General features: G+C 36.2%; 45 protein-coding genes, 16 tRNA genes and 4 pseudogenes. 48 read left to right on the top strand and 17 right to left on the bottom strand.

Going from position 1 to position 57,340, the window contains the following annotated elements; genetic code table 11:
* Positions 1–132: 132 nt before the first annotated feature.
* The 18 genes from JMM81_RS18145 to JMM81_RS18060 all read left to right on the top strand — a co-directional run bounded on the left by JMM81_RS18145 (position 133) and on the right by JMM81_RS18060 (position 5,079).
* Positions 133–207, top strand: a tRNA-Asn gene (locus tag JMM81_RS18145).
* 3 nt (positions 208–210) lie between these two features.
* Positions 211–303 (top strand) — tRNA-Ser (locus tag JMM81_RS18140).
* Between the two features lie 9 nt (positions 304–312).
* Positions 313–387, top strand: a tRNA-Glu gene (locus tag JMM81_RS18135).
* A gap of 27 nt (positions 388–414) precedes the next feature.
* Positions 415–490: transfer RNA gene (locus tag JMM81_RS18130), tRNA-Val, on the top strand.
* Between the two features lie 155 nt (positions 491–645).
* Positions 646–719 (top strand) — tRNA-Met (locus tag JMM81_RS18125).
* 3 nt (positions 720–722) lie between these two features.
* Positions 723–799 (top strand) — tRNA-Asp (locus tag JMM81_RS18120).
* 143 nt (positions 800–942) lie between these two features.
* Positions 943–1,018, top strand: a tRNA-Phe gene (locus JMM81_RS18115).
* A gap of 59 nt (positions 1,019–1,077) precedes the next feature.
* A tRNA-Tyr gene (locus tag JMM81_RS18110) sits at positions 1,078–1,161 on the top strand.
* A gap of 7 nt (positions 1,162–1,168) precedes the next feature.
* Positions 1,169–1,242 (top strand) — tRNA-Trp (locus JMM81_RS18105).
* 10 nt (positions 1,243–1,252) lie between these two features.
* Positions 1,253–1,328, top strand: a tRNA-His gene (locus JMM81_RS18100).
* Positions 1,329–1,367: 39 nt separating this feature from the next.
* Positions 1,368–1,442, top strand: a tRNA-Gln gene (locus JMM81_RS18095).
* Positions 1,443–1,568: 126 nt separating this feature from the next.
* Positions 1,569–1,643: transfer RNA gene (locus JMM81_RS18090), tRNA-Gly, on the top strand.
* Between the two features lie 7 nt (positions 1,644–1,650).
* A tRNA-Cys gene (locus JMM81_RS18085) sits at positions 1,651–1,724 on the top strand.
* A 31-nt stretch (positions 1,725–1,755) separates the two neighbouring features.
* Positions 1,756–1,841, top strand: a tRNA-Leu gene (locus JMM81_RS18080).
* Positions 1,842–1,864: 23 nt separating this feature from the next.
* Positions 1,865–1,946, top strand: a tRNA-Leu gene (locus tag JMM81_RS18075).
* Positions 1,947–2,092: 146 nt separating this feature from the next.
* On the top strand, positions 2,093–2,896 hold the full coding sequence (locus tag JMM81_RS18070; RefSeq protein ID WP_256242958.1) for a tyrosine-type recombinase/integrase: 804 nt from the start codon (positions 2,093–2,095) through the stop codon (positions 2,894–2,896).
* Between the two features lie 410 nt (positions 2,897–3,306).
* Positions 3,307–4,035, top strand: coding sequence for a hypothetical protein (locus JMM81_RS18065; protein WP_256242957.1), 729 nt, complete (start codon positions 3,307–3,309; stop codon positions 4,033–4,035).
* A complete protein-coding gene (locus JMM81_RS18060) occupies positions 4,036–5,079 on the top strand; it encodes a thermonuclease family protein (protein WP_256242956.1) in 1,044 nt (347 codons plus the stop codon). It abuts the gene before it with no gap.
* Positions 5,080–5,255: 176 nt separating this feature from the next.
* On the opposite strand, the gene JMM81_RS18055 is transcribed toward JMM81_RS18060, so the two are convergent.
* Together JMM81_RS18055 and JMM81_RS18050 are read right to left on the bottom strand one after the other, a co-directional pair.
* A complete protein-coding gene (locus tag JMM81_RS18055; RefSeq protein WP_256242955.1) occupies positions 5,256–5,696 on the bottom strand; it encodes a cell wall hydrolase in 441 nt (146 codons plus the stop codon).
* Positions 5,697–5,996: 300 nt separating this feature from the next.
* Entirely contained in the window at positions 5,997–7,781 is a 1,785-nt protein-coding gene (locus JMM81_RS18050) for a sulfatase family protein (RefSeq protein WP_256242954.1), read from the bottom strand.
* A 178-nt stretch (positions 7,782–7,959) separates the two neighbouring features.
* On the opposite strand from JMM81_RS18050, the gene JMM81_RS18045 reads away from it, so the two are divergent.
* From JMM81_RS18045 to JMM81_RS18015, 6 genes and pseudogenes are all read left to right on the top strand, one after another.
* Positions 7,960–8,139: a hypothetical protein gene (locus JMM81_RS18045; protein WP_256242953.1), complete on the top strand. Its 180-nt coding sequence runs from the start codon at positions 7,960–7,962 to the stop codon at positions 8,137–8,139.
* Positions 8,140–8,542: 403 nt separating this feature from the next.
* Positions 8,543–9,818: pseudogene (locus JMM81_RS18040) on the top strand (RNA-guided endonuclease InsQ/TnpB family protein).
* A 127-nt stretch (positions 9,819–9,945) separates the two neighbouring features.
* Positions 9,946–11,250 (top strand): lysine N(6)-hydroxylase/L-ornithine N(5)-oxygenase family protein, encoded by a 1,305-nt coding sequence (locus JMM81_RS18030; RefSeq protein ID WP_256242950.1) that lies wholly within the window; start codon positions 9,946–9,948, stop codon positions 11,248–11,250.
* Between the two features lie 333 nt (positions 11,251–11,583).
* Positions 11,584–11,901: a hypothetical protein gene (locus JMM81_RS18025; protein WP_256242949.1), complete on the top strand. Its 318-nt coding sequence runs from the start codon at positions 11,584–11,586 to the stop codon at positions 11,899–11,901.
* 768 nt (positions 11,902–12,669) lie between these two features.
* A pseudogene (locus tag JMM81_RS18020) lies at positions 12,670–12,876 on the top strand (biotin synthase BioB); the annotation flags it as partial.
* A gap of 727 nt (positions 12,877–13,603) precedes the next feature.
* Positions 13,604–13,741, top strand: coding sequence for a hypothetical protein (locus tag JMM81_RS18015; RefSeq protein WP_256242948.1), 138 nt, complete (start codon positions 13,604–13,606; stop codon positions 13,739–13,741).
* Positions 13,742–14,078: 337 nt separating this feature from the next.
* On the opposite strand, the gene JMM81_RS18010 is transcribed toward JMM81_RS18015, so the two are convergent.
* From JMM81_RS18010 to JMM81_RS17980, 7 genes are all read right to left on the bottom strand, one after another.
* Complete coding sequence (locus tag JMM81_RS18010; protein ID WP_256242947.1) at positions 14,079–14,318, bottom strand: YnfA family protein; 240 nt, start codon at positions 14,316–14,318, stop codon at positions 14,079–14,081.
* A gap of 179 nt (positions 14,319–14,497) precedes the next feature.
* Positions 14,498–15,817: a UDP-glucose dehydrogenase family protein gene (locus tag JMM81_RS18005; protein WP_256242946.1), complete on the bottom strand. Its 1,320-nt coding sequence runs from the start codon at positions 15,815–15,817 to the stop codon at positions 14,498–14,500.
* A gap of 1 nt (position 15,818) precedes the next feature.
* Positions 15,819–16,718, bottom strand: coding sequence for a UTP--glucose-1-phosphate uridylyltransferase GalU (galU, locus tag JMM81_RS18000; RefSeq protein ID WP_256242945.1), 900 nt, complete (start codon positions 16,716–16,718; stop codon positions 15,819–15,821).
* A gap of 182 nt (positions 16,719–16,900) precedes the next feature.
* Entirely contained in the window at positions 16,901–18,532 is a 1,632-nt protein-coding gene (locus tag JMM81_RS17995) for a Na/Pi cotransporter family protein (protein ID WP_256242944.1), read from the bottom strand.
* 121 nt (positions 18,533–18,653) lie between these two features.
* Positions 18,654–19,430, bottom strand: a complete 777-nt coding sequence (locus JMM81_RS17990) for a HipA family kinase (protein ID WP_256242943.1) — start codon at positions 19,428–19,430, stop codon at positions 18,654–18,656.
* Positions 19,427–20,542 (bottom strand): glycosyltransferase family 4 protein, encoded by a 1,116-nt coding sequence (locus JMM81_RS17985; RefSeq protein WP_256242942.1) that lies wholly within the window; start codon positions 20,540–20,542, stop codon positions 19,427–19,429. Before JMM81_RS17985 ends, JMM81_RS17990 begins: the two co-directional genes overlap by 4 nt.
* Before the next feature lie 91 nt (positions 20,543–20,633).
* The gene (locus JMM81_RS17980; protein WP_256242941.1) at positions 20,634–21,773 is read right to left on the bottom strand and encodes an RIO2 family protein; all 1,140 of its coding nucleotides are present in this window, start codon (positions 21,771–21,773) and stop codon (positions 20,634–20,636) included.
* 365 nt (positions 21,774–22,138) lie between these two features.
* On the opposite strand from JMM81_RS17980, the gene JMM81_RS17975 reads away from it, so the two are divergent.
* Positions 22,139–22,212, top strand: a tRNA-Gly gene (locus JMM81_RS17975).
* Between the two features lie 133 nt (positions 22,213–22,345).
* On the opposite strand, the gene JMM81_RS17970 is transcribed toward JMM81_RS17975, so the two are convergent.
* A complete protein-coding gene (locus JMM81_RS17970) occupies positions 22,346–23,011 on the bottom strand; it encodes a B3/B4 domain-containing protein (protein ID WP_256242940.1) in 666 nt (221 codons plus the stop codon).
* Positions 23,012–23,118: 107 nt separating this feature from the next.
* Here JMM81_RS17970 and queG point away from each other — a divergent pair, with 107 nt between their 5' ends.
* From queG to yhbH, 8 genes and pseudogenes are all read left to right on the top strand, one after another.
* Positions 23,119–24,243: a tRNA epoxyqueuosine(34) reductase QueG gene (gene queG, locus JMM81_RS17965; protein WP_256242939.1), complete on the top strand. Its 1,125-nt coding sequence runs from the start codon at positions 23,119–23,121 to the stop codon at positions 24,241–24,243.
* Positions 24,244–24,399: 156 nt separating this feature from the next.
* A complete protein-coding gene (locus tag JMM81_RS17960) occupies positions 24,400–25,284 on the top strand; it encodes an amidase domain-containing protein (protein ID WP_256242938.1) in 885 nt (294 codons plus the stop codon).
* 99 nt (positions 25,285–25,383) lie between these two features.
* Positions 25,384–25,866, top strand: a complete 483-nt coding sequence (gene trmL, locus JMM81_RS17955) for a tRNA (uridine(34)/cytosine(34)/5-carboxymethylaminomethyluridine(34)-2'-O)-methyltransferase TrmL (RefSeq protein ID WP_375162413.1) — start codon at positions 25,384–25,386, stop codon at positions 25,864–25,866.
* A 118-nt stretch (positions 25,867–25,984) separates the two neighbouring features.
* Positions 25,985–26,734 (top strand): oxygen-insensitive NADPH nitroreductase, encoded by a 750-nt coding sequence (gene nfsA, locus JMM81_RS17950; RefSeq protein ID WP_256242936.1) that lies wholly within the window; start codon positions 25,985–25,987, stop codon positions 26,732–26,734.
* A gap of 634 nt (positions 26,735–27,368) precedes the next feature.
* A complete protein-coding gene (locus JMM81_RS17945) occupies positions 27,369–29,264 on the top strand; it encodes a PrkA family serine protein kinase (RefSeq protein WP_256242935.1) in 1,896 nt (631 codons plus the stop codon).
* Positions 29,265–29,571: 307 nt separating this feature from the next.
* Positions 29,572–29,884 (top strand): annotated as a pseudogene (locus JMM81_RS17940) (methyl-accepting chemotaxis protein); the annotation flags it as partial.
* Between the two features lie 59 nt (positions 29,885–29,943).
* Positions 29,944–30,969, top strand: coding sequence for a DctP family TRAP transporter solute-binding subunit (locus JMM81_RS17935; protein ID WP_256242934.1), 1,026 nt, complete (start codon positions 29,944–29,946; stop codon positions 30,967–30,969).
* A 292-nt stretch (positions 30,970–31,261) separates the two neighbouring features.
* The gene (gene yhbH / locus JMM81_RS17930) at positions 31,262–32,434 is read left to right on the top strand and encodes a sporulation protein YhbH (RefSeq protein ID WP_256242933.1); all 1,173 of its coding nucleotides are present in this window, start codon (positions 31,262–31,264) and stop codon (positions 32,432–32,434) included.
* Between the two features lie 118 nt (positions 32,435–32,552).
* On the opposite strand, the gene JMM81_RS17925 is transcribed toward yhbH, so the two are convergent.
* Positions 32,553–33,038, bottom strand: coding sequence for a V4R domain-containing protein (locus tag JMM81_RS17925; RefSeq protein ID WP_256242932.1), 486 nt, complete (start codon positions 33,036–33,038; stop codon positions 32,553–32,555).
* Between the two features lie 161 nt (positions 33,039–33,199).
* Here JMM81_RS17925 and JMM81_RS17920 point away from each other — a divergent pair, with 161 nt between their 5' ends.
* The gene (locus JMM81_RS17920; RefSeq protein WP_256242931.1) at positions 33,200–34,852 is read left to right on the top strand and encodes a sensor domain-containing protein; all 1,653 of its coding nucleotides are present in this window, start codon (positions 33,200–33,202) and stop codon (positions 34,850–34,852) included.
* A gap of 135 nt (positions 34,853–34,987) precedes the next feature.
* Here the strand turns inward: JMM81_RS17920 and JMM81_RS17915 are convergent, their stop codons facing one another.
* Positions 34,988–36,037: a lactonase family protein gene (locus JMM81_RS17915; protein WP_256242930.1), complete on the bottom strand. Its 1,050-nt coding sequence runs from the start codon at positions 36,035–36,037 to the stop codon at positions 34,988–34,990.
* Between the two features lie 408 nt (positions 36,038–36,445).
* Between JMM81_RS17915 and JMM81_RS17910 the strand changes: the two genes are divergently transcribed.
* Positions 36,446–37,072, top strand: coding sequence for a YczE/YyaS/YitT family protein (locus tag JMM81_RS17910; protein ID WP_256242929.1), 627 nt, complete (start codon positions 36,446–36,448; stop codon positions 37,070–37,072).
* A 40-nt stretch (positions 37,073–37,112) separates the two neighbouring features.
* Here JMM81_RS17910 and JMM81_RS17905 read toward each other — a convergent pair whose 3' ends face one another.
* The 4 genes from JMM81_RS17905 to tnpB all read right to left on the bottom strand — a co-directional run bounded on the left by JMM81_RS17905 (position 37,113) and on the right by tnpB (position 41,225).
* Entirely contained in the window at positions 37,113–38,066 is a 954-nt protein-coding gene (locus JMM81_RS17905; protein ID WP_256242959.1) for an NAD(P)H-dependent flavin oxidoreductase, read from the bottom strand.
* Positions 38,067–38,390: 324 nt separating this feature from the next.
* A complete protein-coding gene (locus JMM81_RS17900) occupies positions 38,391–39,002 on the bottom strand; it encodes a spore coat protein (RefSeq protein WP_375162414.1) in 612 nt (203 codons plus the stop codon).
* Between the two features lie 796 nt (positions 39,003–39,798).
* Positions 39,799–39,981, bottom strand: coding sequence for a zinc ribbon domain-containing protein (locus JMM81_RS17895; protein WP_375162412.1), 183 nt, complete (start codon positions 39,979–39,981; stop codon positions 39,799–39,801).
* Between the two features lie 122 nt (positions 39,982–40,103).
* Positions 40,104–41,225 carry an IS200/IS605 family element RNA-guided endonuclease TnpB gene (tnpB, locus tag JMM81_RS17890; protein ID WP_256242927.1) on the bottom strand — a complete coding sequence of 374 codons (1,122 nt, stop codon included), beginning with the start codon at positions 41,223–41,225 and terminating at the stop codon, positions 40,104–40,106.
* A gap of 378 nt (positions 41,226–41,603) precedes the next feature.
* Here tnpB and JMM81_RS17885 point away from each other — a divergent pair, with 378 nt between their 5' ends.
* Both JMM81_RS17885 and JMM81_RS17880 read left to right on the top strand, forming a co-directional pair.
* Positions 41,604–42,434: an aldo/keto reductase gene (locus tag JMM81_RS17885; protein ID WP_256242926.1), complete on the top strand. Its 831-nt coding sequence runs from the start codon at positions 41,604–41,606 to the stop codon at positions 42,432–42,434.
* A 663-nt stretch (positions 42,435–43,097) separates the two neighbouring features.
* Positions 43,098–43,445, top strand: a pseudogene (locus JMM81_RS17880) (transposase); the annotation flags it as partial.
* A 186-nt stretch (positions 43,446–43,631) separates the two neighbouring features.
* Here the strand turns inward: JMM81_RS17880 and JMM81_RS17875 are convergent.
* Entirely contained in the window at positions 43,632–45,989 is a 2,358-nt protein-coding gene (locus tag JMM81_RS17875; RefSeq protein ID WP_256242925.1) for an OmpL47-type beta-barrel domain-containing protein, read from the bottom strand.
* A 723-nt stretch (positions 45,990–46,712) separates the two neighbouring features.
* On the opposite strand from JMM81_RS17875, the gene JMM81_RS17870 reads away from it, so the two are divergent.
* From JMM81_RS17870 to JMM81_RS17820, 11 genes are all read left to right on the top strand, one after another.
* Positions 46,713–48,080, top strand: a complete 1,368-nt coding sequence (locus tag JMM81_RS17870) for a sigma-54 interaction domain-containing protein (protein ID WP_256242924.1) — start codon at positions 46,713–46,715, stop codon at positions 48,078–48,080.
* A gap of 397 nt (positions 48,081–48,477) precedes the next feature.
* Positions 48,478–48,738, top strand: a complete 261-nt coding sequence (locus JMM81_RS17865; RefSeq protein WP_256242923.1) for a branched-chain amino acid transport system II carrier protein — start codon at positions 48,478–48,480, stop codon at positions 48,736–48,738.
* Positions 48,735–48,926 carry a hypothetical protein gene (locus JMM81_RS17860; RefSeq protein WP_256242922.1) on the top strand — a complete coding sequence of 64 codons (192 nt, stop codon included), beginning with the start codon at positions 48,735–48,737 and terminating at the stop codon, positions 48,924–48,926. The genes JMM81_RS17865 and JMM81_RS17860 overlap by 4 nt, the downstream gene beginning before the upstream one ends.
* 42 nt (positions 48,927–48,968) lie before the next feature.
* Positions 48,969–49,244: an amidohydrolase family protein gene (locus JMM81_RS17855; RefSeq protein ID WP_256242921.1), complete on the top strand. Its 276-nt coding sequence runs from the start codon at positions 48,969–48,971 to the stop codon at positions 49,242–49,244.
* Positions 49,231–49,455, top strand: a complete 225-nt coding sequence (locus JMM81_RS17850) for an amidohydrolase family protein (RefSeq protein ID WP_256242920.1) — start codon at positions 49,231–49,233, stop codon at positions 49,453–49,455. The genes JMM81_RS17855 and JMM81_RS17850 overlap by 14 nt, the downstream gene beginning before the upstream one ends.
* Before the next feature lie 106 nt (positions 49,456–49,561).
* Complete coding sequence (locus JMM81_RS17845; protein WP_256242919.1) at positions 49,562–51,466, top strand: amidohydrolase; 1,905 nt, start codon at positions 49,562–49,564, stop codon at positions 51,464–51,466.
* A gap of 488 nt (positions 51,467–51,954) precedes the next feature.
* Positions 51,955–53,511 (top strand): DPP IV N-terminal domain-containing protein, encoded by a 1,557-nt coding sequence (locus JMM81_RS17840; protein WP_256242918.1) that lies wholly within the window; start codon positions 51,955–51,957, stop codon positions 53,509–53,511.
* A 9-nt stretch (positions 53,512–53,520) separates the two neighbouring features.
* Positions 53,521–54,912 (top strand): amidohydrolase family protein, encoded by a 1,392-nt coding sequence (locus JMM81_RS17835; protein ID WP_256242917.1) that lies wholly within the window; start codon positions 53,521–53,523, stop codon positions 54,910–54,912.
* A 214-nt stretch (positions 54,913–55,126) separates the two neighbouring features.
* Positions 55,127–55,357, top strand: a complete 231-nt coding sequence (locus tag JMM81_RS17830; RefSeq protein ID WP_256242916.1) for a hypothetical protein — start codon at positions 55,127–55,129, stop codon at positions 55,355–55,357.
* An 82-nt stretch (positions 55,358–55,439) separates the two neighbouring features.
* The gene (locus JMM81_RS17825; protein ID WP_256242915.1) at positions 55,440–55,886 is read left to right on the top strand and encodes a permease; all 447 of its coding nucleotides are present in this window, start codon (positions 55,440–55,442) and stop codon (positions 55,884–55,886) included.
* Between the two features lie 12 nt (positions 55,887–55,898).
* On the top strand, positions 55,899–56,705 hold the full coding sequence (locus JMM81_RS17820) for a TIGR03943 family putative permease subunit (protein WP_256242914.1): 807 nt from the start codon (positions 55,899–55,901) through the stop codon (positions 56,703–56,705).
* Positions 56,706–57,340 lie beyond the last annotated feature (635 nt).

Here is a 57,340-nt window from a genome sequence, read left to right as displayed (position 1 = left end):
AATTTCATTATTCCGCAGTAGCTCAATGATAGAGAAACACAGCGTCCTGAAGAGGATACGTTTTGCAATAAAAGCCAAAGGCTTTTGAAGCACAAGACTACTAACTATATTTAGGAAGATATAAATTTTTATTCCGCAGTAGCTCAGTGGTAGAGCTATCGGCTGTTAACCGATCGGTCGTAGGTTCGAGTCCTACCTGCGGAGCCATTAGGAGAGCTGTCCGAGTGGCCGAAGGAGCACGATTGGAAATCGTGTAGGCGGGCAAAACCTGTCTCAAGGGTTCAAATCCCTTGCTCTCCGCCATAATTATATGGCCCCTTGGTCAAGCGGTTAAGACACCGCCCTTTCACGGCGGTAACACGGGTTCGAATCCCGTAGGGGTCACCATTTATTTTTCAGTATATCATATACTTTGGAGGATTAGCTCAGCTGGGAGAGCATCTGCCTTACAAGCAGAGGGTCGGCGGTTCGATCCCGTCATCCTCCACCATTTAAATATTTATTGTCGTGGGGTGGAGCAACAAGCATTGCTTCATGAATAAACTGCGAGTTGTACCGATCGATTTGCTTCTTGAATAGGTTTCCTGGGATCGGGACAGATAATGCTTATAATGAGCATAGTTAAAATTGTATACTTTCTATTGTCGCGGGGTGGAGCAGTCCGGTAGCTCGTCGGGCTCATAACCCGAAGGTCGCAGGTTCAAATCCTGCCCCCGCAATCTGGTCCGGTAGTTCAGTTGGTTAGAATGCCTGCCTGTCACGCAGGAGGTCGCGGGTTCGAGTCCCGTCCGGACCGCCATTTTTAAAAGAATATAATATATGGCTCAGTAGCTCAGTCGGTAGAGAAACGCAGCGTCCTGAAGAGGATGCGTTTTGCAATAAAAGCCAAAGGTTTTTGAAGCACAAAACCACTAGCTAAGTTTAGGAAGAAATACTATATATGGCTCAGTAGCTCAGTCGGTAGAGCAAAGGACTGAAAATCCTTGTGTCGGCGGTTCGATTCCGTCCTGAGCCACCATTTTTAATTAAAATTTATTTGTTTGAGTTTCAAAAAACTCTTACAGTCATAATATATATGGAGGGGTAGCGAAGTGGCTAAACGCGACGGACTGTAAATCCGTTCCCTAGGGTTCGGCGGTTCGAATCCGCCCCCCTCCACCATCTTCATAGGGGTATAGTTTAAAGGTAGAACAGAGGTCTCCAAAACCTCCGGTGTGGGTTCGAGTCCTACTACCCCTGCCAAATGATTATGGCGGTTGTGGCGAAGTGGTTAACGCACCGGATTGTGATTCCGGCATTCGTGGGTTCAATTCCCATCAGCCGCCCCATTTAATAATTTCATTTAAAGTAATTATTATGTATATTATTGGGCTATAGCCAAGCGGTAAGGCAACGGATTTTGATTCCGTCATGCGAAGGTTCGAATCCTTCTAGCCCAGCCATTATGCGGAAGTAGTTCAGTGGTAGAAGATTGCCTACCTTGAAGAGGCGCAATCTGCAACAAAATCCAAAGGGTTTTGGAGCACAAGACCACACTCCTAATTTAAAAGTTAATACTATATCATAACGCGGAAGTAGTTCAGTGGTAGAACATCACCTTGCCAAGGTGGGGGTCGCGGGTTCGAATCCCGTCTTCCGCTCCAATAATTAGGCGGCATAGCCAAGTGGTAAGGCAGAGGTCTGCAAAACCTTTACCACCGGTTCGAATCCGGTTGCCGCCTCCAAATAAGTTAAATAATTTTTGTATATAGATGTGCCGGGGTGGCGGAACTGGCAGACGCACAGGACTTAAAATCCTGCGGTAGGTGACTACCGTACCGGTTCGATTCCGGTCCTCGGCATCTAAACAAAAAATTATTATTAAGCCGGTGTGGCGGAATTGGCAGACGCGCACGACTCAAAATCGTGTTCCTTCTGGAGTGTCGGTTCGACCCCGACCACCGGTATCAAAAAGTCAGTAAAGACTTATAGGTCAATGCTTTGAGCAATCAGAGTATTGGCTTTTTTTGTGCTTTACTTTGGTAAAGTGAAGTGCAAATCGTGTGGACAATAATTTGCGATTATTAAGTACCTTTGAGACTATTCAATCTTAATGGAGGAACTAGGTATTGTTTATGTAAGGGAGATTGAAAAAAGACACATTGATAAGTTCATTATGTGGCTTAAAAGGCAGGAGCTTAAAGCTACGACGATAAATACATATATGAGGGCAACAAGATCATTTCTCTACTTTGCAATGCGTGAAAATTATCTGATTAAATTTGAGATTAACCTTATAAAAGCGGATAAGAAACAAAAAGAGCTATATACAGAGGAAGAAATAATGAAGTTAATCAAAAAGCCGAATATAAGGGAATGTGGCTTTGTAGAACATAGGAACTGGGTATTAGTCAATTATCTATTAGAAACATGTAACAGGCTTAATACAGTGCTAAATTTAAAGGTTCATGATATTGATCTTGAAAATGGTATAGTTATATTAACTACAACAAAGAATAGGAAAGTTCAATATAACCCAATAAGTGAGCATATCGTAAAAGTCCTTACAGAGTATATTAGAGTGTATAGATTGGAAAAAGATGATTATTTATTCATAAATGAATTAGGGGAGCAAATGACTAGAAACTCGATGCAACATGCAATAGCAAGATATAACAAAAAAAGAGGTGTAGAAAAGACTTCTATACATGCTTTTAGACATACATTTGCAAAGCATTATATAACGAGTGGAGGAGATGCATTCAAGCTTCAACCGTTATTGGGGCATTCTACACTAGATGTTACTCTAAACTATGTCAATTTGTATTCTGAAGATTTAAAAGAAGGCTTCGATCGGCATAGTATTATTGCAAATTATACCGAAAATCCTAAAATGAGAAGAGGGAAGAGAAGGTAATGGGTTATATCCAGTATTAATGATATTGAATATGTATAAAAGATAGACCATTATGTATGGTCTATCTTTTCTTTACGGGGCTATGTTTACAGTATTAGCGGAAACGATTCTCTTGTCATCCTAGCTAATACATCTGCTCCGACACTTTTTTCTCAGTTGAAAAGTCATACACTAAAATGTTTTTAAAAGGCATTTATTTTGGTGTTTGCAAAACCTGTGTTATATACAATGTTTCAACAGAAAAAACCTTATATTCAATCTTTCTATTTATTGGATATTTAAACATGTTATAATTTTAAATAGGAAAATAATATCATTTTAGTATAAATCTAGAAGAAAAGCGGTGTTAAGTTAATTATTTCATATCAATACATAAAGACTGCACAGAGACTTTTAATTGGAGGAACATTGTGCAAAGTCCACCTTTCATTTATGGTAACGTAGGACCTAATGAAGCCGAAACATTATCCAATATTGAAAACTATAAACCTACATTTCGAGATAAATTTTTTAATAGAGTAGAAGCTAAAAAGCGACTTTTAGAAGAAGAAATTACTATTTCAAAAGAAGAAGACGAAAAGCTATATCAAAATTGGGAAGAACTTAAAAACCTTGGAAACGGTATTTTAAATGGCAACTTATCGAGTTATCAAAAGGTAGTTAATGATCTAGCACCCTTTGAGGATATAAAAGACTTAGGTAGTGATTTTACTTTCGAATTTATTGACAATCAAATTGCAGTATTCAATCTTTACGTCCATTCTGAGAGTGTTATCCCAGCAGAAGAACTTTCGTTAACTAAGACGGGTAAAGTATCTCGAAAGAAGATGACTAAAACAAAGTTATATGAACTCTACCAAGATTATGTTGCTAGTTGCATATTAAGAATTTCAAGAGAACTATTCGCTTTATTACCTTTGGAAAGGGTGTATATAAACGCAATTGGCGAGTTATTTGACTCTTCTCTAGGAAAGGAAGTAGAAGGAACAATTTTATCAATATTGGTTGACCACGATACACTTCACCAACTCGATTTCGATAGAATTGATTGTTCTGACTCAATGGTAAACTTCCCTCACAATATGAACTTTAGGAAAACAAAAGGGTTCGCTTTTGTTGATAAACTGGAGGTGGAATAATTGGCTAGATTTTTATTAGGGTTAATAATAGTAATTTTAATTATTGGTATTATAGGACTCGTATTACAAAATATAATAGGTTTTATTGGCATTGGAATTGCAATTTGGGCAATTTATGAGTGGTCTGTGAATAGGAAGCTAGGTGCGAAATCAAAGAAACCAGCAACTTTATTGCTAACAGGAATAATTGTTGCTTTTCTATGGTTTGGATTAAGTAGTAGTCCAACACAAACAGAACTAGCAAATGGAGACGTTTCTGGAGAAACTGTAAAAAAAGATGAAGAGAAATCTGATATTGAACAAACTCAAAGTGATGAACCTGAAGTGGCTAAAACAGAAGACAAATTAGAAGAGCCTAAACAAACTAATGCAGATAATGAAGAAAGAAAAGAAGAATCTAAATCAGAAACAAAGAAAGATAAACAGAGTGAATATCCTCAAGCGACTGTAAATAGAGTAATAGATGGAGATACTATTGAAATTTCTATGAATGGAGAGGAAGAAGACGTAAGGTTGCTTTTAATTGATACTCCTGAAACAAAAGGCCCAAACAAACCAGTTGAACCATTCGGTCCTGAAGCAACCGACTACGCTAAAGAAGTATTAGAAGGTAAAACTGTGGGAATACAAGTTGGCACTGAGGAAAGAGATAAATATGATCGCTTGTTAGCTTATGCATGGGTTGGAGACAAAACATTCCAAGAAATGATATTAGAAAAAGGCTTGGCAAGGACAGCATACCTTTATAACGACTTAACAATGCTAGACGAATTTCATGAAGCACAAGATGTTGCTAGAAACCAAGGAATAGGTGTTTGGTCAATTGAAGGCTATGCTCACGTTGACCATGACCACGGTTATCATTATGAAGAACCAGAACCAACCCCAGCACCTGAGCCAGCACCCGAACCTGCTCCTAAACAGGAATATTTCAAAAACTGTACGGAGTTGAGAAAGGTATATCCTAACGGAGTTCCATCTGACCATCCTGCTTATCAATCTAAAATGGACCGAGATAAAGATAATTATGCATGTGAAACATAATATCCATAAATTCAAATGTAAAAAGACCATCATTTTTTGATGGTCTTTTACTTCAACTAAAGCACTCCGATAGTTTAAGTGTAATATTTTACAATCTTTCTTGGGTAAATACTATTACTAAAAGTTTTATTTTAGTTTTTATAAATATTCGGATCTTACTTCAAAGAGCAAACTTTTCATCCTATATAAACACTATCGCATGTTCCAGCTACTGGTTCATAAAAACAATGTTGTTTAAATTGACCAGTAAAAGGTTGGTCGTACCATGTTGGAGGACACGGACCATATGGATTAAAGTACCAAAGAGCATATTTCGCTGGGTGATCTCTCCAATATTTTAAATTCTGTCTTGCTAATCTTCTTTCAGATTCTCTTGCTCTTTGATAAAATACATTGCCTTTTTGAACAGCTTCAAAAGAGAAATTTCCTCCTTGTACATGAAAGATGACGTCTTCAATGGTTCTCAATTCATTAAAGTCAGTACAATCTGCTACAACACGGTTAACAATTACATTTCCAACATATAGCATTCCTTGTTTTCCTTCGCCTTCAGCTTCTGCTCTCATCATCCTTGCCATTAAGTCAATGTCTGCACTTCGGTAAGCTACTCTTGTCATTTTTCCACCTCCAAAATATAGTATGAAAAAAAGCCTACATTCATGTCCTTGTTTATAAAATAAGAATGCTTAGTTTTTAAAGCTTAAAGTTTTTAAGTAAAATGGAAACTATGGCATTCTTTTTATACCTTTATTCAACTAAAGTGTAGCCTATCCAAATATTATTATAGGAAAAAGACAGGATAGTTATTACCTGTCTTTTTTGTTGTTTTATGCTTCTGATAATTCCTCTAAAAAATGTATAATCTAAATAACAGGTATGAGGTGGTTCATTCTTATCTCTTTTTTTAATAATTCATCCTAGTCTTCCTTGCAATTACAAGACGGCATACCAGGAACTTCTCCACTTGATGGTTCAATTCTTTTTTGGTTACATTGCTGTTCGAGCGTGTCGGTTAGCAGTTCCTGAATAATTGTGGTTTCTGGAGTTACGTTAGATGGATCAGCATAATTAATTTCCTCTAGTGGGTCTGTTGTTAGATTGTATAATTCATATTGAGATGGAACAGGCTCTGTTTTTGTTGTATTTACACAGATCGAACATTGGGTATTAGTATTTACATCAACCGGTTTGCTTTTTGTCCATACGGAATCACTGCAGCCAGGGTCACTCCAAAATTGAGGATTATCATAATAACGAGCAAATTTCCAGGTTTCTTCTTCATGATCTTTCCCGGTCTTCAGTCGTGTAATGATTGCTTCAATGTGATTCGGTTGAACAACAGATTCGTAAGGTACGCCTGATGCCGTCATTTGATTTAAACCTTTTGTGATGTCATCATCAGACATAAAATAGAGGGGTTCGTTTGCTCTGAAAAATTGATCGTTACCTTGAATAAGCGGTGTTAAATTTCTTCCGACTAAAGGATGAACTTCCGTATGTGATTTTGAGAGCTTTTCTTGAATTTTTTCTACATCTATATTAGCTAATCCTAAGAGTGTTGGCAAAATATCGACATGGCTTGTTAGCATATTGGTTTGTTCATGTTGTGAAAAAAGCTGTGGGCTGTGGATGATTAATGGTACGTGGATGGATTCTTCATACATGTTATACCACTTTTGATGGAGTCCTCCATGCGCACCAAGAAGTTCTCCATGATCAGAGGTAAACAAGACGATTGTATTTTCATAGAAGGTTGAGTTTTTAAGAGCATGAAAGACTTTATTCATTTCTGTATCCGCTTGTTTTTGTAAACTGTAATACAGTTGACGATAAAATGGTTGTTCAATGATTGGTTGCAAAGCTTGTGGATACGTAATACGGTAGCTTTCTTGGGCTTGTGGTTTAGTTGACAGTGACTCTCGAGCTGTAGGCGCTGGTGAAATCGGTGGAAGCGTTGGATCGACTTCAAAATTAAACGCTGGTGAAAGTGCTGTTAACACACCATATAATGCAATGTCATGTGGGTTGACGAAGGAACACATAATAAACCATGGAGTGTTGTTTTTATTTGATTGTTCTTCTAGCGACTGGATGAGCTTAACGGTTTCCAAAGCATACACCTGGTCACGACCACTTGTGCCAATTGCTGCAGATGAACCTGAATTGCGAGGATTTGATCCATGCGGTTCTGGACCAATCCATCCAGAAAATCCAAAGGGGTCCAAACGATTAGCTTTTTGATAGATTTCCTCCTTTTCTTTACTGGGTACCCCGGTGTCTGGGTCATAGCTAGGAAATGCGTTGTGTGTACCGGGGATTAGAATATCTTCATCGGAAGCATGCCACTTCCCTTTCCAATAGGTTTGATATCCTGCTGTTCGGAAATAATTTCCTATGGTAGGTACCGTATTAGGGTCAAGCCAAAAGACATCTGGATCAAAAGGTCCTTTAGCTACCCCAGTTGTTTGCGTTACCCCGTGAAGAGAAGGGTACTGTCCTGTATAAATCGTTGCTCGACTAGGTGAGCAAGCGGTACTACCGGCATAATGATTTAAAAACTCCATACCGTTTTTTCGTAATAGATTTTGCGTTACTAAATTTTCTTTTCGCCACTTTTCCAATTCCTTTGTTTCATAGACCGAGGGGTACCTTTCTTGATCAACCATTAAGACAAGAATATTAGGTTGTTTCTTCTTTTCCATTTTCGACACCCTTTCATTTTAGGATACATGATTTCATTATTTATATGTTTCATGGCAAACTAACTTTCCCTAAAAATTCAAACGTAAAAAAATCAGGAGACTTTTTTGTTGTGCAATTTAAAAAGAGAATGGACCTCCATGATCATGCTTATTAATTGGAATAGGCGCTCATCACTGGGTGCAGTGGAAGTATGTTTCGAAAATGCTGAAAGGTGTACGTACATGTGCGTACGATCAATCAGAACTTTTTGATGTCGACAAGTTTCGTTGTACGAACGGACTCTTCTCTCCAGAGGCTCTTACAGATTGGGAGAAAAAAGGTTTGTCTAAATTGAAAAGTGGAAAAACCCCCTCCTAGTTGAATGGGAGATGGTCATATAGCTTTCGTATATATCTTATTTTTACAAGAATCCCCTTCTTCAAACGAACTGTAAGGTCTGTTAAGGAGGGGGAGTTCAATAAAAATAACTTCAAATAAAAAATAGGGGAGAGGCCGATTGGTTTCATCCTTTTAAACCTACATAAATGATACCTGACTCTCACCCATTCAGGTTCTTCTACCTTTAAACAATCGGGGCTCTTTCAACTCCCAAACAAAGCTGTAAGATGAACTTCACTTTGGTCTTCGATTTATGAAGAAGCTAAGAAAACCCGTGACTTCAGTCGTGGGATGAATTGGCTTTTTTTCATGGAACGGAGGGATATCAATGGGCAAACATATGTTCTAGATGGTAAAATTCACTTAAAGAGGAGGTGATCATATGAGTAAGGAAAATGAAGGAAAGAAAGAGTATCGAACCTATCAAATGGATATTAAAAAAGGACATAAATTGTATAGATATTTCGATGAACTCTGTGCCAATAGTAATAATCTGTATAATACCACGAATTTCTATATTCGACAGATCTATACTGCTTTGAACCAAGATAAACCATTACAACCTTTACAAAAGGAAGTGATGGATGCTATTCGAAACAACCTTCAAAAAATGAATGATCATCAAACGTTAGCTTATCATAAAAAATTGAAAAAAGAGGGATTAAAACCAAAGGAACAACGAAAGGAAATCAAGCTCAATCTTTTTGACTTACCAACTAAAGAAAAATCTTTTCTTGGATATAACTTTCTCGATTGTTTATTTAAAACGATGAAACAAAAAGATTATTATTCGTTGCCTGGTCAAATCAACCAACAAGTCCTCCAAAATGTGGTTCAAAATTGGAAAAGTTTTTTTGAAAGCCTAAAGGATTACAAACTCTATCCGGAAAAATACAGTGGCAGACCCTCTATTCCGGGGTATCTACCGAAGGGTGGTCGGAAAGAAACCATTCTTTCCAATCAAATATGTAAAATAAAAGAGGAAAACGATCTAAGCTTTCCGAAAACAAAATGGAGGTTAAACATCGGAAAATTAGTTCATATGAACGGTCATTTTCAACAGGTAAGAATTGTACCAAAATATGATGCTTTTACCGTAGAATTTGTCCTTTTGATAGGAAAAACAGAAGAAGTAGAGGCCAAAAAGGAACGATGTATGGGGATTGACTTAGGCCTTGATAATATGGCTACAGTTTTAACCAACACGGGGATGACGCCCATTCTATTTAAGGGTGGACCCATTAAATCGATGAATCAGTGGTATAACAAAATGTGTAGTCTCTATTACGCAGCCCTTCGTAATGGGAAAGAAAAATAATCAAAACTTTGTTCAAATCCCGCATTCTGTGTTGATTGAACTCATTACGTACAAGGCAAATTCTGCGGGCATTTCAGTTATTGTAACGGAAGAGAGTTATACATCAAAAGCCAGTTTTCTAGATGAAGATCCTATTCCAACCTATCAATCGGGGGATAAAAAACGACACATCTTCAGTGGAAAACGAATGAGCAGAGGGCTGTATCGATCCAAAAGTCATATCCTCATAAATGCGGATGTAAATGGAGCAGCAAATATTCTACGAAAAGTAATCCCAAAGGCTTTTGTCAATGGGATAGCGGCTGCGTGTTCCTCGCCACAAGTGGTCAATGTGCTTTAGCGCTAACCCTGAAACTCATGACTTTAGTCATGAGAGGTTCATACATACTATCAGTTACTACATTAAGAATTCTTTTTGCTTTTTTCCTAATAATAGAAAGAAAAAGAATTTGTGGAGGAACGGTATTATGGATAATTATGTTTATGATTTAGTAGGAGTGGGAATAGGACCTTTCAATTTGAGTCTTGCAGCATTACTCGAGGACCTTACGGAAGTAGAATCGGTCTTTTTTGATCAAAAGCTATATTTTGATTGGCATCCAGGAATGTTAATAGTAGGTACAAGGCTTCAAGTTCCATTTATGGCGGACTTAGTAACGTTAGCTGATCCAACAAATCGATACAGCTTTTTGAATTATTTGTCCCAAAAAAATCGTTTATATCCTTTTTACTTTTTAGAACGATTGGATATTCCGAGAAGAGAATATAATGATTATTGTCAATGGGTTGCAAATGAATTGAAAAATTGTCGTTTTGGAAAAAGGGTCGTTGAGTTAGATTACATTACAAATGAAAAATGTTTTTTAGTTACAGTTCAAGATATGCAAACTGAAGAGACATCGACATATAGGTGTAAAAATCTTGTGTTAGGTACTGGTAGTGTTCCTATTATGCCAAAATCCTTTCAAGGTCTTTCTGCAGAAAACATTTTTCATACTTCTAAGTTCCTAGATCGTCAACAACGCTGTAGAAAGGCTAAATCAATAACTGTGATTGGCTCAGGTCAAAGTGCAGCAGAAGTTTTTCGTGAACTGTTAAAAGAACGGACGGAACATCATTATCAACTAAATTGGATAACACGATCAAGAAGCTTTTTGTCTATGGAAGAATCTAAATTGAGTGTAGAACAATTTTCTCCAGATTATGTGAATTACTTTTATCAATTTACTCAGGATCAAAAAGATAAAATTTTTGCATCTCAAGATTTACTTTATAAAGGTATTAGTTCGCATACAATTACGGATATTTATAATTTACTTTATGAACATTCAGTCTCTAGTGAGGAAATGAATTTGAGATTACAGGTTTTAACAGAAGTCAAAGGGATAAAAGAAAAAGGTGATAAATATGAAATTCTATGTAATCAGTGGCAGCAGAATAAAGATTTTACCTATGAAAGTGAAGTTGTTATTGTAGGTACGGGCTACCGTCCTAATGTACCCGACTTTATTAAGAATTTAAGCTCTTATATTTATTGGGATGAGCAAGGGAGATACGAGGTAGAGGCTGATTATCGTTTACGTCTAGATATTCCAAATCAAATTTATGTTCATAGTGGAATATCACATTCTCATGGTGTGGGATCAACAAACTTAGGTCTTGCAGTTCATCGAAATAAGGTCATCATCAATCATTTAATTGGAAAAGAAGTATTTCCGATTTATGATAAATATGTATTTCAAAATTTCGATGCAGAAAAGTACTATGATTAAATTTTCGTTTGCCTTCCGAATCGCAAAACAGCGCAAGCCGACTACTCTTTCGAACGGTGGGATACCGAAGCTTTTCTAGTTGAAAGCTAAGACGGCTAGTCCACCGATCAAAAAGCATGGTTATTAATCTCGGGATTCACCAATCTCACTTGAGCACGTTATTTTTGCATTTGGGGTTATAAATAGATTCAGTTTAGTGAACTGTTCATTTTAAAGGTTTGTTTGTGGATATAATCTAAAAGTTAGTAAGTAATTAAAATGTAAATAGTTTGTCACTGTAATACCGTTGATGTTTGGACTCTGAAAGTATAAACTTTATTTACTATTTGAGGAGTGATTAATCTGATAACAGTAACAGTAGATAAGCTAATATTTAAAGAAAAGTTATCGACGATCGAGCAACTCTCACTTAAAGCTTTCCTGTTTAAGTGGGTCGGTGAACCAATAGAAGGATTAGATGATTTTCTTCCACTTGAGTACATAGAAGATGACTTTGCAAAGATGAAGGCAAAAGAGGCAACAGTTTTACTTATTCAAGGTGATGAACAGTTTAGATATGTGTCACTAACAGAAAATAATCAAATTGTTATAGCAGTTTTAGATTCGAATAAAGAGTTAAAGTATAGAATTATTTCTCTGGATGAGGTTTGAAGAAGTAAGCACTTATATCGTGCTTTTTTGCAAGTTCAAATGTTTTTTACAGATCTTCCGAATGAGAAAGCCCATGCAGGTCGCAGACCGTCTTTAGACATGGGATGATAGTAAGGTCAGATGCGATGTATAGATAAATATCGAAAGTATGTTCTGTACATTGAGCATCTGAAGCGGTAAAATAGGCTTATAGACAAAAACCAAGTCTATAAAACATTTTTGTTCTTTGATCATTAGATATTGTATAAGGTTCGATAGCCTCATTCAGGCTATTGGTAAAACAATAGGTGTCGTTATGCGAAAGACGATAAAACACTTATACTAATTCGGTCGAAGGACTGAACGTTTTCGCTGGCGGGCAGCCAGTTTGAGCTTGATGGGGATACAGGAAGTATCGTATCCATCCTTCTTTTCTCAAAGGAGAAAGGCGACCCAAGAAAACCACACAACCACAATTCGTCTAATCGATTCGTAACAGCTTTGGGGTAAGAATCCCACTGCTTTAGCTGTGTGGAGTGTCAAATACTACTTATGATTAATTAAGAAGTACAAACGATTAGGACAAGCAAGATTCAATAAACAAATTCATTAATTCTTGGTGATTTTGGGGACCAAAGGCATAATTGACAGTAATCGTGTTAACTGAAAAATGGAAAGAAAGTAAAATTAAATATGATTATTAATGCAAAAAGTGTATATTGTCCAGAAAACTGTGGGTATTGTTCACAGTCTTCTATTTCGACTGCTGAAATAGAAAAATATCCATTTATTTCAAAGGAAATCCGTATATCAGGTGGACGTGAGATAAACTTAGGTGGTTTGCAGCCTCTTGGTATATATGCGGCCAACAGCATTTTCTTAGGAAATTATTTAACAACAGAAGGGCAAGAAAAGAACCAAGATTTGAAAATGTTAGAGGATTTAGGCTTCGAAATTGAAATAATGCCAAAACAAGAAGAAATCTTTTCTTCTTAATCGTTTTTGCTACCAATTTTTTTATCCCACATTAACGGGGGCAGTAAAACCCCCTCTGATGGAAGTTTCACTTTATAAAAAAATGGAGAAGAATCATCAATTTGTTGAATAAATAAATCCCAATTTCTCATTTATGACATTGAGAGAATTGGGATTTTTATTGCTGGAATATCCTTAATGTTGTAAATATGCGGTTATCTTAACTTCGATGTGAGAACTATTGGAATATTAATGGTTCTCACATCATTTACATATATTCAATGTAAATTTGTATTGCTAGGAATAGGCAAACCAAAATAAGATAGAATATCTGTTACTTTTATAAAAGATGTACTGTCAAACAAACAGAAGCTGCAAGTCTAGGGATTGATGTAAATATCGTAACGGTTGAAAACATTGATAGTTAGTAAGAATAGAAAAAGGAGAACAGTATGAAGGTAGCAACAACTTCTTTCTTTTTATCGCTATTTGTACCGAAATTAACCCCAGTGAAATTCAATTAACAACAAGAAGAAGAGAAAGGACGAATCGCCTTTTCTTATTGAAAGATGCAGCTTACTTGAATAAGCACAGTATCTTCGAAATGTACATTACGATCGTCCTTTTTTGAATAAAAATTGTTCTTAAACAAATACTTTATTTACACCCCTTTACCCTTGATAAAGAGGTCTAACCTATCTATATCTTTTTTACTATGAATGATTTTAAAAAACGAAAGGTGATGAAAATGGAGAAGAAACAGTACGATTTTGCCAATCTATCCAATACAGATCTTCAACAAGTTAGTATTCTCGAAAAAACACTTAGTGAAGAAAAAGGAGAAGAAGTCATCCTAATTGCGTATCAAGACGATAAGAATAATTAGTGTAAAAAGGCTCATTTTTAGTTAATGTTTCACATTATTCGTCTACTGTGTCATCTTTCTTATTCAACAGGTAGCGTTACTTAAATAGTGAGGCTACCTGTTCTTTTTGATTTCTAAAAAGAAAACTTTCGATCATACCTATCAAATTTCACTAGAGAGGTTCTGTTCCTCTTCTTTAGTTTGGATTGTGCCCACTCAAATAGACACATTTAACTTCATTCAGCAGAAGTCCTCCACTTCTGTAAGTGGGGGATGAATGCAAAAAGCTCTCTGATTCAGTGGGGGGTTCAAACCCCGACTGAATGAAGTTAAGCCTCCGGCGGATGCCTCGGATTTTTTAAAGGTAATTGATCGAGCGAGCTCGATAAAAATCCGGGCGCAAATTCGGCGGGGCGAATTTGATATTCGGGTCCTTCTGATCAAATGTTAGTATTATTCTATATACAGCAAAAATAATACTGCCAAATCTGCCATACCAGTATGAATTCCCTTCCCCAATCCATAACCAGACTAAGTAACCTCTACCGATCTCAGCCAATCCTGCTAATAAACATAAAAAAATTGTAACATCATTCATGTTCTTAGACTTACATTAGTTTTGAGATGAACAAAGTAAGGATGCCAAATCATCGTTTTCCATTATTATTTAAGTAAGATCGAACAAAATGAGCCTTTATAAAAAAGTCCGATTTTTCGTTTTTTATAAAGGCTTTCCCTATATTCTAGATAAGAATAGGCTTTTTTATTGTGTTATATTTAATCCATTCCGATCACAATAGCGGGTCTCCCTACAGGGTAATATTCAACTTTCGCACAAGCCTTCAGCTGATCTTCTTCGAAACAATTCCGACCGTCAAAAATAATTGGTTGTTTCATTAAGTTTGTTGCAGCTACTAAGTCTAGTTGTTTGAACTCATTCCATTCCGTTACAATAAGAACTGCATCCGCTTCCAAAATGGTTTCATGGATTGAGTTGGCATATTTGATCGTATCTCCTAATATTTTCTTCGCATTGTCTGTAGCGACAGGATCATAGGCAACCACTTTGGCTTCATGATGGTTTAATGAGTGTGCAATTTTGATGGAAGGTGCTTCTCTCATATCATCTGTTTCAGGTTTAAAAGCAAGACCAAGCATGGCAATTTTTTTTCCTTTTAATTCGCCAAAACGGGTTAATGCTTTCATTACTAGAAGTTTTTGCTGATCATCATTAATCTTTATGGTTTCTTTTAATAAGGAGAAATCAACATGATTCAAGCCGGCTGTATGAAGTAATGCTTTCACGTCTTTGGGAAAACAAGATCCTCCATAACCAATACCAGGTTGCAAAAAGGCTTCACCGATTCTTTTATCTTTTCCCATTCCTTCTGCTACAGCTTCAACATCTGCACCTACTGCCTCGCATAGGTTCGCCACTTCATTAATAAAGCTGATCTTTGTCGCTAAAAAAGCATTGGAAGCATACTTTATCATTTCGGCACTTCTTATATTTGTTGTTAAAATGGGAACATTCAAAGGCTGATACATTTCTTGTACTTTCCGAGCGGCTTTTTTACTTTCTGAACCGAGGATGATTCGGTCTGCTTGCATCGTATCTTTTATGGCAGATCCTTGTCTTAAAAATTCAGGATTCGAAACCATTTCAAAGAGTACTTTCTCGTTGCATTGTTCACTAATAATATTTTTAATCATATCATTCGTCCCAACAGGTACTGTACTCTTGATGACGATGATGCTATCTTGTTTTAAATAAGACGAAATATCTTTTGCGGCTTGCTTAAGGTAAGATAAATCGGCAGCTCCATCATCCCTTTGTGGTGTACCTACAGCAATGATAATAATTTCAGCACCATCTATCCCTTCTTGATGAGAGGTAGTAAAGCGAAGTCTTCCTGCTGCGGCATTTTTAACGAGTAATTCTTCAAGTCCTGGTTCATAGATGGGGGAGATCCCTTGATTCAGACGATTTATTTTCTGTTCATCTACATCAATACAAATAACATGATGCCCTATTTCTGATAAACAAACTCCAGTAGACAGTCCGACGTAACCTGTACCTAAAACGGTGATTTTCATATTAATCAAGCTCACTTTTTATTGATTTTTCTTTTTTATCAACAGCTCTTAAATAAGAGAGGACTTCTTCTCGTATATCTTCCCTTTGTAAGGAAAAATCGACTGTCGCTTTAATAAATCCAATTTTATCTCCAATATCATAGCGGGTTCCTTCAAAGTTATAGGCTAATACAGCCTGTTTTTTATTTAATTCATTTATGGCATCTGTAAGCTGTAATTCGCTGTTATGTCCAAGCGGAAGTTTTGCGAGAATGTTAAAGATTTCAGGTCTTAACACATAGCGTCCCATAATCGCATATCGGGATGGCGCCATGTCTTTACTAGGTTTTTCTACTAAAGAATCCATATAGAAAAGATTAGGTTCGATATTCGTTCCCTTTGGCTTAATGATTCCATATTTATGGACTTCACTTTCAGGAACACTTTGTACAGCTACCACGGAGCTGTTGCAATATTCGAAAACATTAATAATTTGCTTGAGACAAGGTGTTTCCGACATGACAATGTCATCACCTAGTAAAATGGCAAAAGGTTCATCACCAATAAAACTTTTGGCACATAGAATAGCATGTCCGAGCCCTTTCGCCTCTTTTTGTCGAACATAGTAGATGTTGACCAAATTTGATATTTTTTGAACTTCTTCTAGCATTTTGAGTTGGTTTTTCTTAAATAATGCATCTTCCAGTTCATACGATTTATCAAAATGATCCTCAATGGATCTTTTTCCTCTGCCGATGATAATGACAATTTCCTCTATCCCTGAAGCCACTGCCTCTTCTACGATATATTGGATTGTCGGTTTATCCACAATCGGCAGCATTTCTTTTGGTTGTGCTTTTGTTGCAGGCAAAAAACGAGTCCCGAGACCTGCAGCAGGAATGATCGCTTTTCGTATTTTCATAAGCTGCCTCCATTCTAAATTCCTTACTCTTTTATATGCATGGAGACAAGTAGCGGTCACGTTAAAAGCCTATTAAACTATAATGTTACTAAAAAAGATCAGTGATGAATTTTCACTTTCCCTTAAACAAAAATCGAAGCTGACTACCCACCTGTTTTTGTTCCTGTTTAGGTATCTGTCGCTTAATGATGTTCACCTAACACGGCATCTGCAATATTAACAGCGTGGTCACCAATTCGTTCTAAGTTGCTAATAATATCAATGTAGACAATCCCGGACTTAGGGGTACATGATCCTTCTATTAAACGAATGATATGCTGCTTACGGAATTGATGTTCCATTCTATCAATCAACTTCTCATTTTCTATCACCTGTCTAGCCATATTTGCATCATTATGATAGAGAGCCGTTAATGCTTCTTTGACAGTAAAAAATGTTAATGTATACATTTGCTCTAAATCAGCCATGGCAGACTCAGAAATCACTACATTATTAGCAATCTGGTATTCAATTAGTTCAATCATATTTTCACAGTGATCTCCCATTCTTTCGAGATCCCGAATGGTATTAAGTAATACACTATGTTCTTCAGATTCTTGTTCAGATAGGGAGCTTGCCGAAATGTCTACTAGATAATTGGTAATCTTTTGATCAAGATTATTGATGGCATCTTCCATTTGCTTCATATTTTCCGCATGCTCGGGCTGCTTTGTTTTAATGAACTGTTTTGTTTCTTCGAGAGCACTTATTGCAACCTCCCCCATATGAAGTACTTCTTGTTTTGCCTGACCTAGTGCAATGGAGGGGGATTGCTTAATAAAAATGGGATCAAGGCGTTTTGGCTGATAACCGTTAACTGTATCTTTTCCAGGAACTAGCTTTGTGACAATGAAGGCTAGTAGTGAAACAAAAGGCAAGAGGATCAGTGTATTGGTTGTATTAAAGATTCCATGTGCGAAAGCAATCGTCATTTCAGAATTTAAACTGATTAAGGATTGAAGGGTTAGAATGAGCGATGTAAAGGGCTTTAAAAGGAGTATAAAGATGATGGTTCCAATTAAGTTAAATAACACATGGGCTGCCGCTGCTCTTTTGGCAGCAACAGATGTTCCAAGGGCGGCTAAAACAGCAGTGATGGTTGTTCCAAGATTATCTCCGAATAATATAGGGATAGCAGCATCCAAATGAATTAACGATTCAGCATAAATGCTTTGCAAAACGCCTATTGTAGCACTTGAACTTTGGACCAGAACAGTAAAAAAGGTCCCTACCAATACACCGAGTATAGGATTTGTACTTAATGAAACGGTTAATTCTTGGAATGCCTCAAGTGTTCTGAGTGGTTTCATTCCTCCGCTCATTAATTCTAAACCATAGAAAAGTGCTCCAAAACCAAATACGACCTGACCCCAATAATGAATTTTTTTACTTTTAAAGAAAAACAATAACACAGCACCTAACGCAATAATCGGAAGAGCGTATTCTCCTACGTTGAAACCAATGATAAATGCTGTGACAGTGGTTCCAATATTTGCTCCCATGATGACACCTATGGCCTGACGAAGCGTCATAAATCCGGTACTGACAAGACCAACCGTTATAACAGTAGTTCCGGTACTAGTTTGTAACAATATAGTTACGAGAATACCAGCTAACACCCCCATTAGAGGGTTTGTCGTAAACCGATCAAGTATATCTCTTAACCTGTCCCCAGCAGACTTCTGAAGCCCATCCCCCATTGATTTAATTCCAAATAGGAAGATCCCAAGGCCTCCAAGAAATTCGAAAAGCATTTGTAGAATATTTAATTCCATTTTTTCAACCCCTAAAACTCTTATGGAAAAGCTTATAACAAAGTCTAAGATGATGTGAGGACTCGAATTTGATCAACCGAGGTCCTCATTGATGGGTAGATAGTTTTTTCTAAGGGGTAATTCAGCTTTGGCTTTCATACAGTGGCAGATATACTTTTTTGACAAATTCTTTTATAATATCTGGAAGGATTTTTTTTCGACGATTTACAAGTTTACTAACCATTGCTTTTTTTTCTTCCTTCGAAACCATCCATTCATCAGGTATCATTGAAACAATTTCTTCTATTAAAAAGATTGGAATAGTCTGAATAACCTCCAGTTGTTCAAAAAAAAGGTTCTCATTCTCAATAAACTGGGCCATGAGTTGGTGGGTGGCACTTTTAATTAATCCATTTGGAAGTTGTTCTAAATCTGATGAACCCCAATTGTACGTTCCAAATACTTCTGCTTGATCGATCGCCCATAATCGGTAAGTGTTTTCAAATTCCTCGTGTAAGAGAATGTTTTTGCGAGTTCGATCACCGTTATAGAGCCAGTAATCAAATACAATGATCTTGGCTAGGGATTGATGATTGATAATTTTGGAAATATGAGAAACCTGATGGCCATCTAAGCAGTCAGGTACGTATAATGATGCAAATTGATAGGGTGTACTGCTCATTTGGGCGAGTTCAGGTATTTGGGAAGAGTAGTCTTGTGGGATATTTACGATTTGAGCAAAGGGAATAGGGAGTCCAAGATAACGACCTAAACAATAGGAAACCCATTCATTCGGTAAGGTTTTTTCAAATCCCTGTTGGAAGTATTTTACGACATAATCTCTTCCATCATTAAATGTGATTAAATGTGAATTTGATTTTCCTTCTAGCTTTTTATGATAGGTAATTGGCTCCATCATGGCTCATTCACCTCGTCATTGATATCTTTATCGATTGGGACAAGTTTTTTTAGCAAATCAATATATTGATTTGCTACTACTTGAATCGCAAATTGATCTTGAGTATGTTCGATTGCTGCTTTTGACATTTTTTGATGGAGAATAGGATTGTCTAGAATCTCATACGTTTTCTTAACCGCATCTTGTGTATTTTGTCCATGATAGAGAAGTCCTGTCTCATTTTGTCTGACTAGTTCTGTGACAGGCATCATGTTTGAGGCAACGACTGGCACACCTGTTGCCATTGATTCAATAAAGGTATTGCCAAATGATTCAGACCTTGTAGTAGCTAAAGTGCAGCCACCTGATTCACGAATTTTTGCATAGACATGGGGCATTTGGTGATAGGGAATAACAGGAAACCATTTGATAATATCGGTGAGTTGTTCTTCTTTCCAAGTTGCTGCAAATTCTTCACGTTGTATACTTTGTGCCCCACCAATTACCCATATTTCAATATCGTCGCGTTCACTTTTAATCATTTTTGCAACCTCTATTAACATCGGCCAGTTTTTGCGTCGATCTAATCGGCCAATCCATCCAATAATTTTTTTACCCTTTGTTAGTGTTGGGGCACTATTGAAGTCGATTTCTGCCGTGGGTAATGCTCGGAAAAAAGAGGTGTCCACACCATTGTATATCACATTAATGGGAATATCTTTTGTTAATATCGAAACTAAACGTTTTTGATAGTGTGATGGTACGATAATGGTTAACGGATCTATCCCTTGGAAGGATTTTAGATGAGGCTGGAGTTTTATTAGCTCTGGTGTACGTGCTTCTATGATAACAGGCCCAGAATAGTTTGCTTTTTTGATCCATTTATAGGCAGCAGCTGTATCTACTACAATGATTGCATCATAAGCATTTTTTTGGATGATCTTTACAATTTCCTTTTTGTCCTTGGTTAAATAAACAGGAGCTACATCTTCCATAATGTGAAGCCCACCGTGGTCTGTCGTATAAAGAAATTCAGTGTCAATGCCATGTTTTTTAAAATAAATAGAGCGATTTCTCCATCCGGCATTGACTCCGCCAACAGTGAGTAGGCGCCAGATTACAAGTATTTTCATATTGGTCTCTCCTCACTTCATTGAATTAGGCTCCTTCTCTTTTTGAAAAGAGTGGTTTGTCAATTTGTATCACGGATACAATGTAAGTTTGTTATTTTGATTTTTTGCGTCGACGTTTTTTCTTTTTTTTCTGAGAAGTATCCTCATATAGATAGTTGCCACCATGGTCTCTACTGTAGTAGTCTTTTCCGTAGTATCGGTCACTTTCCTCATATTTGTCAGAGTATTGATTGTTTTTACGATAATCACTGTAGGGATCTCTTCTAGAGGAACTAGCCTTTCGATCGTATATTTCAGAATATCTATTGTTTTCAGAGTATTTATGGTATCCGTGGAAGCTGTCATTTTCAGGAGAATAGCTCTTTGTGTCCTCTTTTTCTTTGAGAGGTTTCTTCTTTTCTAGATCCTTCCGTTGGAGTTTATCGATTTTGGCTTTAACTGTTTCTATATCATATCCCTGTGCTAACATTGCTTTAACCCATTCTTCTTTAAATACTTTGTGTACTAAGTTTTCTAATTGATTATTATAATTTTCCTCATCCTCCATTGTTAACAATTTACTACTATGATTTTTCAAATTTTCAATATCGTGTTTTTCATTCATTAGTTTTTGTAGTATTTGACGAGACAATTCTTCCATTTGGATATAGTGCTTCCATTCTTCATATAATTCTGGAGCAAGTGCTTGTACATGGGATAGAAATAACTGTTTATATTCTGCACCTAAAGAATTTAATAACTTACGTGGATAGGGATAGACTCGATCACGCCAGACCGTTCTTGCTACATCAATTACTTTCAAATTACCATCTTCTTGTATGAAAATCTGCCTTTTATGATGGTCAATCCGTTCATAACCAATTTCTTTGAAGGTGATTAACAAATGAATTAATTTAATGGAAAGCGCTTCAGTTAGTGGTTGTGATTGCAAGTATTCACGTAAATCTACTCCTTTAATAATTTCCATCGCAATATGAAGAGGTCCTTTCGCGTAGACATGTGGAAAAAGATTGGTTTGTTTTCCTAAAGAAAGGGCATAGAATTCTCGTTCGCAGTCCTCGGTATTCCCAAATACTTTCACACATATGTCATCAGTTACTTGAAAGACTGCTCCTTGACGACCTTTACCGATCATGACTAATGGTGAGTTATTTACGACATCAACGTCGGCATTTTCCAAATTCCGAACTTGTATTTCCTGCACACATTGATTTAGAAATTCAGTATCCATTTATTTCCTCCATCTTCCTTTAATAGACTTAATATTTAATCTCTTATATAAATAGTCAAAATTACAATAAAATGGAAGGGCAGGTACCTATTAAATGAAAAATATATGTTTTAATGAAAGGATATGTTAATGATTGCTGTTGAAAATTTGCCTTTGGTGTATGCGGTCATGTGTTTTATTCCATGAAATAACTGAATGGATGCGTATACCAAAGGTATTTAAAGCATCAACAATATTGTGTAACAAAGCCTAATGAAACGTAAGAGGGAGGAAATATGACAAAACTCAACATTTTTCCGCTTTTTTTTTATTTTTCTATTGCATTAATATTATTTTTTTGTTAATATTAATTTTGTTGGTGAAGCGCGGGTGTAGTTTAGTGGTAAAACCTCAGCCTTCCAAGCTGATGATGAGGGTTCGATTCCCTTCACCCGCTCCATACATATTTGATAACAACGCAGTATTTCGTTTCGAAAAGAGAACGAAGTGTTGCGTTTTTTTATTTTTTTAATAAAAAGCTGTAGCTCGGGTAAACCCATAGGGACTTCATGTAGCGCCCCTATGAAGAAACATTATTTAGCAATTGTCCAAATAGAATTGCCTCCATGAATTTGTGTGAACATATTCGCTAAAGAAGAAACCATTTCTTCTGCTTTTGTTTGCTCAAGTGAAGGCTGTAAATAGACAATCTGTACTGCATTTTTTGTCGTTTCTGTGATAGCTGTTTTTTCTGAATCAACAAAGGGACTACCAAAGGCATTCTTTTCGTCAGCTGAAACGATTAATCGATGAAGTGAATTGTTCTGACCATTTAATCCTTGATATTCTTCACCATCATCACCAAATCTTAACACTAAAGGAGCATGAAGTTTCTCGCTATCATAAACACCGATGGGGATTTCGTATTGTAAGGAAAAGAAATTATTTAAATCAATTGCACTATTGACTGGTTGAAGATAATTTTGCTTATGAATCCGTCTATATAAAGCTTCAGCAGAATGACGGTAACGATTGGGGTCTTTGGCTGTCTTTTTGAAAATTTGACGCCATTCGTGAATACCTGGAAAATCAGTTAGCTTTTTATCTTCTAGCTCAAAATAAATTGATTCTTGAAAGAGTTGTAGTCGCCCCTTCAACATTTGAGGTGATTCTCCGATACTAATTCCCTTATATTGAATAAAGCCTATTTTAAAATCGGAGATAAGTTCCTTTATTTCCGATGCAATTCTTATTTCCATTGTTTATAACCTCCCCATTCTTTGTAAAATAGTTTATCATAATAGACGTTATTTCTTAATAAAGAGGCATTTTCATATAGATGATTACTTAGAGAGGAGGAATATAAATGGATATTCTTGAATTGAAAAAGGAGATTATTCAATACAGCAAGACCATTGGGGTCGATAAAATTGGGTTTACAACGGCTTCTACTTTTGATGAATTAAAAAATCGTCTTATTAGGCAGAGAGAACTGAACTATCAATCAGGTTTTGAAGAAAAGGATATTGACAAGAGAACAAATCCAGGTCTTTTACTGAATGAAGCAAAGTCCATTATTTCAATTGCTGTCGCTTATCCTTCTAAAATGAAGGATCGAGTTATAAGCAAGAAGGGGGAGCGGCGAGGAATTTTTTCTCGGGCGTCATGGGGAACGGATTATCATATTATTTTACGTGAACGTTTGAAAAAACTAGAAACTTATATTCTCGAAAAAGTACCAGAGGCTCAGTGTAAATCAATGGTAGATACCGGTGAATTATCGGACCGAGCTGTTGCCGAAAGGGCGGGAATTGGATGGAGTGGGAAAAACTGTGCGATTATCACCCCTGAATTCGGATCCTACGTATACTTAGGGGAGATGATCACAAATATTCCGTTTGAACCAGATACTCCAATAGAAGATCAGTGTGGTACATGTAATAAATGTATTGAAGCTTGTCCGACTGGAGCACTCGTTCAAGGTGGACAAATTAATGCCCAGAGTTGTATTTCTTTTTTAACCCAAACAAAAGAGCCTATTCCTGAGGAGTTTCGTGATAAGATTGGAAATCGCCTTTATGGTTGTGATTCCTGTCAAACGTCTTGTCCGGAGAATAAAGGAAAGGATTTTCATTTACACGAGGAGGTAGAAGCAGAGCCAGAGATTGCGAAACCACTATTAAAACCGATACTAAAGTTAAGCAATCGTCAATTCAAAGAAAAATTTGGTCATGTATCAGGAGCATGGCGTGGGAAAAATCCGATTCAACGGAATGCCATCATTGCTCTTGCTCATTTTAAAGATAGCACAGCTCTTGAAGATTTAGTAGAAATTATGAATCGGGATCCCCGTCCAATGATGCGTGGAACTGCCGCCTGGGCAATCGGGGAAATAGCGAGTAAGGAAGCAAAAGCTACGCTTGAAAGGGCATATGCGATTGAGGCTGATGAAACCGTAAAACAAGAAATTGAAAAAGGATTACTACGATAGGGGGGCTTCTCAAGGAGAGTCTCCTCTTTATTGTGCCTGAAGAAGCGATTTCCGTAGAAAACGGTAATGAATAAGGGATAGCCATGAGATAATTTTTAGCTTCACTCAAGAAAATAAACTCCTCTCATATATATAGAAGGAAAGGAGTGAGGACATTTGCGAATACAGCTTCAAGAGCTACTAGAAAAAAGAGTTCAGCAATGTGTTACTAATTCCCGAAGTCCGATTGATCTATGTGAAAAAATAGAAAGAAAACGAGAAGCTTTAAGCAATCGAAAGGCCGGGATGATTAAAGTAAAAGCAAAAGGGAAGATCGACCATATTGAGCCATCTGAAGGTGAACTTGAAAAAGTTCTTTATCAAGTTCATCTTCAGTACTTAATCCAGCAGAAAGACCACCTTTATCTGGAAGAAGAAATCGAATTACGAAAGGCAGAATTTTATAAAGGAATATTAGTCGATGATCAGGAAATCAATCCGTTTTTTTCTGAAGACGACCGTGTGATTGATCCACCAAAATTGGATTTAGAAGAACAAGATGAAAGAGTTGCCTTTCATTACAACCGTTTGAAGGCTGTGCAATATGCAGAAAGATGGTGGAATGATTATAATCCCGCTTATAAAAAATTTGATGTGGATTGTACAAATTATATTTCACAATGTCTTCATGCAGGAGAGGCTCCTATGAGAGGGCATCCAAATCGAAGCAAGGGATGGTGGATGCAGAACAATAATTGGAGTTATAGCTGGACTGTTGCCAATTCATTAAGATGGTATTTACCTGGTTCAACAATAGGATTAAGAGCAAAGGCGGTGACAAGTCCTGACGAGCTATTACTTGGGGATGTGATTTGTTACGACTTTCAAGGAGATGGTCGTTTTGACCATTCGACGATTGTAACAGGAAGAGATACTTTTGGTATGCCGCTTGTAAACGCCCATACAACAAATAGCCGAATGCGTTATTGGGCATATGAAGATTCAACCGCTTATACACCAAACATCCAGTATAAATTCTTTACGATTATCGATGATGAGTGATCTTGTAAAAGTAGTTGTATATTCTCTGTAAGGCCCTATCTTGTATCAAGAATGGAGAGTGGTATAATAATACAATAATACGAAGAGTTTATTTTAGAGGTGAAAAAATTGGCAGTGCATATTGTTTTATATCAACCGGAAATTCCAGCAAATACTGGAAATATTGCACGGACATGTGCAGCAACAGATACTAGTTTACATTTAATTCGTCCACTCGGTTTCTCAACCGATGACAAAATGCTTAAGCGAGCGGGACTTGATTATTGGGAATTCGTCAATATCGTTTATTATGATTCTTTAGATCAGTTCTATGAGAAGAATCATGGTGGTGAGTATTTCTATTTAACGAAATATGGTACAAAGCCTCATTCCTCTTTCGATTATAGCCATACTGAAAAAGATTATTATTTTATTTTTGGACGTGAAACAACAGGATTGCCAAAAGATGTGATTGAAAATAATCGCGATCGAGCATTAAGAATTCCGATGACTGAAAATGTGCGGTCTTTAAATCTGTCCAACACAGCTGCTATTCTCGTTTACGAAGCATTACGGCAACAAAATTATCTGCATTTGAAATAAGTCTAGAGGGACCTTTTTAGGTTCCTTTATTTATTCTAACTTGGGAGCCCTTCATAATGGATAAACAAAAGGATCTTAGATAAGATAGTGATATGAATATATAAGAAGGGTGATATGAATGAATCAAACGATTGAAACAATGCTGTCCCATCGATCGATCCGTCATTTTGAAGATAAGTCCTTAACAAAAGAGCAAATTGAACTGATTGTCTTAAGTGCACAGTCTGCATCCACTTCAAGCTATATTCAGGCCTATTCCATTATCGGCGTCACAGATCCAGTGAAGAAAAAGAAGTTGGCTGAAGTAGCTGGTAATCAAAGTTATGTTGAGAAAAATGGTCATTTCTTTATTTTTTGTGCGGATTTAAATCGCCATGAATTTTTGGGTGAAATGGAAAATAAAGATGTAATAGCCTCAATTGAAAGTTCAGAAAATTTTATAGTATCGATCATTGATACAGCACTTGCTGCCCAAAACGCAGCAGTTGCCGCTGAATCAATGGATCTAGGGGTTTGTTATATTGGTGGGATTCGCAATAATTTGGCTGAAGTGTGTAACCTACTAAAAACACCGAAAAGGGTTATTCCATTGTTTGGTATGGCTGTTGGTTATCCAGAAAAATTAACAGATAAAAAACCACGTCTCCCTCTTTCTCATATTTATCATGAAAATGAATACGAGCAGGATGCATCCCTATATAAAAGACAGTTGGAAGAATATAATGAATTCATATCTCGTTATTATAATGAAAGAACAGGTGGAAAAAGAAAAGATACTTGGACGGGGCAGATGGCAAGTATGCTTAGTAATCCAAAGCGAATGTATATGAAGGAATTTATTGGGAAACATAGATTTGATTTAAAATAAGAAAAGAGCAAGTCGCCAGCTTTGCGCTAAACAGTTATCTGTGTTCAAAAGTTATACTTTCTTATACCATGAAAAAGGCCGCAAATGCGGCCTTTTTACATCATTATTTCGTAACATTTGGTTTATCATTATATCCAGCTGTGAAGATAGCTACAAGGAATGTAACCATTACTCCGAGAATAAGGATCGTACCCATTGTGGTATGTAGGCCTCCTTTATAAAAGAATCAAGTTTGAATGATAGCTTTATTATAGCCTACTATGAAAAGTCTGTGAATAAAATGAAAGAAAATTTCTAACAAATAGAATAATAAGTGATTTTTAACATAGAATGATTCATAGTTTTTATTTTCGTTAGTCCAAGTTGATTATCCTTTTTTGGCATGTTAGCCAATAACTAAGCATACATTGTATTAATCAGCTTTGATAAAGTGAAACTTCCATCATTGGAGGTTTTATTTCTACTAGTGATGGTTAGTTACGGTTCATACGATGTGGTGGTGTTATTTAGTTGTATACTTACGCTCGGACAATTGCAGGCAATAGCCCTACTCTAGTTTTTTTATTCTTGGACTAGGAGAATGGGTAGGTCTTTCTGGCCAGTAAAATGGGATAAAGCGACAGAGGAGGTTCATATGGATATATTAAAAAGAATCGAGCTATATCGTCAAGAAGAAGAGATGCTTAAGTGGGAAGGGACATTCGGAGAGTATTTAGAAATAGTTAAAGAAAAGCCATGGGTTGCTCAATCAGCACATTCACGGACTTATAATATGATAAAAGATTCAGGTGTAGAGGAGATAAATGGTAAAAAACATTATAAATTTTTCTCGAATCAGTTGTTTGGATTGGAAGAATCTCTTGAGAGACTTGTAGAAGAGTATTTTCACCCTTCTGCAAAACGACTTGATGTTCGGAAACGAATACTATTATTGATGGGACCAGTAAGTGGTGGTAAATCAACCCTTGTAACCATGTTGAAAAGAGGGTTGGAAGCTTATACGTTAACAGACAGAGGAGCTGTATTTGGGATTAAAGGCTGCCCAATGCACGAAGATCCGCTCCATTTAGTTCCACATTATTTACGTAAAGACTTTTATGATGAATATGGCATTAGAATTGAAGGAAATCTCTCTCCATTGAATATGATGCGTCTTGAACAGGAGTATAATGGTAAAATTGAAGACGTTATGGTCGAACGGATCTTCTTCTCTGAAGACAGACGTGTTGGTATCGGTACATTTAGTCCGTCAGATCCAAAATCACAAGATATTGCTGACTTAACAGGAAGTATCGATTTTTCAACCATTGCCGAGTATGGATCTGAGTCCGATCCACGAGCATACCGTTTTGATGGGGAATTAAATAAAGCCAATCGTGGAATGATGGAGTTCCAAGAGATGTTAAAATGTGATGAGAAATTTCTTTGGCATTTGCTCTCACTTACGCAGGAAGGAAATTTTAAAGCAGGTAGATTTGCTTTAATTAGTGCCGATGAACTTATTGTTGCGCATACGAATGAAACAGAATATCGTTCCTTTATTTCAAATAAGAAAAATGAGGCTTTGCATTCTAGAATCATTGTTATGCCTATTCCATATAACTTGAAGGTGTCAGAGGAAGAAAAGATTTATGAAAAAATGATTAGTGAAAGTGATGTTTCTGACGTCCATATCGCTCCACATACATTGAGAGTAGCAGCGATGTTTACCATCTTAACGAGAATGAAGGAACCAAAAAAAGGTGATATCGATTTAGTGAAAAAAATGCGTCTGTATGACGGTGAAGCTGTGGAAGGCTACAATCAAGCTGATGTTGAAGAATTGAAAAAAGAACATGGTGATGAAGGAATGAGTGGAATTGATCCTCGTTATGTGATTAACCGGATTTCTTCTACTATCATACGTAAAGAGATGTCGAGTATCAATGCGCTGGATGTATTGCGTTCCTTGAAAGAAGGACTGGATCAGCATTCTTCCATTACACCAGAACTGCGTGAACGTTATTTGAACTATATTTCACTTGCTCGTAAAGAATATGATGATATTGCGAAGAAAGAAGTACAAAAAGCATTTGTCTATTCATATGAGGAGTCAGCAAAAACATTAATGGATAATTATTTAGATAATGTTGAAGCTTATTGCAATAAAATTAAGCTTCGCGATCAGCTTACAGGTGAGGAAATCAATCCAGATGAGAAATTGATGCGTTCCATCGAAGAACAAATTGGTATTTCTGAGAATGCGAAAAAGGCATTCCGCGAAGAAATTTTGATTCGTATCTCAGCCTACGCGCGTAAAGGGAAACGATTTGATTATAATTCTCATGATCGTTTACGTGAAGCTATTCAGAAGAAGTTGTTCCACGATTTGAAAGATGTCGTGAAAATTACTACTTCAACCAAAACACCAGATGAGCAGCAACTAAAGAAAGTAAATGAAGTGGTCGCTCGACTAATTGATGAGCATGGCTATAACTCGACCTCAGCGAATGACTTACTACGCTATGTTGGTAGCTTGCTGAATCGTTAAAAAGAATTTTAATCCTGTAAGTAATTTAATAGTTTGTGGTAAAGGGGCTATCCGTTCATGTTCTGACGGATGGTCTTTCTTTTGGCTATAGATGATTTTGTGTCTAAAAGGTGAACAACAGCTGTCTTTCTCATTTTGCATTTTTATATACACTTTACAAGTAAATCTATATATTTTTTAACAGTATATACCAACTCAGTAGACTGCAAGTTGTGTTCTTCTAGAAAATTGTAATTTTTCTCACAGATTATCCATGTTTTTAACGATAAAATATTCCCATAAATATAAAAGGGGATCTTTATTATGAGGAGAACAATTTATTGACCATGTTATTGGTCAAATGAATCAAATTCAGCAAACTGTATCAAAAGCAAGCAGTTCTATTCACTCCTTAAGGAATCGTTCAAACGAAATCAGCCAAATTATTGAGATTATTACAGGTGTTGCTGAGCAAACGAATCTACTTGCTTTAAATGCAGCGATTGAAGCGGCAAGGGGAGGAGAGCATGGTAAAGGGTTTACTGTTTGTAGTAGCAGATGAGGTAAGAAAATTGGCGGAAGAATCAAAACGATCTGCTGGGCAGATTACAGCAATGATTCACCATATTCAGATGGAAACAATGGAAGTCTTCTTTATTTAGCGCTTCTAATTAATTTAGTATAAAGGGGGTATCATTCTATGAAAAGAAATCGATTTTTTGGAGTAGTTATATTGTTGTTAGTCATTATCTTGGCCGCTTGTTCTGAATCAACTTCTAAGGAAGAAAAGGGTAAAAGCAAGGAAGAAACATTTTTGATCAAAGCTGGACATGCAGCATCAGAAGATCATTTTGCTCAAGCATCATTTGAACACTTTAAAGAACTTGTTGAGACAAATAGTAAGGGAAAAATAAAAATGGAAATTCATCCAAATGGTGCGCTTGGCGGTGAAAGAGAAATGCTTGAACAGCTTTTACTTGATGAGTTAACCATGATGGCTCCAGCCTCTGCTCCATTAGATGCTGTTGCTAAAGGGATAGCGATGTGGGATTTACCTTATTTATTCAAAGATAATGAAACAGCTCATAGAGTATTGGACGGGGAAGTTGGGCAAGAAGTACTTGACTCTATGTCTGACAAAGGGATCATCGGCCTTATTTATTGGGAAAATGGTTTCCGACATTTAACCAACAATAAGTATCCAGTAACAAGTGTTCAAGAGATGGAAGGAATGAATATGCGTACATTAGAAAATCCAATGCAAATTAAAACATGGTCTTTGATGGGAGCAAACGCTACACCGATTGCTTTTACTGAATTATATGCTGCACTAGATCAAAAAGTAGTTGATGCACAGGAGACCCCACTGTCACTTATGTATGCACAGAAGTTTCAGGAAGTACAGAAATATTTAACATTGACAGGTCATACCTATTCACCTTGGCCGGTCGTGATTAATAAAAAGTTCTTTGATGGATTACCTGAAGACTTACAAAAGATTGTCATGGATGCAGCAGTAGAAACACGTGATTTTAATAGACAACTGTCGAAAGAGGATGAAGAAAAGTCTCTAGAGCTTCTCAAAGAGGAAGGAATGGAAGTGACAGAACTAACGGATGAACAGAAACAAGAATTTAAAGAAGCTACGAATGCAATTTATGAGGATGTTAGAAAGGAAGTAGGAGCAGAACTTTTTGATAAGTTAATGAAAGAAGTTTCTATGTAAAAAATATCGATTTGAGAGCTGTATATAACTTCATAAGTTCATTTTTTGTAACAAGCTCTAATGCTACTTTTCAGTTGAAACTATAAGTCATTATGTTTGTTTTTAATTACTAGGGGCTGCTTGTCTATTTCTATAGGCAAATCAATCATTATCGAAATTATTTGTAAATTATTTTGTCTTATTGCATATGATAGAGTAATCCACCATTTTAACTGATTTTTTACATTCTCTATATTGTATGATTCTATGGGAAATATGTGCAAAAATAATTATTTTTTAAGGAGGGGTTAGAATGAACGATAAGAATAACCATCAATTTGTGATTTCAAAAGAAGATTGGTCCCTCCATCGTAAAGGCCATGATGACCAGCAGCGGCACCAAGAAAAAGTCCAAGAAGCGATTCGAAATAATCTTCCTGATTTAATTACAGAAGAGAGTATTATTATGTCAAAGGGTAGAGAAATGGTGAAAATCCCAATTCGTTCTCTTGACGAATATAAGATTCGTTATAATTACGATAAGAATAAACATGTGGGTCAAGGCGATGGAGAAAGCCAGGTTGGGGACGTTGTTGCTCGCGATGGTTCTGATGCACAAAAAGGTCCCGGTAAAGGGCAAGGGGCAGGAGACCAAGCAGGTGAAGATTATTTTGAAGCAGAGGTTTCTTTAATGGAATTGGAAGAGGCTTTGTTCAAACAATTAGAACTGCCTAATTTAAAAAAGAAAGAACTTCAAGAGAATCTTCTTGAAGACATTGAATTCAATGATATCCGAAAAACAGGTTTAATGGGAAATATCGATAAGAAAAGAACCATGATGTCAGCTTTTAAGCGAAATGCAATGACAGGAGCGCCCAAATTTCATCCTATTTATCAGGAAGACTTAAAATTTAAGACATGGAATGAAATTGTGAAGCCTGATTCAAAAGCCGTGGTTCTTGCCATGATGGATACGAGTGGCTCAATGGGAATTTGGGAAAAGTATATGGCTAGAAGCTTTTTCTTCTGGATGACAAGATTTTTACGTTCTAAATATGAAACGGTAGAAATCGAGTTTATTGCTCATCATACGGAAGCCAAAGTTGTATCAGAAGACGATTTCTTTTCAAAAGGAGAAAGCGGTGGTACGATTTGTTCATCCGCGTATCGAAAGGCACTCGAATTGATTGAGGGAAAATATCATCCAGATCGCTTTAATATTTATCCATTTCATTTTTCTGATGGAGATAACCTAACCTCAGATAACGCTCGTTGTGTTAAACTTGTGGAGGAATTAATTAAGGTTTCCAGTATGTTTGGTTATGGTGAAGTAAACCAATATAATCGTCATTCGACACTAATGTCCGCCTATAAAAATATCAAAAATGAATATTTCAAATATTATATTCTCAAGCAAAAAGCAGACGTATTCAATGCGATGACTAGCTTCTTTGAAAAAGAAGCAGAGAATAAGCAATATGCATAAACATAAAAACGATAGGTGACCAGTACCTATCGTTTTTTGTGCGCGCTGAAAAGATATTTGATAGTAGTCGTGAGGATATTACTTGAAAAGCGACTAACCTTTTTGGAAATATTTATTGTTAAGAGAGTGTTATTTTATATTCACAGTGTTCATCCCCATTTACATTGCATTTTACTTCCCGCAAGTTGATTTCTTGCTTCCATAGTTTTTTTAATGCTCCTTCTAAAATAGCACCTTCTAAATCACATACTAGCTTTCCTTCCTGAGCAGGTATTCCTTTACAAAAACAATCTTCCACGATGATACTTATTTCATTTTCCGTTTTTTCTAGGATAGTAGGTTTGCCAATTTTGAGTTGAACGAACATTTCAATAATATCTTCTAATGAATGTACTGGTAAACTCTCACCAATTTTTCTACCAACAGTTAAAGTGGTGCTTTTTCCTTTCATTGGTAAGCCCTGATACATCCCTATTAAGCGGATCGCCCGAAACAATTCGAGTGGGACGTGATCACCTAACTCGTCTCGATTAATTTGCTTCATATCGTCAAAAGTAAAATCTCTCATCATAATAACCACCGCTTTCAAGCTTGATACATCCATTCTCCCTGAAAATCCTTCGTTTGTACTTGATGTAGATCACTGTTTTGAAAAAGAAATAGAGATAAACTGACATTATGAGACGGCTTAAGGCCTTGAGCGGTTAGCGGTTTATACGTCGCAGCTGAATAACTGAAATACAAGTCACTTTTTTAGGTGGAGATATGATGATAGATAAACAATTGATGCGACGGCATTTAGAGAATCCTTTCTTTGACACATTTTTTAACCTCTATAGTCAAGGGATCGTACTAGTTGATCAAAATGGTCAAATTGTAAAGGCAAATCCTGCTTTTCATAAATTAACTGGTTATAATCATAATGATTTGATGGGAAAATCTATCCACGTCCTTCATTTTCAACGGCAATCAGCTTTTTCTTTTCAGAAAGGTGATCCTCTTGAGAATCATTGGGAAACTGAGATTCTTTTACAACGGAAAAATGGAAGGGTTAAGAATCTTGGGCTAGAGGTTATTCAGTTGCACAATATACAGAATGAATCATACTTTGCTTTTATTTATAATGAAATTCATCCATTAGTGTATAGGGATCCTTTAACAAAACTACCGAATAGACGTTGTTTTGAGGAATGCTTACAAGAATCACTGATAAAAAAATCAGCGAGAGAAAACCTGGCAGCGCTTCTCTTTATTGACCTAGATCGTTTTAAATTTATAAATGATACACTCGGACATAAATATGGAGACGAATTGTTGCAAAGTGTAGCAGAAAGAATGAAAAAATCCCTCAGTAATAACGATATCGTTGCCAGAATGGGTGGGGATGAATTTGTTTGTTTGCTTCCAAATATAACAAATAGAAGAGAAGCAGAGGAGATTGCTAATCGACTGTTGAGGAGTCTATCACAACCAGTTCAATTATTTAACCAAGAGCTTATTATAACTGCTAGTATTGGTATCAGCCTTTATCCGAATGATAGTGATGATACTGAGGTGTTAATTACCAATGCCGATATGGCAATGTATAAAGCGAAAAGACAAGGAAGAAACCAAATCGAGTGGTTTAAAGCAGAAGATCAGGCCGGAGGGTATGAAAGGTTTATTTTAGAAAAAGATTTGCGAAAGGCTGTTAGGAGAAACCAACTTCAACTTGTATATCAACCGCAAGTTGATTTGTTAGAAAACGAAGTGACGGGTGTTGAGGCATTATTGCGTTGGGAGCATCCTGAACTTGGATTTATTTCTCCTAGTGAATTTATCCCACTTGCAGAAGAAACAGGATTGATCATTTCAATTGGAGAATGGGTGCTTAGAGAAGCGTGCAGACAAAATAAAGTATGGCAGGATACTGGCTATCAGCCTATTAAAGTAGCGGTTAACCTTTCTGTTAAACAATTCTCTGAAACTAGTCTTCCTGAAATAATCGATGGGATATTGAAAGAAACAGGATTAGACTCGCAATGGCTTGAAGTAGAGATAACGGAAAGTATGATTTTTCAAGATGTAAATGTAGCCATTAGCATTCTGAATAAATTGAAGGAAATGAGAATTCATATTTCAATTGATGATTTCGGAACAGGTTATTCTTCTTTAAGTTATTTAGGAAAACTACCTGTAGATATTTTGAAAATTGATCGTTCTTTTATTAAAGATATTGAAACGGATAAAAGTTCGTCACTTGTTACAAATGCGATCATCTCTCTTGCTCATTCAATGAAGCTTAAAGTGATTGCAGAGGGTGTTGAAACAGGTGGTCAGTTACATGTGGTGAAAAAACAAACTTGTGATGCTGTTCAAGGGTATCTTTTTAGTAAGCCACTCGCACCATCGGAAATGAAAAAGTATTTACAACGTTAGCGGTAAAAAGTAGTTTCATACATGAGATTCATGATGTTGAGGTTCATTAAACGAGGTGTTGCTAAAGTAGGAATAAAATGATAAAAAGGATGGTTGGATTCCATCCTTTTTGGCTTTAAGTAAAAAAATTTGAGATTATTGGTTTAAAAATTTTACACAAACCGGATGTGGAACAACAATATCAGATTGAAGTAAGGTGAGTGTACCGGTTTCTATATTTCTTTTGTATAGAACAAGATTACTCGATTCTTGGTTAGAGGCAATGACATATTTCTCTGTAGGATCTAAAGAAAAATCACGCGGCCAATCTCCCATTGTTGAAGTATGCTCCACAAAGGTTAGCTTGTATGTGTCTTGATCGACACTGAATACTGCAATGCTGTTATGTCCTCGATTACCCGCATAAACAAAACGACCATCAGAGGAAATATGAATGGCACTACCTTGATTATTTTCTGTGAAATCTGCTGGCAAAGTAGAAATAGATTGAATTTCAGAAAATGCTCCGTTCTCTGTGTTGTATTGTAATAAAATGACTTCAGAACTAAATTCAGTCATCAAATAGGCATAAGGATGATTGGGATGAAAGACAAGATGTCTAGGACCACTACCTGGTTTTAGATCCAAATGGCTTACTTTTACCAATTCATCCTTATTTAATTTGTAAGTTACTAATTGATCAATTCCGAGATCAACCACTGCAATATATTTTTCATCAGGTGTGAAAGCAGCGTAATGTGTATGAGGCTTTTGATCTTCATTTGCACCTTTATGCTGAATAATCGAAGGTTCTCCGTTAATCATACCGTTTTCTTTATTCAAAGTGTTAGCTGCTACAGTTCCCTTATGATAGTTTCCAGATAATAAATAGCGATTTTTAGGATCAACACTTACATGACAGGGTGGTGATCCTTCTGCTGTTTGTTGATTCAGAAATTGCAAATCTCCAGTGTCTCTGCTTAGAGAAAAAGCTGCTACACCGCCATTTTCTCCTGCTTTTGCTACTGCATATAAGTGTTGATTGTTTTTGCTGATGGTTAAGTAAGTAGGATTCTCTATTTTTGCAGCAACTTTCATATCTTCAATCTTTCCATCCTCTGTATTGAAGGTGAAAGAGTAAATACCTTCGCTAGCTCCTTTTGTATATGTACCAATAAACCCAAGAAACTTATGTTCATTTTTCATCTCTATTTTTTACCTCCTTTTAATGATTAGAGTTAAACTTATGCAAATTAGATCTTACCATACTCCTCATTCAATAAGCTAATAACAGATGGTTAATTGCTGATTTATGAAGGGTTTTTTCGCATAGATTGTTGTTTTCTGAATGAATATCTAAACCGTATGAATCAGAATGTCGGGGCATCTTTTCGTAACAATTCTTATGTGTTCAATATCAAAATGAGTATGTAGTTTCTATATTATATTATGAAAAGCAACAAAGTTTACGAAAAGGGCCTTTATGAAAGAAAAGCATGAAAAATGATGTTATTGGAATAAATAATGGAAAAGCTGTATATGTTTAATTAGATCTTTGACAATCTTATATACGTCATTCACAAGAAGTTCTAAAGAAATGTAGAGGTAGAGTGAATGGGAAAAAAACTACTTTTTTATGTAACAGGAATTGCTATTGCTTGTATGGGTGTTACGTTTATTATCAAGTCTAATGCTGGGGCAGGTCCTCAAGATATCGTCTTATTAGTGTTAGCTGAGAGGACAGGATTTACCTTTGGAACATGGGTCATCATTTCTCAAGGTCTATTTTTGTTGTTCAATTCATTTCTTCTCAAAAAAAGACCAGAATTTGAGTCTGTGATTACAATGATCTTTTGGGGAGTCATGATGGATTTTTGGATGGAGCTTATTTTTACTAATTTGGAGAGTTGGTTACATTCTCCGTCATTAAGATGGGGGGTCTTTCTGCTGGGAGTTTTACTCATTGGAATGGGAGTTGGGATTTATTTAACGGCAAACTTACCAAGAATGCCTTATGATGGGATGATGGTAGCCTTAACTGAACGATTTCATATGAGTTTAATGATTTCACGAACCATCTTAGAAGTTACGTTTATCATGATCGGGGTCATAATCGGAGGTAAAATAGGTGCTGGTTCCATTGTTTTGGTACTTTGTATTGGAACCATCATTCAATTCTTTAATAAGTTAGCCTATAAAATTTATCACAATCCGTTTAATTTTATGAACATAACAAAATAAAACGACAGGTGTTATCGATAACACCTGTCGTTTTATTATTTTAGGCAAAATGAAGGTCGTATTGTTTCGTTTTCATAGCCTCTTCATATTCTTCAGTAAGACGATTCATAATTGTTTGGACAGGTAGGATTTCTTTGATTTCACCAACTCTTGATCCGGCAAAAACAAGTCCGTTTTCAACATCCCCTTCTACTATTTTGAATAAAGAGTCGAGTGTACAAAAACGATAAGAGCAATTCTTAAGACAATCATGGCATTTATCTATTTTTACTGTCTTTGAACGAGTGATCAAATCACTAAAATTATTTTTAATTACTCTCCCATGTAAGCCAACAGTTGTTTTGACAAGAAGAGTATCCTCTTTACGAGCATCCACGTACTTTTGTTTGAAATTCAGTGGAGCATCACATTCATCACTTGCGACAAATCGTGTTCCCATTTGCACACCTGATGCGCCCATCCCGATGGCCTTTGCAATATCAGCACCAGTTAAAATCCCACCTGCTGCAATGACAGGTATTGAAACAGCTTCAACGACTTCAGGTAGAATGTCAAACACAGATCTGTCCGTTCCAAGATGTCCACCTGCATCGACTCCTTCAACTACAACAGCAGCAGCACCGAGTCTTTCAGAAATTCGTGCAAGTTTTGCGCTTGAGACGATAGAGAGGACCGGAATTCCAACCTTTTTTCCCCAGGCATACATATCACGTGAGACACCAGCACCAGAAATAATAAAATCCACCTTTTCTTCAAGTGCGATTTTCATTTTTTCAGCAAAATCATTCATAGCAAATAAAATGTTTACACCAATATAACCTGCATTTGTAGCCCGCTCTTTTGCTTGTCTAATGTGGCTACGCATTTCATCTATGGAGATACCAGTACCGGAAATGATTCCAATTCCACCTGCATTAGCTACAGCAGAGGCAAGTCCACTAAGGGAAATACCAACACCCATTCCACCTTGTATAACGGGAACTTTTGGAAGCATATGGCCTATTTTTAACTGTGGAAATTTCAATATAATACCCCGTTTCTTTTGATCATAATCAATAGTTTACTTAAGCATTGTATCATCTAAATTTTTAAAAATATGTGATTTATATTACCACATGTTAAAAATTGATAATAAATTAAATGGGGCTTTTGGAGTTTATTATCAACTTTTAACAAAAAATATTTACAAATAGTGGAAGGTTAATGAGGAAGGAATGGAATGGAAAATGAGGAGGTCTATGCAAAAAGCCAGCGGAATAGCTGGCTTTTTGCATAGGTAATATTCCTGTTTCTAGCAACTTTAAAAAATCCTCATTGATTATTGAAGCTGTTGACCACTAGTAGTAGCGAAACTGTTGATAATGGTTTCCATATCTTGTTGATCTAATCGCGCTACTTGGTAATATTGATGTTTGTTTTGGTATTGGAATATTTCATAGGCCATTTCAATGTAATTAGGAACAGAGTCGGCAATAACCCGTCTAACAACAGGGTTTGTCACCTCAAGGGCAGCTTTTGTAAGTTCGCTGGCACCAGCTTTCATTAATCCCATCATATAGTTAGAAATGCATTTGTCACCAATTTCTGATGCATTCATTTTTGGTTTTCTTGGTTGACTAGGAGTTAAGCCATACACAACATCATTGTTTTGTGTCATCGTATATCTTACTGTATGATGTGATGGATTCATGCCTGACTTATAACATTCAGTCAGAATATTATATTGGTCTTGTATAAATTGATGTTGACGGTTCAAAATATTTATTAATTCAGGATCCTTTACATGTTGCTTATAGAGTAAATATTGATCGAGTGTTGAAATGGTACAGCTTAACACTTCATGAACATCCATTAATTCATGTCCACCATGTTTTGTATCAGTTGGCTGCATATTCGACATCATTTGTTGCGTATTATTTTGTTGCTGCATATTCATCATTATATGATTTCCTCCTATTATAAAATTGTAGACGTTCTCGTCATACATGATTATTGTGTTAAAAAGAAGTGTAAAGATGTAAGGAATATAAATCCAAATTTCTTTAGGCTTTAGCTTCGTATAGTTTTAGTGTGAAAGAAATAATGTGAATATCTTAGTATATAGGTGGGAGGAGCAAATAAATATTGATAATATAATCAATATAAATAATACAAGGATGAAGAGATATGAAAGAACGAAAAGCCGATATTATTTTGCATCCTATCCGTTTAAGAGTTATTCAAAAATTCCTTGGTGGTGAGGAAAGAACAGCAAGGAACTTGCACAATTGTTACCAGATATTGCACAAGCCACCTTGTACCGACAGTTAGATACATGGATAAAAAGCAAATATATTAATCATTGCTCGGTCTAATGAAGGAATATAAGAGCTTGTCCGAAATACCAGTAGATTTTGAGCTACTAGATATTTTAGAGAATTGGTTAAAAGAGAATTTTGTTCATATATAAGGAATTTATGGTGCCCGAAATCAGCAGAAATAGTCCTAAAAGCGTCCCGACCATTAATGCGGTAAAAAAGTGATTTGATAGAAAATTAGGATAGCGAAAGTATAGACAAGTGGATGAACTTTGCGCCATTTTCCTTTCACTACTTTTAAAAACGGTTGTTTATGAGAAAAAATATGTGAAGAGTTAATTCTTTTTTGAACTACCCACCACTTAATTTTCTAACGAAAATTTGAAGTGGGGGATTCCTAAGAACACCGATCTATCGATCAGTTATTGATTAGGCGATCCCCGTCATTCCAACGGTTAGAAGTCTTACGGCTTCATTTTTAAGATTTAAACTTGCGTTAATATCTCGGTCATGATGGGTATGACATTCTGGGCAATCCCATTCACGTAGTCCAAGATTTTTAACTTCATTCAGCAGAAGTCCTCCACTTCTGTAAGTGGGGGATGAATGCAAAAAGCTCTCTGATTCAGTGGGGGTTCAAACCCCGACTGAATGAAGTTAAGCCTCCGGCGGATGCCTCGGATTTTTTAAAGGTAATTGATCGAGCGAGCTCGACGACGGACAGGACGTCCTAGTCAGGCGAAAGCCACAGGATGTGGCTTTCTGAAGCGTGATAAAAATCCGGGCGCAAATTCGGCGGGGCGAATTTGATCGTCTTTGTTTTGATAGCCACAACAAGAACATAGTTGACTAGAAGGAAAGTTTTTCGCTACTGTAACGACTTGTTTTCCATACCATTTTGCCTTGTATTTAATCATGGTTTTGAATTGTGACCAAGATACTTCACTGATGGCTTTTGCAAGGTTGTGATTCTTTAACATATTAGATACTGACAAATCCTCCATTCCGATGATGTCGTGGTTTTTGACAATTTCGGTAGAGATTTTATCCAAGTAATCTTTACGTGTATGGGCAATCTTTTCATGAATACGAGCCACTTTACGTTTGGCTTTGTACCAGTTCGCACCGCCTATGGTTCGTCTACTCATGATTCGCCCGGCTTTGGCTAACTTTTCTTCTAAGGCGCGGAAAAATTTTGGGTTTTTATAAGGGGGTGTTCCATCTGAAAGAATGGCAAAGTCTTTGACACCCACATCAATGCCGACAGCCGAATGGGTTTTAGGTAATTCTGCGACTTCTGTTTCCATTCCTAAAGAAACAAAATATTTTCCGGAAGGATTGCGTCTGATGGTAGCGCTCAAAATTCGTCCTTCTACTTCACGGCTTTTGGCAAAACGAACAAGTCCTAGTTTTGGTAATTTCATATAATGATCTACTACCGCAATATTTCCGTTCGTATGCTTGGTTGTGTAAGACTGAACCTGATTCTTTTTAGACTTAAAACGGGGTTGTTTGTTCTGTTTTTTGTAATATCGCTCATAGGAGTCACTTAGGTTTTCAACAGACTTTTGCAAAGCAATACTATCTACTTCTTTTAAAAAGGGATAATGCTGCTTCAGTTCAGGAAGTGATTTAACGGTTTCATATTTATTTAAGCCTTTGCCTTTCCAATGATTCATGGGAAGCTGACCATTCTGTTTCATTTCTTCTACGATCGACCAATAAGCGTCTTTTTCTTTTTGTTTGCCAAGAAAGAAGTTAAATACAAAACGAGAACAACCAATGGTCTTATTCATGAGTCCTGCTTGTTTTTGGTTAGGATACATACGAAACTTATAGGATTTGTTCACCAACATACGTTGACACCTCCTTGTTCCCTGCTTCTATTTTACCATTTTTATGAATATTATTCAAACGTTTGTTCTTGTTTTTGCAAGAGAATTAACAAAGGGTGATTTGGAACTCATATGATGATTTTTTTCAAGTTAAGCAGAATATGTGCTCTCGAACAGTCGGACAATCGAGATGGCAAGAAAGCCATCCCTTGTCCGAAGGCGATTCATCCCCTCCCTACTCATTGGGCTAACTCCCTTCACATTCCTTGAGGAAGGGGTATTCTCGCCTATTTTAGATAAAAGTTAACAGTTATTTAATATGTTAAGCGGTAGATTTGTTAAATAAGGCTGTTGATAGTGATATGATATAAGTAGTCTATCGAATGGAGGGTTTTATCAATGGTACATAGCATCTCTCATAAAATAAAGTTACATACGGGTGTAGAAATGCCGCAGTTTGGCCTGGGTGTATTTAAGATTGAAGATGGAAATGAAGCTGTTGACACTGTTAAAACAGCTTTAAATCTTGGATATCGTTCGATTGATACAGCTGCATTTTATGATAATGAAGAAGGAGTCGGGCAAGCGATAAAAGACAGTGGAATCCCGCGTGAAGAGTTATTTATCACAACAAAAGTATGGAATACGGATCAAGGCTACGAAGAAACACTTGCCGCTTTTGAAAAGAGTCGTAAAAAGCTTGGTTTGGAATATATTGATTTGTATTTGATCCATTGGCCAGTAGAAGATGAATATTTACATACTTGGAAGGCATTGGAAAGGCTTTATGATGAAGGAAAAGTAAAATCTATTGGAGTGAGCAACTTCCAGATCCATCACTTACAAGATTTATTCGTTCATTCGAAGGAAAAACCGGTCGTGAATCAAGTAGAATTACATCCGCTGCTATCCCAAAAAGAGCTAAGATCTTTTTGTAAGGAAAATGATATCGCAGTAGAGGCATGGTCACCAATAGCGAGAGGTCGTTTACTTGAGGATTCCCGCCTTATAGCAATTGCCGAAAAGTATGGAAAATCAACTGCTCAAGTTATTTTAAGATGGCATTTGCAAAATGATGTGATCATTATTCCTAAATCAGCTTCACCAGTGCGATTAAAGGAAAATGCTGATATTTTTGATTTTGAATTAACAACAGAGGATATGGACGCAATCAATCAATTAAATGAGAATAAGCGTTTTGGACCTGATCCTGATAATTTTAATTTATAGTGAATTAAATAGTCCTTATTACTTTATAAGAAGGATTTATGAAAGGGCTCTCCTAAAGGTGACACATACCTTGTAGGAAAGCTTTTTTTGTATAGAATAAACTTTTTAACTTCATTCAGCAGAAGTCCTCCACTTCTGTAAGTGGGGGATGAATGCAAAAAGCTCTCTGATTCAGTGGGGGTTCAAACCCCGACTGAATGAAGTTAAGCCTCCGGCGGATGCCTCGGATTTTTTAAAGGTAATTGATCGAGCGAGCTCGACGACGGACAGGACGTCCTAGTCAGGCGAAAGCCACAGGATGTGGCTTTCTGAAGCGTGATAAAAATCCGGGCGCAAATTCGGCGGGGCGAATTTGATAAAAGTTGTGAAAGAATATACTTAAATTAACGATGCAGAATACTTTAATAAGCCATATCAGGCATAATAAGTTTTTAATGATTTTTAGGGGTTGGAGATATTGTTAACGAATGTAAATTTTCATAAAGGTTTATTTAGTGGAAATTTACAAGAATAAAACATCTAATGCCTATTTTATTAAAATTACATCGTGAATATATATTTAGTGGGGATAGCGTGAGTGGCTGTCATAGTATTTGGCGAAGGTGGAGCCAATACTTTTTTATTTTCCGTTCTTATAAACTAATCTGTTTTTGCACCAGAACCGTCCCTGGTAATAACGAAAGTGCTAGAAAAAAAGTCCGGAAAAACGAGAAAAGGTAATAAGAAATTAAGAGCAGTGCTTGTTGAAACAGCACATTCAGCAGCAAAAACAAAAAACACCTATCTTTCTTCCCAATACCAACGGTTGGCGGCGAGAATTGGAAAGAAACGTACAGCAGTAGCAGTTGGACATACCATTTTAACGATTGTTTATCACCTGTTAAACAGAAGACAACCATATATTGAGTTGGGTGCGGATTACTTTGAGCGGCGAAAGAAATCGTGATCAAGCAATCTATTAAACGATTAGAGACTCTCGGTTGTAAAGTAACGGTTGAAGCTATAACGTAATTATGTGCAAAAATATATACAGTTAAAGCCCAGATCCTTTTAAAAAAAATGGATTTTACTGGGTGTATTTAGTATTGCGAAAAAATGTGCTATTGCCGTTTATTATTTTCAGGATAGCTTAATAAGGTTTTATCAAAAATTAAAAAAGCAGCAATACCATTCAGGTATAACTGCCCTTTTTTATTTTTACTTTTTGGAATTATCGTGTTTCACTAAAATATCTTGAGAGATATTAACTGTGTTTCCAGCAGTATCGGTTGCTTTATAGGTAACGGTATAAACACGGTCTCCACTGCCACTTCTTTCAGCACGTACTAAGAAGTTTGTATCGGGTATACTGAATTCGGCACCTTGTATATCTTGAGTCGTGTTTCCATCACCTTTTCCGTTATCCTGTTGATTGCTTATAATCGATACCAATTCATATGAATCAACCCCAGATAAACTGTCGGCTGCTTCAACGGAAGCATTTATCGGAACTAACTTGTGGTTTCTATCTGTGATAACGGATTGATCAAAAGAAACATTTAAAGTTGGTGCTGTTTTATCGATTTTTACCTCCATTGATTTAGTTTCTTCAACATTACCTGCATTATCGATACTTCTGTATTGAACTTTATTGATGCCTTCATTACTGATAGTAATACTGTTATTGTATGTTAACCAATCACCGTTGTTCACTTTATACTGTGTTGTAGCAACACCAGATAGATTGTCTGATGACTCAAGTGTTAGGTCTACATCTGTGTTATACCATCCATCTTTTACTAGGTTAGTAGTTGTTACAGGAGCTGTTTTGTCCAGGTCAACTTCAAAACTTTTATATGACTCTACATTACCTGCGTTATCAATACTTCTGTAATCAACAATGTTCTTACCTTCAGTAAAGGATTTAATAGGTTCAGTATACTCTGTCCATTCGCCGTTATTAATTCTGTATTCTGTTTTTGCTACACCAGAAATTTCATCAGTAGCTGATAGTGTTATTGAATCATCTTTATTTGTCCAATTTGTTGGAACGTTGCTTGCGGCTGTAACTGGCGTCGTCTTATCTATTTTAACTACTTCAGTTTTGATTTCTTCTTCATTTCCTGCGTTATCAATACTTTTATACTCAACCGTGTTTACGCCTTCGTTTTGTAATTCAAAAGCATTGGTATACTCATTCCAATCACCATTATTTATTTTATAGAATGTTTTAGCAACTCCTGATTGATCATCAGTAGCATTTAATGAAACATTGACATTACTAGAGTACCATTCATTCACTTTTGGTGAAGCAGATTGTAATTCTATTTTTGTTACAGGACTAGTTTGATCGGATGGGCCAATAGTAATATTGTAATTGCTTAAATCTCGGTATTCGGAAGTATTTGTTTTATAGGTGGATGTTCCATTATAATAACGATAATAATTATCTTGTTTATCATATACAGAAATGGAACTTATTGTCCATTCACCTTCAGCGTCATACTGGCCAACGTTGAAGATACCCTCATATTTTCCAGTTGTAGAGTTATAGGAAATGGGAACGTATTTACTACCAGTGTCGTTTGGATTTCTATAATAAACATATACGGATTGAACCCCTGTTAAATCGTCTGTCACATCTGCCGATATCTTAACTTTCTCACCAACCGAAGCCTCTGTAGCCGAAACTGTAAAACTATTTAATGTTGGCGGTGTAACGTCTGAACTGGTTCCGTATACATTGATATCATAGTCGCTTAAATCTCGGTATTCGGAAGTAGATGTTTTATAGGTGGATGTTCCATTATAATAACGATAATAATTATCTTGTTTATCATATACAGAAATGGAACTTATTGTCCATTCACCTTCAGCATCATACTGGCCAACGTTGAAGGTAACCTCATATTTTCCAGTTGTAGAGTTATAGGAAATGGGAACGTATTTACTGCCAGTGTCGTTTGGATTTCTATAATAAACATATACAGATTGAACCCCTGTTAAATCATCTGTTACATCTGCTGATATCTTGACTTGATCTCCAACCGAAGCCTCTGTAGCCGAAACTGTAAAACTATTTAATGTTGGCGGTGTAACGTCTGAACTAGTTCCATATACATTGATATCATAGTTGCTTAAATCTCGGTATTCGGAAGTAGATGTTTTATAGGTGGATGTTCCATTATAATAACGATAATAATTATCTTGTTTATCATATACAGAAATGGAACTTATTGTCCATTCACCTTCAGCATCATACTGGTCAACGTCGAAGGTACCCTCATATTTTCCAGTTGTAGAGTTATAGGAAATGGGAACGTATTTACTACCAGTGTCGTTTGGATTTCTATAATAAACATATACAGATTGAACCCCTGTTAAATCATCTGTTACATCTGCTGATATCTTGACTTGATCTCCAACCGAAGCCTCTTTAGCCGAAACTGTAAAACTATTTAATGTCGGTGGTGTAATATCCCCTTGTGCAAAGCTTTTTGTTGCTGGAGATACTAATGATAAAATCATCAATAAAACCGTTATTTGTGCAAGAAAACTTTTCTTCCAAACTATCATTACCAAACCATCTCTCCTCTGTTTTATTATTTGGTTAATTTAGGAATTACTTCCTATTAAATTACACCTACACACCTTTTTCTCTTATATTTTATTACAAAAGAACTTATTTTTGTGGGAATTTATTAGTTTTCCATTAATCTCCTCAAAAGAGGATATTAGCTCTAATAAAACAAACGCTTTGTTATTTCTTTTCCAGCACTACACTTTTTAGAAATTCTTCTCCTCCCAAATTCGCAAAGAGGGGGAAAGAATTTGAAATATGCTTTGAGAAATTGAAGTAAACTGTTTACTTTAGTTTAAGTATATTTCTTCACAATCTCCTCTGTGTTTTAACATAAATATCCGTTTACGCTTACGAAGCGTTACTTAACAATCTAGCTCTTTAATAGTAGAAACACGAAAAAAATCTTTTTTGAGTAGATGTTTTTCAAAAAAAGGAAAAAGTTATCAGTTGGATTTTAATATTTAAATTTTGCTTGATTCGATTTAGAATAGAGTGGATTAAAGGTAAAATGTTGAATATTTCAAAATGAAATTGACCTTATTTGACTAAAATCGTATGATAGAAACGAATGTTTGGTATCAGAACTAAAGTAGGGAAGGGAGACTTTATGTTATTTACTAATCAGGATTTAAATGATTTTATTGAAGATAAAGTCAATGTTAAAAAGGCTAAAGTGGATTTATATTAGTTTGAAGTTGGATGGGGGATGAATCAACTTGAATATTGAAAACTATCAACATCTATCCGAGTATGACAATGTGTTAGTGACAGATAAGAATGGAATGATTATTTTTTATGATTTGGCTGATTTAAACGTTTTAAGGGAAATCGGACTTAGACCCGAAGAACTAATAAGAAAACATTTTACAAAATTTTATCAAAATCTATCCAATGAAAATAGTACCATTATGGCTGTTTTAAAAAGCGGTACTCCTGCGTGTGATAAAAGACAAGAACTAATTACAAAAAAAGGTAATTCCTTTGTATCTATTAGTTCTACGTATCCTATTTTAGAAAACAATCAAGTGATTGGCACTGTTGAATTTTCGAAACATTTATATAAAAAAGAGAATATCAAATCTTTAGGTAAAATAGCCCATCATAAACTATATCGAAAGAATAATACCATCTATACAATTGATAATCTAATAACGAAAAGTCCAAAAATGAAAGAAGTCAAACAACAAATCAAAAACGTTGCCAGAACAAACTCTACGGTTTTGATACATGGTAAAACGGGTACAGGAAAAGAACTTGTAGCACAATCAATACACAACTTGAGTGAATCTTATCGAGGACCATTTATCTCACTAAACTGTGGAGCCATTCCTCCGAATCTAATGGAAAGTACTTTATTCGGTACAGTGAAAGGAAGTTTTACGGGGGCAAGTGATAATCTTGGTTTGTTTGAACAAGCTGAAGGTGGAACTCTGTTTTTAGATGAAATTAATTCGTTAGATTATTATCTGCAAGTGAAAATGTTAAAAGCGATTGAAGAAAAAATGATAAGAAGAATTGGCGGGGACCGGAATATTTATTTAAATATAAGAGTCATAACCGCTACAAATGAAAACCCAGAAATTTTGTTAGCTGAGAAAAGGCTACGCCAGGATTTATATTACCGTTTAGCCGTTGTCCAAATCGATTTACCAACACTGAAGGAAAGAATAGAAGACATTGAATTACTCACTCAATATTATATTGAGTTTTATAATAATAATATGAATATATTTGTAGATGAAGTAGAAGACCAAGTTATGGAGTGTTTTAAAAGATATAATTGGCCTGGTAATATACGTGAATTAAAAAACGCAATTGAAACAATCTATAATAATGTTTCTACCAATGTGATAACTCTAAATGATATTCCGAAACGAATGAAAGATTTTAATGTTTCGCCTGCAATTGAACCGTTTGAAGAGTCAACACAATCATTAAAAGAATTAGTAGAGTCCTTTGAAAAAGAATTAATCATAAAGGAACTAGACAACATGTATGGGAAAATGACGGAAGCTTCTAAACGATTAGGTATTTCGAAACAGCTTTTAAAATATAAAATGGACAAATATAAATTAAGAAAATAGATTTGTTTCCATTCCTATTTCTATAGAGAGTAAAAATATTTTTACTAAATTCGGTAAAAGTATTTTTACTCTCTATTTTTTTTACTTAATTTTATTGGAATTTAAGCTCAATTATTTAAATATTACAATTTATTAAAATAATATTTTTTTGCTTAATAATACCTAAATCCTCTATAAATGACATGTTTTTTAAAAATAAATGTTTTTGATATAAATCTTTTAAAAAACTAGTTAATTTTTTGTAAAACTGGCACGAAAAATGCAAATACAATTATATAATAAGACAATTTTTACAGTTCTTAATCCATTAAATATTTAGTGAATTGTAAAAATAAGTTTTACTTTATTTAAATTTTGAAAGAAGGTGTATCTATGAATTTTGAAAGAAGATGTATTTATGAATAAGGTCATGAAGGATAGTTTAATATGTGGATTTGTTTTAACAGGTATTGTTCGTCCTTTATTAGGCCTCATTGCCGTATTAAATGCAAAAGGGAAATTTGAAGAATTAACGAAGCCAGTTAGTTCATGGTTTCATATTGCGTTTAACTTAGCAGCGATGCGGTTGATGAAAATGGACAGCCAAAAGGAGAGTCTTGACTCCTTTCAGATGAGATTACCGGCTCGCCTAGCTGGAGTGGGGATTCAAACATATTGATGTACCTATTAAAAGGAGATTTGAAACTCGTTTCCATAGATGGAGGTCCATCACAAACAGTCCCTTTTACGCTGAAATGGCAGCCACAGCTTCCAAGTGGAAAGACCGTGATTCATGTTGGGGGATTATGGGATGGAGTAAGTACCGAACTTAAAGAAAATGTTGATGTTACGTTACAAGGTAACTGAATTGTCGATATCCAACCACATAAAAAAGAGCATAACGGAAAAGTGATCGATGCGAGCGAACTTACCGTTATTCCAGGATTTTGGGATACACACATTCATCAGCAGTTGACTCAGTCTCATTACGGTTCTAGACAAGGACGTCAATTACTCTCCTTTGGGGTCACAAGTACTGTTTCAATGGGAGATTATGCGTATGGTGCGATTGAGGATCGTGAAGCAATTGAATCTGGAAATCGGGTAGCTCCACGTTATTTTGCATCGAGTGAGCTCATCGAGGGTTCACGCGTGTACTATAGCAAATGGAATGACCCCATATGAAGCATTACGCACTGCCACGTATTACCCAGCGAAAAAGATGGGTGTTGAGAATGATTTAGGTACCATTGAGCCAGGAAAGATTGCAGATCTTGTATTCGTGGAGGGAAATCCTTTAGAAGATATAAAAAATACTGTCAATGTCCAGCTGGTTATAAAAGACGGTAAAGTATATTCAGTCGAAGACATTATCGCTCCATTTAATAAGCAATAGATTTTTACATCGAAGAAAGGTAATTCAATCAACATAAAACTTGATGATGTAAGTTAATAGTTTTACAAAGGTAATCTACAAAAATGGCAGGAGGTCTTGATTTATTTTGAAAAAGTTCTTAGTTTTTTTATTAGTATTTATCCTTTTAGGTTCAACTTTAACTGGTATCACATCTGCAAAGAACGTTGCGACACCCAAGAACAATGAGCCTTTAGATTTGATTTTAAAAAATGGATACGTTTATACATCTGATGAAAATAGCAGTACAGCGAAAACGATTGGTGTTCGAGATGGAGAAATTGTCTATGTTGGGAATAATAATAGTGTTAGTTCATTAAAAGGACCTAACACAAAAGTCATTGATTTAGAAGGGAAAATGGTATTACCAGGATTTACCGATAGTCACAATCATGCCTATCTTATGTCAGAAAGTCTATTTTGGCTGGACTTATCCTCTTACTCTACGTTAGAGGAGTACAAAAAGGCGATTCAAGATTATTTGAAAGAACACCCTGACCTAAAGCAATTACGTGGTATTGGCTGGAACGAGCGTCTTGTCACTAGTAATTCCGGAGATCCTCAGCCTAGAGAATGGCTTGATGAAGTAGTATCTGATATACCGGCTGTTTTTATCACGAATGCCCATCACTCTTTATGGGTAAATTCAAAAGCTCTTGAGAATGCTAAAATAGATGCCAATACATCTGATCCAAAGGGCGGTGTTTTTGAGCGCGATTCAGAAACAAATGAGCCCACAGGGATCGTACACGAGTTTTCTGCTCAAGAACTAGTCATTAATGCTCTTCCTATTCCGGACTTTACAGTAGAAGAGTACAAAGAAGCTATTCTTGCCTTTCAGGAAACGGCTGCTGAAAGAGGCGTGACCTCTGTATTCGTACCGGTTCACTATCCAACAGACAGTCTCATTGACGCATTGGGAGAACTAGAGAAGAATGACCAATTAACATTAAGATACGAAATAGCCTTATACGTTGACCCTTATAAATGGGCAGAGCAAATCCCGTCTTTTATCGAGAAACGCGAGGAACATAAAGGCGGTTTGTTCCAGATTAATTCCGTTAAAATCTTTATGGATGGGGTCTTTGCAGCAGGTACAGCCTATGTTAAAGATCCATACGTTCATATGCCGGGCGAGTATGGCCATCCAGTTTGGAAGGAAGACGCATTCAAGGAGGCTGTAACGGCTTTAGATAAGGAAGGATTCCGTGTTCATATCCATGCTATTGGAGATGCAGCTGTTACTTTATCTCTAGATGGTTTTGAAGAGGCAGCAAGGGTCAATGGAAAAAGAGATTCCCGTCATCAAATTACTCACCTGCACCTTGTTCAAGAGGAAGATATGAAACGTTTTAAAGATTTAGGGGTCATTCCTGTTGTGCAGCCTTTCTGGTTTACCAAAAATGAATCCTATGTAAAGGCGATTGGAGAGGAGGGAGCGAATCACGTTTTTCGAATGAAAGGTTATTTTGATGCCGGCATTCCTGTTGCTTCTTCAAGTGATTTTCCGGTAAATGACTTTTGGCCACTTGAGGCAGTACAAAAGGGTGTGACAAGGTTAGCTCTAGATGAAACTGATCCAAGTAAAGTACTATGGCCTGAAGAGAGAGTGTCTCTCAATCAAATGATTACTAGTTATACAATCAATGGGGCTTACGCGAATTTTAGGGAAGAGGAAGCAGGTTCCATTGAAGAAGGTAAAAAAGCTGATTTAGTTATTTTAGAGAAAAACCTTTTTGAGATTCCAGAATCAGAAATTAGTGAAACTACAATCTTAATGACGATATTTGAAGGGGAGGAAGTATTTCGTCATCCTTCATTTAATGAAGGTGGAGCATTACCTAAAACGGCAATCAATAATGAAGGTGGAGCGTTACCTAAAACGGAAAACAATATCCCGATTCTAGCTATTTCCGGTTTTGTTCTTATTCTAATGGCAGGAGCAGTATTAGTGATACGTCATCGTCTAAAAGTACAACAAGGCAAGCGATAAGATTTTCTCATTCTTCTATTCTAGTTCACTAAATCTTTACTCCTGAAGGAAATCACAGCCTAAAGGATACTAAATAAAAAATTGAAACATCTAAGCGAAAACCTATGCGAAAGTTGAAACATAACTTTGCATTGCTGGTTTTCTACATCTGATATGACAATTTAGTTGAAGAACAGGGATGGAAATATAGATATTTTTATGTTGTATTTGACTCGAACTGAGACATAAGAAAGGAGGTTGAAATGAGGTCAGGAAACTCCTGGCTATTAACTTGTTTTTCATGAAGTACTGATTAACATTTTACTTTCTTTATTAGAAAAGGATCTCTTATTATAAGAATTTTTACGCAAAAGAAAAATAAGCAACCAGATTAAGAGAGTAAGGAGTGATCATTCTTTAAAATATAACATTATGGATTTAAGTTACTAGTTTAAAAAAGGCAATCTATAAAACTACAATAATTAAATGAAAGTATGAGGAGTTGCTTTATGAAACGAAAAAATATTTTCAGATGGACTATTTTGATGTTGATCCTTATTTTGTTCCTTGGACAGGATATATTGACAAGTATTTCATCTAATGTAAATGCTAAAAATGATCCAGATACTGTAACTATAACAGAGGGAACTAATATTGCAGTAACTGTTTCCCCTGATCATAGTCAACTTGTTATGGATTTACAGGGAGTTTTATGGACACTTCCAATAAAAGGTGGAAAAGCTAAAAGGATTACTGACAATTATGTTGATCCTTCATTTCCAGATTGGTCCCCAGATGGAAAAAGGATTGCATTCCAATCATACCAAGGAGGAAATTACCACATCTGGTCCATGAAACCCGATGGATCTGATATTCGTCAACTTACTTCTGGTAACTATGATCATCGTGAACCGTCTTTCTCTCCTGATGGATCCAAAATTGCATTTTCGTCAGATCGAGGAGGAAGTTATGATATATGGGTACTAGACTTAGAGACAAATGAACTTAAACCCTGGACTCAAACAGCAGGAAATGGGTATCAACCAACATGGTCACCGAATGGCAATGAAATTGCATATATAAATGGTAGAAAAATTGAAGCAGTTGACGTATCTGGAAATACTCGAACCGTTGTAACAGAAACTTCAGGGACGATATCTACTCCGTCCTGGGGACCAGAAGGTGAAAACATTGCCTACGTTTTGAAAGATGGCCAACAAAGCAACTTAAAGATCTCAGGAAAACAAATCACTACCAATGAAGACGTATTCCCTTTTCAGGTTGAATGGTTATCAGAAGATGAAATCGTTTATACTTCGGATGGTCACATTAAATCGCGAAATCTAGGTGAAGAAAAGGCAGAAACCATTCCATTTAGTGTAGAGATGTCTTTACAACTACAAGATTATACATCTAAAGAACACGACTTTGATTCTAGGAAACCTAAGAAAGTTAAAGGAATTGTTGCACCTAAACTTTCTCCTAATGGTAAACAAGTAGCTTTTATCGCACTTAATGATCTATGGTTATTAGATATTGACAAAGGAAAGCTCCGTCAATTGACAGATGACTCATATATGGAGCTTGATCCAACATGGTCTCCAGATGGAAAGCAGATGGCTTATTCTTCTGATAAAGAAGGGATAGAAGATATCTATCTTTTACATGTGACGTCAGGTAAGGAACAACGATTAACAACCTCCGACAGCGCTGAATTTGCTGCTGTATGGTCTCCGGATGGCGAGAAGATCGCTTATCAAGATGAAAATGGTATAACTTATACTGTTGATATTAATAGTGGGGGTGTCAAACAAGTAATAGAACGACTAAACCTTCCAGGACCTCCTACGTGGGGACCAGATAGTAAAACAATTGCACTAGCAGCTATTAAAACATACTCAAATAGATTCCGTGAAGGAACAAATCAAATTTATATAGTAAACACCGAAACAGGAACAAAAAATTACGTTGATCCAATTCCTTTTAAATCATTGAGTAATCGAAATAACTCGGGGCCGGTATGGTCACCGGATGGAAAACAGATGGCCTTTATTATTGAAAGTTAGCTATGGGTGATGGCGGTTGATGAAAATGGACAGCCAAAAGGAGAGCCTCGACTCCTTTCAGATGAGATTGCCGATTCACCTAGCTGGAGTGGGGATTCAAACACATTGATGTATCTATCAAAAGGAGATTTGAAACTCGTTTCCATAGATGGAGGTCCATCACAAACAGTACCATTTAGTATGAAATGGCAGCCTCAGCTTCCAAGTGGAAAGACCGTGATTCATGTTGGGGGTTTATGGGATGGAGTAAGTACCGAACTTAAAGAAAATGTTGATATTACGTTACAAGGTAACCGAATTGTCGATATTGGGCCGCATAAAAAAGAGAATAACGGAAAGGTGATCGATGCAAGCGAACTTACCGTTATTCCAGGATTATGGGATACACACATTCACCAGCAGTTGACTCAGTCTCATTACGGTTCTAGACAAGGACGTCAATTACTCTCCTTTGGGGTCACAAGTACTGTTTCAATGGGAGATTATGCGTATGGTGCGATTGAGGATCGTGAAGCAATTGAATCTGGAAATCGGGTAGCTCCACGTTATTTTGCATCGAGTGAGCTCATCGAGGGTTCACGCGTTTATTATAGCAATATGAGACCTACCACTTCTTTAGAGGCGGTTAAACGAGAAGTGGAAAGAGCTAGTTCCCTAGAGGTAGATCTTTTGAAAACCTATGTAAGACTTCCAAATGATCACCAAGAATATGTGATTAACGCTGCTCATGAAATGGGAGTACCTGCATTTTCACATTACTTCTTCCCGTCAATGGCATTCGGACAAGATGGAACATCCCATATTTCAGCTACACAGCGTCTAGGATTTTCTCGAACTGTGAGTCCGAGTGGATATGCATATACAGATGTCGTGAAACTTGCTGGGGAATCCGGAATGTCCGTGACATCAACACTATTTGCTAATATGCTTGGATTCTATCCTGAAATTGTTTCAGATCCACGTATTGAAAAATTGTATACACCTTCGCAATATCATTCGATTAAGAGTGAGTATGACGCTGCTTCAACGGAATATCAAGAGAGTGTTGCCAAGGATGTGGCGATATTAAAGGATATTATTGATGCGGGCGGTGTGGTGATAAACGGTACGGATTCACCGCTTGTAGCGATGGGCTTTAGTACACATTCAGAGTTGATGGCTATGACAAAATATGGAATGACTCCATATGAAGCATTACGTACAGCTACTTATTATCCAGCCAAAAAGATGGGTGTTGAGGATGATTTAGGTACAATTGAGCCAGGAAAAATTGCGGACCTTGTATTCGTGGAGGGTAATCCTTTAGAAGATATAAAAAATGCTGTTAATGTCCAGGTGGTTATGAAAGACGGTAAAGTATATTCAGCCGAAGACATTATCGAACCATTTAATAAACAATAGATATTTGTAAAGTTATTTACTTGTTAGTCTTGATCAAGGTGATCATAGTATTGGTCACCTTGATTTCAAGTGTACTCCAATACCTTTACACGAGATTTTTTATTAAAGTAACCATAACCATCTTTATATATTAATCTACAGCAGTATGCAGGATACTTTCTACTTGTTTATGTGGCCGAATAAAAGCCAACAATTTCGTGTTAAGGAGGAGAATATGAACCGCTGGATTCGTTCAAACGCAACTGAAATAACAGGTTTTGCTTTCTTAGGAGCGATCATGTTATGGGTATTCGGTGGCAGTGAATTTATAAAGGTTATGGATGGTTCATCCTTGACGATTTCACCATCTATTCTAAGTATGAATACCATTTTCTTAAGCATTCTGATTGAGGCCCTTCCATTATGGCTTTTGGAAATGATACTAAGATCGCATTGCTACGTATGACATTAGGTTTCGTGGTTGCGGTGATCGTAGCCTTGGTTATCAGTATTACATTAAAGGGTCTCAATTAAAGCAAGAGAATGCAGTGATTACGGCTCCTTCACCTACTTCTAAAAAACTCCCCTTCACGGAGCGGATACGACAGATGTTAAAACATTCTATTGATGAGTTTTTTGATATGGGTAAATTTTTGGTTCTTGGTTCGATTTTTGCTGCCTTTGTACAGACTTATGTGTCTATGAAGTCAATTGCAGAGGTTGGCGAAGGAGTGGTAGCTTCCACTCTTGTTATGATGGCTATGGCTTATTTGTTATCTCTATGTTCAGAAGCTGATGCCTTCATCGCAGCATCTTTTCGTAATATTTTCCCTACAACATCGTTGCTTGCGTTTTTAGTATACGGTCCAATGCTAGATCTAAAAAATACATTCATGATGTTAGGGGTATTTAAAATTCGATTTGTCCTTGTCCTTATCTTTCTTATAACGGTAGTTGTATTCGGTAGTGTAATGGCTGCACATATGTGGTTTTAGGAGGTAAAAAAGATGAAATTCAATTTTCAGCATTTTCTTAGAGCCCTAATCTTACTAGGGTTTGCAGGGTTTATTTTTAAGCTCCACTATACGGGAGATATTGTTAAATATATAAATCCAGAATATGTGTTTTTCAGTAAAATTGCTGCTATATTATTAGTTTCACTTTTCTTTCTCCAATGGGATAATATCTGGAAGAAGAATGAAACACATCAGGGTGATGAATGTGATCATGGACACGGTTGCGGTCATGACCATGGTTTTTCCTCAAAATGGTCAATAAAAGCATTAATATCCTACGTCATTTTAGTTATTCCTTTGGCAGGGGGGCTGGTTTTACCTGTTAATACACTAGGCGCAGAAATTGCTTCTAAAAAAGGATTAATGCTTACGGCAACAGATAAAGGTATATCTAATACTCAAGAAACAAATAGTGAATTTATAGACGACCTATTAGATCAACCTATTATTCAAATGACATACGATAAATTTGTTTTCAACACAGATATTATTATGGGCCATGCTGACAAATTAAAAGGTAAGCCAATTGAAATAACTGGATTTGTCTATAAGGATGAAGTGATGAATTCTAATGAACTGTTTGTTTCAAGGTTTGTTGTTAACCATTGTGTAGCAGATGCGGGTGTGATTAACTTATTGGCTTCTGTAGAAGATGCTCATCAAATAGAACAGGATACGTGGATTGAGATTCGTGGGGTTCTTGATATAGGAAAATATAATGATATGAATATACCAATCATTAATGTATCCAACTGGAAAACAGTCGATGAACCTGCAGACCCTTATGTATATCCATAAATGTCGTTTATACCTCTAGAGTTCCTACTACATATAAGAGTTTGGAGTAAGGAAAAGTAGGGGAATTATAAAAGCATGTGTTCAAAAGTAAAGCAAGAGGCTGTATAAAGTATAAACTTTAGGCAGCCTCTTGCTTTACTTTTGGATACTTAAATATAGAATCGCCATTTTTATGCAATCCATCTTTCAAATGAAGGAATCCTTAAAAACCTTTTTTCATAAGATTGCCATATTTCATAAGTCTCTTTAACTTCGGTTCTAAATAAATATAATAATCGGTTTCTTTTATAATATACTTTGTATATTTTGTATAAAATGCTTTTCGGTCAGCTGGTTTCATAGAAGAATAAAAAAACTACAATTTATACAAAGTAAAACAAAAGTATAGAGATAAAAAAGTAATAGCTATTGGTTGAAAATAAAAATGATCATAACAGATTCCATTGTTTTTTCTTTTAATTTATTTAATGTTTTAACTCGTAGTTGTGTAAAGGCATGATTTTTTATCTTTTTAAAAGGAATTATTTTCTTCACCTGAACACCCTTATACAGATGCTTTGGCTCCGTTTCTTTTCTCTAACCATAGACAGATACCAATTGTCAATAAAATACAAAGTAACATTTTGATATATACA

The sequence above is a fragment of the Bacillus sp. V3B genome (genome assembly GCF_024494465.1).
Classification (GTDB): Bacteria; Bacillota; Bacilli; order Bacillales; family Cytobacillaceae; genus Bacillus_BD.
Note: the sequence above shows the minus strand (reverse complement) of the source record. Positions and strands in the feature narration are given on the sequence as shown.

Coding starts and splice junctions, on each gene's coding strand:
- JMM81_RS18070 (WP_256242958.1), top strand. CDS start 2,093: ATGGAGGAACTAGGTATTGTTTATGTAAGGGAGATTGAAAAAAGACAC.
- JMM81_RS18055 (WP_256242955.1), bottom strand. CDS start 5,696: ATGACAAGAGTAGCTTACCGAAGTGCAGACATTGACTTAATGGCAAGG.
- JMM81_RS18050 (WP_256242954.1), bottom strand. CDS start 7,781: ATGGAAAAGAAGAAACAACCTAATATTCTTGTCTTAATGGTTGATCAA.
- JMM81_RS18030 (WP_256242950.1), top strand. CDS start 9,946: ATGGATAATTATGTTTATGATTTAGTAGGAGTGGGAATAGGACCTTTC.
- JMM81_RS18015 (WP_256242948.1), top strand. CDS start 13,604: ATGGAGAAGAAACAGTACGATTTTGCCAATCTATCCAATACAGATCTT.
- JMM81_RS18010 (WP_256242947.1), bottom strand. CDS start 14,318: ATGAATGATGTTACAATTTTTTTATGTTTATTAGCAGGATTGGCTGAG.
- JMM81_RS18005 (WP_256242946.1), bottom strand. CDS start 15,817: ATGAAAATCACCGTTTTAGGTACAGGTTACGTCGGACTGTCTACTGGA.
- galU (WP_256242945.1), bottom strand. CDS start 16,718: ATGAAAATACGAAAAGCGATCATTCCTGCTGCAGGTCTCGGGACTCGT.
- JMM81_RS17995 (WP_256242944.1), bottom strand. CDS start 18,532: ATGGAATTAAATATTCTACAAATGCTTTTCGAATTTCTTGGAGGCCTT.
- JMM81_RS17990 (WP_256242943.1), bottom strand. CDS start 19,430: ATGATGGAGCCAATTACCTATCATAAAAAGCTAGAAGGAAAATCAAAT.
- JMM81_RS17985 (WP_256242942.1), bottom strand. CDS start 20,542: ATGAAAATACTTGTAATCTGGCGCCTACTCACTGTTGGCGGAGTCAAT.
- JMM81_RS17980 (WP_256242941.1), bottom strand. CDS start 21,773: ATGGATACTGAATTTCTAAATCAATGTGTGCAGGAAATACAAGTTCGG.
- JMM81_RS17970 (WP_256242940.1), bottom strand. CDS start 23,011: ATGGAAATAAGAATTGCATCGGAAATAAAGGAACTTATCTCCGATTTT.
- queG (WP_256242939.1), top strand. CDS start 23,119: ATGGATATTCTTGAATTGAAAAAGGAGATTATTCAATACAGCAAGACC.
- nfsA (WP_256242936.1), top strand. CDS start 25,985: ATGAATCAAACGATTGAAACAATGCTGTCCCATCGATCGATCCGTCAT.
- JMM81_RS17945 (WP_256242935.1), top strand. CDS start 27,369: ATGGATATATTAAAAAGAATCGAGCTATATCGTCAAGAAGAAGAGATG.
- JMM81_RS17935 (WP_256242934.1), top strand. CDS start 29,944: ATGAAAAGAAATCGATTTTTTGGAGTAGTTATATTGTTGTTAGTCATT.
- yhbH (WP_256242933.1), top strand. CDS start 31,262: ATGAACGATAAGAATAACCATCAATTTGTGATTTCAAAAGAAGATTGG.
- JMM81_RS17925 (WP_256242932.1), bottom strand. CDS start 33,038: ATGGATGTATCAAGCTTGAAAGCGGTGGTTATTATGATGAGAGATTTT.
- JMM81_RS17920 (WP_256242931.1), top strand. CDS start 33,200: ATGATGATAGATAAACAATTGATGCGACGGCATTTAGAGAATCCTTTC.
- JMM81_RS17915 (WP_256242930.1), bottom strand. CDS start 36,037: ATGAAAAATGAACATAAGTTTCTTGGGTTTATTGGTACATATACAAAA.
- JMM81_RS17910 (WP_256242929.1), top strand. CDS start 36,446: ATGGGAAAAAAACTACTTTTTTATGTAACAGGAATTGCTATTGCTTGT.
- JMM81_RS17905 (WP_256242959.1), bottom strand. CDS start 38,066: ATGCTTCCAAAAGTTCCCGTTATACAAGGTGGAATGGGTGTTGGTATT.
- JMM81_RS17900 (WP_375162414.1), bottom strand. CDS start 39,002: ATGCAGCAACAAAATAATACGCAACAAATGATGTCGAATATGCAGCCA.
- tnpB (WP_256242927.1), bottom strand. CDS start 41,225: ATGTTGGTGAACAAATCCTATAAGTTTCGTATGTATCCTAACCAAAAA.
- JMM81_RS17885 (WP_256242926.1), top strand. CDS start 41,604: ATGGTACATAGCATCTCTCATAAAATAAAGTTACATACGGGTGTAGAA.
- JMM81_RS17875 (WP_256242925.1), bottom strand. CDS start 45,989: ATGATAGTTTGGAAGAAAAGTTTTCTTGCACAAATAACGGTTTTATTG.
- JMM81_RS17865 (WP_256242923.1), top strand. CDS start 48,478: ATGAATAAGGTCATGAAGGATAGTTTAATATGTGGATTTGTTTTAACA.
- JMM81_RS17850 (WP_256242920.1), top strand. CDS start 49,231: ATGACCCCATATGAAGCATTACGCACTGCCACGTATTACCCAGCGAAA.
- JMM81_RS17840 (WP_256242918.1), top strand. CDS start 51,955: ATGAAACGAAAAAATATTTTCAGATGGACTATTTTGATGTTGATCCTT.
- JMM81_RS17835 (WP_256242917.1), top strand. CDS start 53,521: ATGGCGGTTGATGAAAATGGACAGCCAAAAGGAGAGCCTCGACTCCTT.
- JMM81_RS17830 (WP_256242916.1), top strand. CDS start 55,127: ATGAACCGCTGGATTCGTTCAAACGCAACTGAAATAACAGGTTTTGCT.
- JMM81_RS17820 (WP_256242914.1), top strand. CDS start 55,899: ATGAAATTCAATTTTCAGCATTTTCTTAGAGCCCTAATCTTACTAGGG.